The sequence below is a fragment of the Janthinobacterium sp. BHSEK genome, assembly GCF_056174685.1.
This window is the reverse complement of sequence record NZ_JBWBYV010000032.1, coordinates 1-56,756: the sequence shown is the minus strand read 5'-3', so window position 1 is coordinate 56,756 and position 56,756 is coordinate 1. Positions and strand designations below refer to the sequence as shown.

Genomic DNA, 56,756 nt, shown 5'->3' with positions numbered 1-56,756 from the left:
GTTTCCGTCCCTGTTCGGACTGGGCGTGCTGTACATCCTCATGGCCATCGTCGCCATCGGCGCCTCGACCCTGGTGGACGGTGGCTTGCTGTGGAAACTGGTCACCGGGCAACTGACGGAAGAAGCGGCGCGCGCCGCCATCCCCGACTCGCGCCTGGGCCTGGGCATCCTGCTGGCCATCGTGCTGTACGTGCCGGCCGCCATGGCCTTCTGCTTTGCCGCGCCGCTGATCTACTGGCGCCAAACCGGCCTGGGCAAGGCGCTGTTCTTCAGCTTTTTCGCCGTCTGGCGTTCGCTGTCGGCCTTCATCGTCTTCGCCGCCACCTGGTTCGCCATCAGCATCGTCACCAGCCAATTGCTGGCCGTTATCTTTGGCCGCACGCCGCTGATGATGCAGCTGATGATGCCGCTGTCGATGATATTGACCATCATCATGCATTGCTCGTTCTACGCCGCCTACCGCCAGATCTTCGGCGTGCCCGTCGATGAGAGCAAGACGGTGTCGCTGGATAAGACCGGAGAGTGATCGCCGGCCAGATGTAAAAAGGGGCAGCCTGCGCAGGCTGCCCCTTTTTTATATATCGAATGCCTTGCAATGCCAACAATGATGTCGGATTACGCTGCGCTAATCCGACCTACACGCTCTCGAATGCCTTGCAATGCCACAGCGTAGGTCGGATTAGCGGCGGCACGCCGCGTAATCCGACGTTGCGCCGTACAACATCACCGTCCCAGACGTTCCAGCTTGGCGATCCCCAGGTCCAGCACCTTCATGCCGTGCTGGCCGAAGTTGATCTGCGCGCGCGCATTGCCGCCGCCGCCTTCGATATTCACGATCACGCCTTCACCGAACTTGGCGTGCGCCACCGATTCGCCGATGCGCCAGCCACCGCCCGAGGCTTTTTGCGCGATCTTTTGCGCAATCGCATTGTCCGAACCGAGACTGGCCACTCTTGGTGCCTCGTCCCAGGCCGACTTGCGGTTGCCGAACCAGTTCGCCTGCACCTTCGGCGACAGCCATTTCAAGGACTCTTCCGGCAACTCGTCGAAGAAGCGCGACTTCATGTTGTAGCGCGTCTGGCCGTGCAACATGCGCGTCTGCGAGAAGCTCATGTAGAGCCGCTTGCGCGCGCGCGTGATGGCCACGTACATCAGCCGGCGTTCCTCTTCCACGCCATTGTCTTCCTTCGAACTGCTTTCGTGCGGGAACAGGCCCTCTTCCAGGCCCGTGATGAACACGTTGTCGAATTCCAGGCCCTTGGCCGAGTGCACGGTCATCATCTGCAGCGCATCCTGGCCCGCCTGCGCCTGGTTGTCGCCCGCTTCCAGCGACGCGTGCGATAAAAATGCGGAGAGCGGCGACATCACGGCCGGCAGCGGCGCGTCGGCATCGAGGATTTCGATGCCATCCTGGTTGACGACGGGCGCGCCCGACTGCGCCTGGGCGGCTGGTCCCAGGTGGGCCGGTGCGCCCTGTCCAAAACCTTCCTCGGAAATGAACTGGCTGGCCGCGCTGACCATCTGCTCCAGATTCTCGATGCGGTCGGCACCTTCCTTTTCATTCTGATAATGCTGCAGCAAGGTACTCGCTTCCAGCACGACTCTGACCATTTCCGGCAGGGACAATTGCTGCGTTTCGAAACGCACGCCCTCGATCAATTTCACGAAACCGGCCAGCACGCTGCCCGCCTTGCCCGCCACATACGGCACGGAAGCGTACAGCGAAATGCCGTACTGCTCCGACGCGGCCTGCAATTGCTCGATCGAGCGCATGCCGATGCCGCGCGTGGGGAAGTTCACGACGCGCAGGAAGGCCGAATCGTTGTGCGGATTGTCCATCAATTGCAAATAAGCAATCGCGTGCTTGACCTCGGCGCGCTGGAAGTAGCGCTGGCCGCCATACACGTGGTAGGGAATGGCGGCCGAAAACAGCGCGTGTTCGATCACGCGCGACTGCGCATTCGAACGGTACAGAATGGCGATTTCGCTGCGCGAGGCGCCGTCGGCGATCAGGCTTTTCGCCTCTTCGATGATCCACTGCGCTTCCTGCAGGTCGGAACTGGCTTCATACACGCGCACCTGCTCGCCATGGCCCGCGTCCGTGCGCAGATTCTTGCCGAGGCGCTTGCTATTGTTCGCGATCAACACGTTGGCGCTGTCGAGGATGTGGCCGTGCGAGCGGTAGTTCTGCTCCAGCTTGATCAAGTTCTTGACCTGAAACTCATGCTCGAAGGCGCTCATATTACCCACGTTGGCGCCGCGGAAGGCATAGATGCTCTGGTCGTCGTCGCCGACGGCAAACAGGGCGCCGCCATCGCGGCTGCCATGGCCGGCCAGCAATTTCAACCAGTTGTATTGCAGGTTGTTCGTATCCTGGAACTCGTCCACGAGAATATGGCGGAAGCGCGCCTGGTAATGCTCGCGCAATGGTTGATTGCGGCTCAGCAACTCATACGTGCGCAGCAGCAATTCCGCAAAATCGACGACGCCTTCGCGCTGGCACTGGTCGTCGTACAGCTGGTACAGCTCGACCATCTTGCGCTCGTGCGCGTCATACGCTTCCACGTCCGTGGCGCGCAAGCCCTGGTCCTTGGCATTGTTGATGAAATACATCACCGTCTTCGGCGGGAATTTCTCATCATCGATGTTGTTCGCCTTCAACAAGCGCTTGATCACGGATAGCTGATCCTGCGAATCGAGGATCTGGAAGGTCTGCGGCAGGGCCGCGTCGCGGTAGTGCGTGCGCAGCAAGCGGTTGCACAGGCCGTGGAAGGTGCCGATCCACATGCCGCGCGTGTTGATCGGCAGCATGGCCGACAGGCGCGTGAGCATTTCCTTGGCGGCTTTATTGGTAAAGGTCACGGCCAGGATGCCGGGCGGCGATACCTGCTGGGTCTGGATCAGCCACGCAATGCGGGTGGTCAGCACGCGGGTCTTGCCCGAACCGGCGCCGGCCAGGATCAGCGCATGCTGGGCCGGCAGGGTGACGGCAGCCAATTGTTCGGGATTGAGGTTGTGAAGAAGATTTTGCATGCCGTGATTATACCGGCATGGCTAAAAATACTGTGCATTTGTCCAGCGGTCGCGCCATTTTACCCGCGCGCGCTACAATCGCTATCCCGACACAGCGGCCTGTATCCCCATGACACCCCCCACCCACCTCGACGGCGCCCGCGTACTGGCCTGGGCCTGGTCCGACCTGCCCTTCGGCCACCTCACCGATGAGCATGGCACCGCCCCCGCCGCCATCCACGGCCTGGCCGTGTGCCAGTATGCGGGCGAGGCGCGCGTCTACCGTTTCAGCTGCGACGCGCGCTGGGAAACGCTGCAGGACGAGGTGTATGCCAGCGAAGGCGAGGCCAGGGTGCAGCTGCCGTCGCAATACCGCGCCGTGGCCGCCAGCTGGAACCAAGTCTAGCGCACCGGCTTGGCCTTGCCCTCGCTGAGCGCCTGGGCGATCACCTGGCGCGTGGTCTTGTCGGCTGCCTTGGTGGCCTTTTCCTGCTGGCGTCCCAGCGCTTCCATCTGCTTGCCCAGGGTTTCCATCGGCTTGCCGCGCTGATCCATCTGGCGCGACAGCGCATCCACCTTGTCCGCCTCGCGTTCTTGCGCGGCGGCAATGCGGTCGTTGACCTCTTCCATGGCGTCCTGCGCATCTTCCATCTGCTGCTGCAGGCGTTCCACCTCGCGCCCGGCCGTGCGGCGCGCCGTCTCCGTGGTCGCCTGCGCCTGGCGGCGCGCCGCCTCGCCCATCTTGCGGCCCAGTTCCTGCTGCTGTCGGCCCAGCGCCTGCAGTTGCGCCACATCGCGCGCGCCGACGTTCGCCTGCGCCGCGCCATGGGCGCCCATCTTGCTGCCCAGTTCGCCCATCGCCTTGCCGTGTTCGCTCATCTGCTTGCCCAGGCCGCTCATCTGAAAACCCAGATCTTGCGAGGGCTTCCAGGCGTCGCGCACGCGGGCCAGCAGCGCGGCATCCTGCGTCACATAGCCCTTGCCCTGGTCGCGGAACCACAGGAACTGCCCCTTGAGCGAACGCTGCAGCTGCTTGATCTGCTGGCCGTCGACATCGGTGCCGGCCATGGTGACGCTGTCCTCGCTGCTGTCGACGAGCGCATAGCCATCGCCGCTGCCCATGGAAATATTGATCTGCTTGCTCGGCGCGGCCGGTGCGGCTGGCGGCGCGGGCGGCTGCGGCGGCTGTACGGCCAGCGCGCTGCCGCCAAGCACAATACCGGCCAGGCTGAGGATCAAACGGTGGGAAGTGGACATGGCTGCCTCGTCGCAAAAGTAGTGGAGCATCGACTGTAGCGGCGGATGGCGCACGGCTCCAGCGCGCTGCGACAGGCTGCAAAAAGACCTGCCTGGATGGCAGACTCGGACGATGGATGGCACGCGGGGCAAAAAAAACGGAGGCCGCAGCCTCCGCAAAAACGCCGTGGTACGGCGTAATGTATTAGTACAGCACGACGGAGCGGATCGATTCGCCGCTCTTCATCAGGTCGAAGCCCTGGTTGATGTCGTCGAGCTTCAAGCGGTGCGTGATCAAATCGTCGATATTGAGCTTGCCTTCCATGTACCAGTCGACGATCTTCGGCACGTCCGTGCGTCCGCGCGCGCCGCCGAAGGCGGAACCTTTCCACACGCGCCCCGTCACCAGCTGGAATGGACGGGTGGAAATTTCCTGGCCGGCCGCCGCCACGCCGATGATGATGGACTGGCCCCAGCCCTTGTGGCAGCACTCGAGCGACTGGCGCATGGTGGTGGTGTTGCCGATGCATTCAAACGAATAGTCGGCGCCGCCGTCCGTCAGCTGCACGATGGTGTCGACCACGTTTTCCACTTCGTTGGCGTTGACGAAATGCGTCATGCCGAACTTGCGGGCGATGTCCTGGCGCGCCGGGTTGATGTCGACGCCGATGATTTTATCGGCGCCGACCATCTTCGCCGCCTGGATCACGTTCAGGCCGATGCCGCCCAGGCCGAACACGACCACGTTGGCTCCCGCCTCGACCTTGGCCGTAAACAGCACGGCGCCCACGCCGGTGGTGACGCCGCAGCCGATGTAGCAGACTTTATCGAATGGCGCGTCTTCGCGGATCTTCGCCAGGGCGATTTCCGGCACCACGATGTAGTTCGAGAAAGTGGACGTGCCCATGTAGTGGAAGATGGGCTTGCCGTCGATGGAGAAGCGCGAGGTGGCGTCCGGCATCAGGCCGCGGCCCTGCGTCGAGCGGATCGATTGGCACAGGTTGGTTTTTTGCGACAGGCAGAATTTGCACTGGCGGCACTCCGGCGTGTACAGGGGGATGACGTGGTCATCCTTCTTCAGGCTTTTCACGCCCGGGCCCACGTCGACGACGATGCCGGCGCCTTCATGGCCGAGGATGGACGGGAAGATGCCTTCCGGATCGGCGCCCGACAGGGTGTAGTAATCGGTATGGCAAATGCCCGTGGCCTTGATTTCGACCAGTACCTCGCCCTCGCGCGGGCCAGCCAGGTCGACTTCTTCGATGGTCAACGGGGCGCCCGCCTTCCAGGCAATCGCTGCTTTGGTTTTCATGTGTGTCCTGTCTATGGTTGAACCAGGCGCGCCAGCGCGCCGTATCGCCACATCATAGCAAGGCAGGCATGCGGGCGCGAGAGGATACGCTTACTTGGTCTTTGCCCGGTTCAAAAATGCGCCATGCAAGCCGTTCAGGGTTTCCTCGGCCAGCAGCAGCTGGCTGGCGATTTCATTGATCTTGCGGCGGCTGGAACGGGCATGGTCGCGCAGCACCTCGAACGCCGTGTTGCGGTCCGTCTGGAACTTGCCCATCAGCAAACCCACGGCCAGGCTCGTTTCGCGTCCCGCGGCCAGCGCCGCGTTCAGGTTCAGCTCGGTGCGCCGCAGCTGGCGGATCTCGTCCGCACGGGCCAGGCCCGCTTCGAACGCGGGCATCAAACGGCCTTCATCGACGGGTTTGACGACATAGCCGACGGCGCCGTAGGCGGCCGCCTGCTTGCCCGATTCGCTGTCGCCGCTGCCGGACAGGAACATGAACGGCACGGCCGTCTCGCCATGCAGGCGCTTGGCCAGTTCCAGGCCGGACATGCCCGGCATGTGGATGTCGAGCAAGGCCAGGTCCGGCTCGCGCTGGGCGATCAGCTGCAGCGCCACTTCGGCCGAATGGGCCAGGGCCGTTTCATAACCGGCATGGCGCAGGACTTCGCCGAGGAATTCCAACAGGAGCTGGTCATCGTCAACGATCAGGATAAGGCGTTTCGCGGCGGCTGGCTGACTCATGGGTGGGGGACCTCGGTAATGAATGATGTTCTTATTATATGCCGATTATTGCCCCAAACCAGCCCTGCACGTCCATGCTCATACCGCGAACAAGTGGTTGAATTGCTGCACCGCAATATTCACATCGTCCGCCTCGTATGCATTGTTAAAGACGCTGCTGATGGCGGCCACCATGTCGGCGCCACGCGCCACCAGCGGCGCCGCGTTCTCCGGCGTCATGCCGCCGATCACCACGCACGGCAAGGCGATCTCGCGCTTGGCCTGCAGCACGATATCCAAGGGCGTGGTCACCGGATACTTTTTCACCAGCGAGGGATAAAAACCGCCGAAGGCCACATAGCTGGCGCCGCCCGCCTCAGCCGTCCGTGCCAGGGCCATGTCGCCATAGCAGGAAGCGCCGACGATCTTGTCCTTGCCCAGGCGCGCGCGCGCCTGCGCCACGGACGCGTCCGTGCCGCCCACGTGCACGCCATCCGCGTCGAGTTCTTCGCACAGTTCGATAAAATCGTTGATGATGAAGGGCACGCCATACTTGCGGGCCAGGGCCAGCAAGGCGCCCGCCTGCTCGCGCCGCTGCTGCGCGTCGGCGCTCTTGTGGCGATATTGCAGCAGAGCCACGCCTGCCTGCAAGGCTTGCTCGCTCACGTCGAGCAGGTGGTCGGTGTCGTCCCAGTTCGGGGTAACCAGATACAGTCCACGCATGATATTTCCTTATTGAATGAATCGTTGCGGCATGAGTTGACCTGGCGCAATCGCATACGCGCCGGCCAGGGCCGCATGGCAATAGCTTTGCGCCAGATCCAGCGCTTCAGGCAGCGCCTGTCCCAGCGCCAGATGCGCCGCGATGGCCGAGGCCAGGGTGCAGCCGCTGCCGTGAAACTCGCCGGACAAGCGCGGCCAGCGCCATTCGCGCTCCCCGCCGACGCTATCGAAGCAGCGGTTGACGACCGTCTCGCCCTCGCCGTGGCCGCCCGTCACCAGCACGTGCTGGCAGCCTTGCGCCCGCAAGGCTGCTTCGCCGCCGAGGGCCGCCGCCTCCGGCCCGTTCGGTACGATCACGGTCGTCACCGGCAACAAGGGCGCCAGCGCCAGCACGGCATCGTCCCGGCTGAGTACGTCGCCATGGCCGCTGGCCAGCACGGGATCGAGCACCACGGGCAAGTCCGGTCGGCTTTGGCGCAATTGCGCGATCAGCTGCGCGATGACGGTCGCATTCGCGGCGCTGCCGGGAATGCCGATCTTCACGGCATCGATGGCGATCTTGTCGATCAGCGCCAGCGCCTGCCGGCGCAGCAGCTCCGGCGCCACCGGCTCGACAGCAAACACGCGGTCATTGTCCTGCACCGTCAGCGCCGTAATCACGGGCAAGGCATGCGCGCCCTGCGCCGCAATCGCGACAATATCGGCGGCGATGCCGGCCCCGCCCGACGGGTCGACGCCGGCAAACACGAGCACGGTGCGGTGCATCGGCACCATCACGCCAGGCGGCCCGCCATCGGCGACGATGGCGAAGCGGCGAATTTGCGCGGCATGCGTCCCGCCAGGAACGCTTCGCGCCCGGCCCGCACGGCCAGCTTCATGGCGCGCGCCATGCGCACGGGGTCGCGCGCGCCGGCAATGGCCGTGTTCATCAGCACGCCATCGCAGCCGAGTTCCATGGCAATGGCCGCATCCGACGCCGTGCCCACGCCCGCGTCCACCAGCACGGGCACCTTGGCCTGGTCGATGATCAAGGACAAATTCCACGGATTCAGGATGCCCATGCCCGAGCCGATCAGGGACGCCAGCGGCATGACGGCCACGCAGCCGATGTCTTCCAGAATCTTCGCCTGGATGGGGTCATCGCTGCAGTAGACCATCACGTCAAAGCCATCCTTGACCAGCGCCTCGGCCGCGATCAAGGTTTCCGGCATGTGCGGGAACAGGGTCTTTTCATCGCCCAGCACTTCCAGCTTGACCAGGTTGCGCCCGCCCAGCAGCTCGCGCGCCAGCTGCAGCGTGTACACGGCATCTTTCGCGTTGTAGCAGCCGGCCGTGTTCGGGAGTATCGTGTACTGGTCGGGCGGCACGAAGTCGAGCAGGCTGGGCGCATTCGGGTCCTGGCCAATGTTGACCCGGCGAATCGCCACCGTGATGATCTGCGCCTCGGCAGCGTCCGTCGCTTCGCGCGTCTGCGGCAAGTCCTTGTACTTGCCGCTGCCCACCAGCAAGCGCGATTGGTATTGTTTGCCTGCGATGGTCAGCAGGTCGTCATGTGTTGCGGTAATCATGTGCTTTTCCTTGTCTATTCTCAACTTAGCCGCCGCCGATGGCGCGCACGATCTCTACTTGGTCTTGCGTTTGCAAGACCTGTCCCGGCCACGCCTTGCGCGGCACGACGTTGCGGTTGACGGCCAGCGCCAGCGCCTGGTTTTCCAGCGACAGCGCGGCGATCAATTGATCGAGTGTCTGCCCGGGCGGCACCTGGTGCGGCGCGCCGTTGAGCGTGATGGATATCAATGCAGGCATCACGCTCTCCTTCAGACCTTGCGGTACAGCTCGGCGCCGTTCTTGATGAACTCGATGGCCTTGATTTCCATGCCCTGCTGGAGCGCCTTGTCTTCCGCGATGCCCATGCCGGCCGCGTATTCGCGCACTTCCTGCGTGATCTTCATCGAACAGAAGTGGGGGCCGCACATGGAGCAGAAATGCGCCACCTTGGCCGAATCCTTGGGCAAGGTTTCATCGTGGAATTCGCGCGCCTTGTCCGGGTCCAGGCCGATGTTGAACTGGTCGTCCCAGCGGAATTCGAAGCGGGCTTTCGACAGCGCGTTGTCGCGGATCTGCGCGCCCGGATGGCCTTTCGCCAGGTCGGCCGCATGCGCCGCGATCTTGTAGGTGATGATGCCATCCTTGACGTCCGCCTTGTTGGGCAAGCCCAGGTGTTCCTTCGGCGTCACGTAGCACAGCATGGCCGTGCCGTACCAGCCGATCATGGCCGCGCCGATGCCGGACGTGATGTGGTCGTAACCGGGCGCGATATCCGTCGTCAACGGTCCCAGGGTGTAGAACGGCGCTTCGCCGCACTGCTCCAGCTGCAAGTCCATGTTTTCTTTAATGAGTTGCATCGGCACGTGGCCCGGGCCTTCGATCATCACCTGCACATCGTGTTTCCAGGCAACCTGCGTCAGTTCGCCCAGGGTCTTCAGTTCGCCCAGCTGCGCTTCGTCGTTGGCGTCGTAGATGGAGCCGGGGCGCAAGCCGTCGCCCAGCGAGAACGACACGTCGTACGCCTTCATGATTTCGCAGATCTCTTCGAAATGCGTGTACAGGAACGATTCCTGGTGGTGCGCCAAACACCATTTCGCCATGATGGAACCGCCGCGCGAGACGATGCCCGTCAGGCGCTTGGCCGTCATCGGCACGTAGCGCAGCAGCACGCCCGCGTGGATGGTGAAGTAATCGACGCCCTGCTCGGCCTGCTCGATGAGGGTGTCGCGGAAGATTTCCCACGTCAGATCTTCGGCCTTGCCGTTGACCTTTTCCAGCGCCTGGTAGATGGGCACGGTACCGATGGGCACGGGGCTGTTGCGCACGATCCATTCGCGCGTTTCGTGGATATGCTTGCCGGTGGACAAATCCATGACGTTGTCGCCGCCCCAGCGGATGGCCCAGGTCATCTTTTCCACTTCCTCGCCGATCGACGAGGTGACGGCGGAATTGCCGATATTCGCATTGATTTTCACCAGGAAATTGCGGCCGATGATCATCGGTTCGACTTCCGGATGGTTGATGTTGGCGGGAATGATGGCGCGGCCGCGGGCGATTTCCTCGCGCACGAATTCCGGCGTGATTTCCGCCGGGATGCTGGCGCCGAAGGACTGGCCCGGATGCTGGCGGCCCATCAGGTCGGCCAGGCGTTCGCCCATGGGGCCGGAAGCTTTCAGTTCGCGCAAATACTCCTGGCGGCGCATGTTTTCGCGGATGGCCACGAATTCCATTTCCGGCGTGATGATGCCTTGGCGCGCGTAATACATTTGCGTGACGTTCTTGCCGGCGATGGCGCGGCGCGGCTTGCGGTGCAGATTGAAACGCAGCTCGGCCAGCTTCGGGTCCGCCAGGCGGGCGATGCCGTAGTCGGAGGTGGGGCCGGGCAATTCTTCCGTGTCGGCCCGCTCCATGATCCACGGCAGGCGCGGCGTGTCGAGGCCGGAGCGGATGTCGATCTGCACGTCCGGGTCCGTGTAGGGGCCGGAGGTGTCGTAGACGTAGATGGGCGGATTCTTTTCGCCGCCGAACGACGCTTCCGTGTCGGACTGGCTGATTTCGCGCATGGGCACGCGGATGTCGGGGCGGCTGCCTTCGACGTAGATCTTGCGCGAATTGGGCAGCGGCGCGATGGCGGCTTCGTCGACCGTGGCGGTGGCGGAGAGGAATTTCGGGTTGGCGTTCATTTTGGCTCCTTGGCTAGACTATTTTTAAGCCTGGAGCCAGCTAAGGAGGTTCGGAATTACGCACGCGGAAAGGCGGGGTGCGTTCATCCTAAAGCTTCCCTTCGCTGGCATTATCCAGATCAGGTTCGGAGGGTATTTCTCACCCGCGCTTGCACTGTGTTTTCACAGCGAAAGGCAGGACCCCTAGCGTTTGCCACCTTGCGGCAGCGAGCCAATTATACGCGGTTCGCGCCGCGTGGCCAGATGATTTCTTGCCGGTGTCGTGTTTGCGCATCTGCTGCAATGCAGCAGACGGCGTCACGCTTATTTCTTCTTGCCCCAGCGCCAGGCGGTCGGTTCGCCCTTCAGCTGGCAGATGAAAATGAGCACGGCGACGATGGCCACTTCATACACGATATAGCCGACGAGCATGGTTTGCGGCGGGAACAGGAAGGCGCCGCAGGCGAACAGCGCCAGCGCGGCCAGGAACACCAGCCAGCCCTGCCAGGTGATGGGCAAGCCCCAGCCCCAGCCATAGGTCTTGGCGGGGAACCAATAGGAGGGAGATTTGTCAGTCATGATTTTTCCTGGTCAATATCAATACCGCCAAGTATAAATCACGCTCCCCGCAAGCGCTCCGTGACATCGAGGCCGATGCCGCGGTAGCCGATGAAGCGGCTGCCATTGTCGAACATCGGTTCGCCGCTGACCTGCAGATACTGCGTGCTGCCGTCGAGGTTGGTGCGGCTGTAGATGAAATCGAGGAACGGTTCGCGCGCGGCGATCTTGGCGTCGAGCAAGGCGCGCTCGGTGGCGTTCCAGCGCTGCGGCTCTTCCTCGCTGCCGATGCCCAGCATTTCAGCCACGGGGCCGGAAAAGCGCGTCAAATTGCCCTGCGCATCTTGCTCCCAGTACCAGTCGGACGACAGTTCCGTGAAGCGCTGAAAGCGCGCTTCGCTTTCGCGCAACTCCGCCGTGCGGTCTTCCACCATCTGTTCCAGCGACTTGTTGTATTCGGCCAGCTTCTGGTACAGCAAGCGCACTTCCAGCATGTTGTGGATGCGCGTCTTGACTTCCACCAGGTCGAAGGGCTTGCTGACGAAATCCTTGGCGCCCGCCTGCAGGGCGCGCAGCTTGTGGCCGGGCTGGGCCGTGATCACCAGCACGGGCAGGTAGCTGCCCGCCTCGATGTCGCGCAAGCCTTCCATGACTTCGAAGCCATCCATTTCCGGCATCTGCAGGTCGAGCAGGATCAGGTCGTAGCGGTGCTGCTGGTGCAGCGCGCGCACGGCTTGCGGGTCCATGGTGGAGGTGATGCGCGTGTAGCCGGCATTGCGCAGCACCTGTTCCAGCAGCATGACGTTCGCCTCCTGGTCATCGACGATGAGGATGCTGGCGTTCAGGATCTCGGTGGCTTGAAGCATGGCGGTATTCCTAAAATTGAGTGCTGAATCAGCGTATTGCGTGAGTGTCGTCGGCCAGGCCGTGCGCGGCTGCATGGTGCAGGGCCACGTCGAGCGCGTCCATGAATTCGACGACCTTGATCGGCTTGGTCAGATAGCGGAAGAAGCCCGCTTGCAAGCCTTTTTCGATGTCGCGCGGCACGGCGTTGGCCGACAGGGCCATGACGGGAATGTGGCGGGTGAGGGGATCATCATGCAGGATGTGCAGCGCGCCGTAGCCGCTGATGCCGGGCAGGTTGATATCCATCAGGATCACGTCCGGCTGGTAGGTGCGCGCCAGGTCGATGCCCAGGTGCGCATCGATGGCCGTCAGCAGTTTCAAGTCGCTGCGGCGGGCGATCAATTGCTCGACCAGCGCCAGGTTGGCGGGATTGTCTTCCACGTACAGCAAGGTGCGCAGGCTTTCCTGCGGTTCCTGCACCTGCGGCAGCGCGTCGCCGTCGCCCAGCACCAGTGCCGGCGCGCTGCTGGCGGCCAGCTCGAACCAGAACGTGGTGCCCACGCCGACGGCGCTGTCGACGCCGATGGTGCCGCCCATCAATTCGACCAGTTGCTTGGTGACAACGAGGCCGATGCCCGTGCCCTCTTCCGTGCTGTTTTCCTGTCCCAGACGGTTGAAAGGCTGGAACAGCTGCGCCACCTGGGCCGCGTCGAGACCGGCGCCGCTGTCGCGCACGCTCACGCGCACGCGTTCGCCATGCCCGCTGCATTCGACGGTGACGGCGCCGCCGCCCTGGTTGTACTTGATGGCGTTCGACAGCAGGTTGATCATCACCTGTTTTACGCGCGTGCGGTCCGCATGCACATAAAAGGCCTTGCCGCAGCGGGGGAAATGCATGCGGATGCCGCGCTTTTCCGCCTGCGGCGCGATCATGGCCTGGCAATCCTGCAGCACGTCGAGCAGCGACATCGCTTCCTGCGACAGGGTGACCTTGCCCGATTCGATCATGGCCAGGTCGAGGATTTCATTGATCAAGCGCAACAGGTACCAGCCGCCCTTGAGGATTTGCTCGATCGAGCGCTGCTGCGGCGGGCTCGGCGGCGGCACGTCGGATGCCATCAGCTGGGCGAAACCCAGCACGGCGTTCAAGGGCGTGCGCAATTCATGGCTCATGCTCGACAGGAATTCGGACTTGGCGCGGTTGGCCTTTTCCGCCACCTGGCGCGCCTTCTTCAGCTCGGCATTGTTGGTTTCGACCAGCGAGCGCGTATATGCCTGCTGTTCGCGCAGGCGCTGGTCCAGCTGTGCCTGTTCCGCCTCGACCTGCTTGCGCACCGTGTTGTCGGTGCCGATCAGCAGATAACCGATGACCTTGCTCTGCGCATCGCGCAAGGCCGTCACGGAGACGATGGCGGGGAAGCGGCTGCCATCCTTGCGGATGTAGGTCAGCTCATAGATGTCTTCGATGCCGCGCGTGGCCTTGAACACGAGCGCTTCCACGCCCGGCGTGATGACGGTGTCGAGCTCGGCGCTGAGGGCGGCCGCGCGGGTGACGATTTCTTGCGCGTCAGAAATACCGGCCGGCGTCAGCTTGTCGACCACGTCGCTGGCTTCATAGCCGAGCATGCGTTCGGCGCCCACGTTGAATATCTGGATCACGCCCTGCGCATCGGTGGCGATGCACGAGAAGTTGGCGCTGTTGAAAATCGCATCCTGCAAGGCGCCCGCCTTGAGCAGCTGGCGCGGCAGGCTGGCCGCCGCCGTGCGCCGGTACAGCGCCACCAGCATCAGCAACAGCAGGCATACCAGGGCCTCGATCAGGATCGCCGCATCAAAAGGCGGCGCGCGCCAGACCAGCACGCCGATGACCACCAATACGATGGCGCTGAACGCGAACGCCAATGCCATGGGCCAGCGCGACGGGGCGCGGTTAGGGTTATTTTCAACTGAGTGCATGGGTAGCCTGGGCTGGGACAACAATAAAAAAATGGGAAATGCGGCGCCTAGCGGCCTTGGCGCTGGCGCACGTCCGACAGCAGGCGCGTAAATTCCTTCTTGACGACGCCATAGCATTCGCACACCTGGCCTTCGAGGCCGGCGCGGTCCTGCACCGTGATATGGCCGCGCCGGTAACTGATGAGGCCGCGCGCTTGCAATCGCCCCGCCGCTTCCGTCACGCCTTCGCGGCGCACGCCCAGCATGTTGGCGATCAGTTCCTGCGTCATGGTCAGCTCGCGGTTCGGCAGGCGGTCCATGGTCAGCAGCAGCCAGCGGCACAGCTGCTGCTCCACCGTATGGTGGCGGTTGCATACGGCCGTCTGCGACATTTGCGTGATCAGCGCTTGCGTATAGCGCAGCAGCAAGCGCATGACGGGGCCCGCGCGGTCGAATTCTTCCATCAGCAGATGGGCCTTGAGCCGGTAGCCGACGCCGCCCGTCTGCACGACGGCGCGGCTCGGCGTCGAGTTGCCGCCCATAAATAGCGACACGCCCACGATGCCCTCGTTGCCGACGCCGGCAATTTCCGACGAGCCGCCGTTTTCCAGCAAATAATGGATGGAAACGATGGCCGTGGTGGGAAAGTACACGTGCTGCAGCTTGTCGCCCGAGTCGTAGATCACGTCGCCCAGCAGCATGGAGACTTGCTCCAGATGGGGAGCCAGGCGCGCGAAATCGGCGTCGAGCATGGCGGCGAGCAAATGGTTTTGATTCGGGTTGTGCAGCTGGGCATGCGGACTCGACATGGGCAGTTTTCCTGGTTTCCAGTCGTCAGCTAGGGGGGGGATGAAAGGCGTCCGAACGAGGGTCGCCATGGTGTGCAGCGTAACACACTGCTTGCACGGTGGACCGACTATATTTCTTGTTGGCATGAACGTCCGTTCGGTAGCGAACGGACCCCGCGGCGCCCGCCGCCCTACAGTCAGTCACTGCCCGGCCTGCCTGATCATGGATCGGCACCGGCGCCGCCACGGGACTCATCATGCAATCATTCTTCAAGCGCATCTCCATCTCCGTCTCCACCTCGGCCCTGATCACCCTGGCGGTCGGCCTGGGTCTGACGGCGCTGTGCTACGTCTCGGCGCGCCAGATCGAAGGGGAAAGCGCTCGGCTCCTGCTGCAGTACCACGCCAGCGGGCACACGCTGGGCGCTGCCCTGTTGCCGGCCAAGGGTATGACCTTGGATGCCAACCATCGCGGCTCGCTGTACGTGTTGCTGGGTGGAATGTTGTCGAGCCTGCTGGCCACGGCGTATGTGTACCAGCTGGTGTCGCGCAATTCCGTGATTGCCCGCATCACGGGCGAACGCACGGCGGCCTTGCAGTTTGCCAATTTGCGCCTGTCCGAGGACATCGCCGCGCGCATGCGCAATGAAAAGTCGCTGCGCTTGCGCGAACGCATCATCGAAGTCTCGGCCAACGCCATCATCCTGTGCAGCGCCGACGCGCCGGGCTACCTGATCGAATACGTCAACCCCGCCTTCGAGCGTATCACCGGCTATGCCGCCGGCGAGGTCATCGGCCAGCGCCTGGAAGATTTGCAGGGGCCGGAACATGCGCGCCAGGACATGCATGCGATCAGCGTGGCCTTGAGCGAACAGCGCGAAGGCAAGGCCATCGTGCGCAATTTCCGCAAGGATGGCAGCACCTATTGGAGCGAGCTGTTCGTCGCACCCGTGCGCGACGATGGCGATGGCCCCGTCAGCCACTTTGTCGTGGCGCAATACGACATCAGCACCGTCATGCGCTTCGAGCAGGAACTGGAATTCCAGTCGCGCCACGATATCCTCACGGGCCTGGCCAACCGTTTATTGCTGCGCGAGCGGCTGGAACAGGCGATGGCCGTGGCGCGCCGCAGCACCCTGCCCCTGTGGGTGGTCTTCATCGACCTCGACCGTTTCAAGTTCGTCAACGACACCCTGGGCCACGACGCGGGCGACACCCTGCTGAAACTGATCGCCGACCGCCTGCGCGCCGCCACGCGCGAAGTCGACACGGTGGCGCGCCTGGGCGGCGACGAATTCGTCTTGCTGCTGCCGCAACACGCCAACAGCGACCCGGGCCAGCTCATCCTGCAGCGCGTGCTGGACGCCGTGGCCCAGCCGCTGCTGGTGGGCGGCCATGAATTCTTTCTCACGTGCAGCATGGGCGTGGCCAGCTATCCCGACGATGGCGACAGCGCGGAAACCCTGATCAAGCATGCCGACATCGCCATGTACCGTGCCAAGGAGCAAGGCCGCAACCACTGGCAAAGCTACGCGCCGGCCATGAATGCCGACATGCTGGCCCGGCTGGGTCTGGAAAGCGAATTGCGCCATGCGCTCGAGCGTGGCCAGTTTCACCTCGAGTACCAGCCCCAGGTGGAGCTCGACAGTGGCAAGATCGTCGGCATGGAAGCGCTGCTGCGCTGGCGCCACCCCACCCTGGGCGCCATCGCGCCCGGCGAATTCATCCACCTGGCCGAGGAAATGGGCTTGATCGTGCCCATCGGTGCCTGGGTGCTGCACACGGCGTGCGCGCAAGCGCGGGCGTGGCAACGGGCGGGACTGAGCGGCTTGCGCCTGGCCGTCAATTTGTCTGCGCGGCAATTCCGGCAAAGCGGCTTGCTGCAATCGGTGCGGGAAATATTGGCCGTGACGGGTCTGGAAGCGCGTTTCCTCGAGCTGGAACTGACGGAAAGCATGATGATGCAGGATGTGGAACAGGCGATCGCCACCATGGGCAAGCTCAAGGCGCTGGGCTTGCGGCTGTCGATCGACGACTTCGGCACCGGTTATTCGAGCCTGGCGCACCTGCGCCGCTTCCCCATCGACGTATTAAAAATCGACAAATCCTTCGTCAGCGACCTCACGCACAGCGACGACGACGCGGCCATCGTGCAAGCCATCATCGCGCTGGCGCACAGCCTGCGCCTGGACGTCATCGCCGAAGGCGTGGAAACGGCGCAGCAGCTGGCCTTCCTGCGCCAGCACGGCTGCGACCAGATGCAGGGCTATCTGTTCAGCCGTCCGCTGGCCGCGCCCGCCTTTGAAGAATTATTACGCCAAGGCAGCATGTTGCCTGCCCTGGCGATGGTTTGAGCAGGCGTTAAAACGCGTGGCGCAAGCCGATGTTGAACGCGCGGTTGCCCGTACCCACTTCCGTGGCGTTGCCCACCATGTAGGCGGCGTCGTTGCGGTTGCGGATATGCGCGTAGGCAAGATACACCTTGCTGCGCTTGGACAAGGCGTACGTGGCGCCGATGGCCAGCTGCTGCGCATCGCGGTTGGCGCTATCGCGGTCATCCTTGCGCACATACGAGGCCAGCAAGGTCGTCGCACCGAGCGGCACGGACACGCCGACGATGGCGTCGCGGCTGTCGCTCGACTGGGCCGGCGCCTGGGCCGCGCCATATGGGTTTTCCGCGAAGAACATGCTGCTGCCGTCGCCCGTGTTGCGGCCATAGCCGGCAAACGCCGTGGCCACGCCGAAGTTGTAGTTGCCGGCCAGGATAGTGTTGTTCACGTTGGCCTTGCCCGGCTCGCCGGCACGGCTCTGGCGCGCCAGGCGCAAGGTCAACGGACCGTTGACATAACCCAATGCCAGGCCCAGCGAGCGCTGATCCGCCGCCACACCCGTGTGTTCGCCGGCGCCATACATGACGGTGGCCGTCACGCCGCGCAGCTCGGGCGAGGTGTAGCGCACGGTATTGTCGATGCGCGTGGCCGAATAGCCGGCCAAGTTGGTCGCCGCGCCGGCCAGGCCGCCCTCGAACGGATCGGCCACGTCGGTCAGCGCCTGGCTTTGCAGGTTGTACTGGCGGCCCACGGTCAGCATCCCCAGCGGGCTGTTGAGGCCGACAAAGGCCTGGCGGCCGAACAATTGCCCCGCCTGGTCCGAGCGGCCCGTGTCGCTCAGGACGCCCGCTTCCAGGGTGAACACGGCTTGCCAGCCGTCGCCCAGCGACTCCGTGCCGCGCAGCCCCAGGCGCGAACCGGCCGAGACGCCGCTGGTGAGCTTGCTGACGCCGCCTTCCTGCACCAGGCCCGCGTCCATCAAGCCATATACTTCAACGGACGACTGGGCCTGGGCGGCGGGCATGGCGCCCAGGGTGGTGGCAAGGCCGGCAACGATGGCGATTTTTTTCATGATGATTTCCTTGTAAAAGCGAAACCAGGAAAGCGGCGGCCACGGCAAGGCCGCAGGCGGCAAGGCGCCAAGCGGGGTATGCCGTATCAAAAGACGACGCGCCGGACAACAGATCCTGGCTAAGCTGTGGCGGCGCGGCCCATAGAGACGATGGCGCGCGGTGGTCCGCCGTGAATGGTGCACCGCTGGCGGTGCGCGTGGCTCAGGCGCCCGGCCCGCAGGGGACGCGCTGAAAGTGGCTGGCATCGCTGATGCGCTGGCCGTGAGACGCGGACGAGTGCTGGATATGAAACTTTAATGCAACCGCGTCTGCTGGCGCCGTCCGCAAGGATGGGGCAGGAGGCGCCGAGGCCGGCATTATAACATCGGCAGCACGCTTATCTCCGTTCTGTTGCGGCCAAACGGCCCGCAAAGCCGCCAAAACACTGAAAAAGGCCTGTTGCCACGCTGCAGGCGTTGCCGCGTCATCTATAATGGTTCCTTTTGCCAATCACACGCCAAATCATGGAATTAGCCAAGTCTTTCGAGCCCGCCGACATTGAACAATTCTGGCGCACCGAGTGGGAACAGCGCGGTTACTTTACCGCCACCCTCGATGCCGGAAAACCTTCCTTCAGCATCCAGTTGCCGCCGCCGAACGTCACCGGCACCCTGCACATGGGCCATGCGTTCAACCAGACCATCATGGATGGCCTGACCCGCTACCACCGCATGCTGGGCCACAACACGGCCTGGATACCCGGCACCGACCACGCGGGCATCGCCACGCAAATCGTCGTGCAACGCCAGCTGGACGCGCAAAAGATTTCGCGCCATGACCTGGGCCGCGAGAAATTCGTGGAAAAAGTGTGGGAATGGAAAGAAAAATCCGGTTCCATCATCACCGGCCAGATGCGCCGTCTGGGCGCCTCGGCCGACTGGCAGCGCGAATACTTCACGATGGACGAGCCGCGCTCGAAAGTCGTCACCGACGTCTTCGTGCGCCTGTTCGAGCAAGGCCTGATCTACCGCGGCAAGCGCCTGGTGAACTGGGACCCCGTGCTGGGCACGGCCGTGTCCGACCTGGAAGTGGTGTCCGAGGAAGAAGACGGCTCCATGTGGTACATCAAATACCCGCTGGCCGACGGCAGCGGTTTCCTGACGGTAGCCACCACGCGTCCTGAAACCATGCTGGGCGACGTGGCCGTGGCCGTCGATCCGACGGACGAGCGCTACACGGCGCTGGTGGGCAAGATGCTGAAATTGCCGCTGACGGACCGCGAAATCCCCATCATCGCCGACGAATACGTCGACAAGGAATTCGGCACCGGCTGCGTGAAGATCACCCCCGCGCACGACATGAACGATTACGCCGTGGGCCAGCGCCACAAACTGGCGCAGATCGTCATCCTGACCCTGGACGCGAAGATCACCGACGACGCGCCGGAAGCGTATCGCGGCATGGACCGCTTCGCCGCGCGCAAGCAGATCGTCGCCGACCTCGACGCGCAAGGCTTGCTGGAACAGGTCAAGCCGCATAAATTGATGGTGCCGCGCGGCGACCGCACGGGCGTCGTCATCGAGCCGATGCTGACGGACCAGTGGTTCGTCGCCATGAGCAAACCGGCCCCGGAAGGCACCTTCTTCCCAGGCAAATCGATCGCGGAAACGGCGCTGGACAAGGTCGCCAATGGCGAAATCAAGTTCGTGCCGGAAAACTGGAGCACCACCTACAACCAGTGGCTCAACAACATCCAGGACTGGTGCATCTCGCGCCAGCTGTGGTGGGGCCATCAAATCCCGGCCTGGTACGACGACGCGGGCAATATCTTTGTTGCGAAAACGCAAGCCGAAGCGGAAGCCAAGGCCCTGGCCGCCGGCAGCACGGGTCCCTTGAAGCGCGACGACGACGTGCTCGACACCTGGTTCTCGTCGGCCCTGGTGCCGTTCTCGACCATGGGTTGGCCTGAAGAAACTCCGGACATGAAGGCCTTCCTGCCGTCGTCCGTGCTGGTCACGGGTTTCGACATCATCTTCTTCTGGGTCGCGCGCATGGTCATGATGACGGCGCACTTCACGGGCAAGGTACCGTTTGAAACCGTCTACGTGCACGGCCTCGTGCGCGACTCGACGGGACAGAAGATGTCCAAGTCGAAGGGCAACACGCTGGACCCGATCGACTTGATCGACGGCATCGACCTGGAAGGCTTGATCGTCAAGCGCACCACGGGCCTGATGAACCCGCGCGACGCGGAAAAGATCACCAAGGCGACGCGCAAGGAATTCCCGGAAGGCATTTCCGCCTACGGCACGGACGCCGTGCGCTTCACCATGGCCAGCTATGCCTCGCTGGGCCGCAACATCAACTTCGACCTGGGCCGCTGCGAAGGCTACCGCAACTTCTGCAACAAGATGTGGAACGCCACCCGTTTCGTCATGATGAATACGGAAGGCAAGGATTGCACGGCGAACGATGTTGATCTGTCGCAAGCGGACAAGTGGATTATTTCCCTGCTGCAAAAAGCGGAACTGGACGTGGCCAAAGGCTTTGAAGACTTCCGTTTCGACAATATCGCCGCATCGATCTACAAATTCGTGTGGGACGAGTATTGCGACTGGTACCTGGAAGTAGCCAAGGTGCAAGTGCAGCAGGGCACGGAAGGCCAGCAGCGCGCCACCCGCCACACCCTGCTGCGCGTGCTGGAAGTGGTGCTGCGCCTGGCCCATCCGATCATCCCCTTCGTCACGGAAGCGCTGTGGCAGACGGTGGCGCCTTTGGCCGGCAAGACGCTCAAGGCGGAAGGTGATTCAATCATGATGCAGCCGTATCCGATCGCCAACACCGACAAGATCGACGAATCGGCCGAAGCGTGGATGCAGCAGCTGAAAGCCTTGACGGACGCGACGCGCAACCTGCGCGGCGAAATGCAGATTTCGCCTTCCGTGCGCGTGCCGCTGATCGTCGAAGCGGGCAATGCCAGCGAGAAAGAAGCGCTGGCCTCGTACGCACCGTACATCCAGTCGCTGGGCAAGCTGGCCGACGTGCAGATCGTCGATGCGCTGCCGGACTCGCCAGCGGCCGTTGCCATCGTCGGCACCACCAAGCTGATGCTGAAAGTGGAAATCGACGTGGCCGCCGAACGCGAGCGCCTGGGCAAGGAAATCGCCCGTATCGAAGCAGAAATTGCCAAAGTAAATAGCAAATTAGGCAATGAAAGTTTCGTCGCGCGCGCCCCGGCCGCCATCGTTGCGCAAGAAAACGAGCGTTTGCTCAGTTTTTCGGCGACAATTGAAAAACTGCGCGAACAGTTTGCTAAACTAGCCAGCGCATAAGGCAGGTTTGGAAGGATTGCGCGGCGTCATCCGTGACGCCGCGCGGTACCGCTGGTCTTGCCTTGGTATATAACTGTTCGTGACCCGATCAAAAAAAACCATTGGAGACTGGCAATGCATAAGATATTCAAAGCAAGCGTCACAGCAAGCGTCATGATGGCCGCCCTGGCCATCGCCGGCAGCGCCACCGCGCGCGACGATAACCACACGCCCGTGGGCACGTGGAAAACCATCGACGACGCCAGCGGCAAGCCGAAATCCCTCGTCGTCATCACGGAAAGCAACGGCGTCTTGCAAGGCAAGATCGAGAAGCTGTTCCGCGGCCCGGACGAAGACCAGAACCCCAAGTGCGACAAGTGCACGGGCGCGAAGAAAGACCAGCCCATCGTCGGCCTGGTGATCCTGTCCGGCCTGAAATATGACGGCAAGGAATGGACGGGCGGCGAAATCACGGACCCGGCCAATGGCAAGACCTACAAGAGCAAGGCCGAGCTGACGGAAGGCGGCACCAAGCTGCAAGTGCGCGGCTATATCGGCGTGCCGATGTTTGGCCGCTCGCAGACGTGGGTGCGCGAAGACTAAGCAACGCCCCCTGCCCGACCGAAGCCGGCCTCGCGCCGGCTTTTTTGCGTCCGCAAGCCCTCGCTGCTGTTGTTTTCCAGGCCGAATCGCTCCCTTTTGAACCTATCTGCAAGCGCCATCAGCCTATGCGCGCCACCGAACATACTTGAAGTTTCCTAAATGAAATAGTGCATGCCTGTGACGCCATCGCCCGTAGCGAAAGGCGGCATGGCTCTGCCGGATGACCTCATCAGCGGATGCCCGGCAATGATTGCCATGCACAAAGGAACTATATGAATCTCTTCAAGCGATATCTGAACCCGCTGCTCGTCTCGGCCGGTTTGCTGGTCATGGCAGCCCTTGCCGGTTGCGGCGGCGGCGACCAGGGACGCGATCCCATCCTCGGCTTGCCGGGCGCCACCTTGTCCAGCCTGGCCGTCACTCCCGCCACGGCCACGGTCGCCATCGGTGCCGGCCAGCAATTCACGGCCATCGCCACGTATAGCGACGGCTCGTCGCAAGACGTCAGCGCCAAGGCGGCCTGGACGTCGGCCACGCCGGCCAGCGCGACAGTCAATGCCGCCACAGGCTTGAGCACCGGCATCGCTGCCGGCGGCAGCAGCATCAGCGCCGCGTTCGGCGGCAAGAGCGCAGCGGCCCAGTTGACCGTCTCGCCGGCCACCTTGACGGCGATCGCCATCACGCCGCTCGCGCCATCGATCGCCATCGCCGCAACGCAGCAATTCGCGGTGACCGGCAGCTTCAGCGACGGCGCCACGCGCGACGTCACGGCCGTGTCGGCCTTTGCCTCCGCCAACCCGGCCACCGCCAGCATCGCCGCTGGCGGCCTGGCGCTCGGCAAGATTGCCGGCACCTCGCAGATCACGGCCACCACGGGCACGCTGACGGCCAGCACCGTGCTGACCGTCACGCCAGCGACCCTGCTGTCGATCGCCGTCACGCCGCAAAACCCGATCATCCCCGTCGCCGCGACGCGCCAGCTGGCCGTCATTGCCACGTATTCGGATAACAGCACCGCTGACGTCACGGCCGGCAGCAGCTTCGTTGCCGTCACACCCGCTTTTGCCAGCGTCGCCAGCGGCGGCCTCGTCACCGGCGTTGCCTTTGGCAGCAGCGTCATGAACGCCAGCTTCAACGGCAAGACGGCCAGCACCACCGTCACGGTGCCTGCCGCCACCCTGGTCAGCATCGCCGTCACGCCAGCCAACGCCAGCATCGCCGTCGGCGGCGTACAGCAATTCGTTGCCACGGCAACTTATTCGGACAGCTCGAATGCCGTCATCACCAACAGCGCCGCCTGGACTTCGGGCACCATCGCCACCGCCACGGTACTGAACACGGGCATCGCCACCGGCATCACGGCCGGCACCAGCAATATCACGGCCACGGCCGGTGGCCAGTCGGGCAGCGCGCTGCTGACCGTCACGGCTGTCGCCATCCCACCCGTCCTCAACCCGATCATCCTGGGCCGCGCGGCACCGTTCGGCGTGCTGGCCGGCACTTCGATCACCAACAATTCGGGCGGCACCACCCTGATCACGGGCGACGTCGGTGCGCCATCGCAAACGGTCGATCCGACCCAAGCGGCTGGCTTTACCAATTACAAGTCGGGCGCCATCCTGGCCGGCGCCATGACGGACCTGCAAGCGGCGATCACGGACGGCAATAGCCGGGCTTGCGACGTCAGCTTTGCCGGCGGCATCGACCTGGGCGGCCAGACCTTCGGTCCCGGCGTGTATTGCTATGCGGGCGCCATCAGCATCACGGGCACCCTGACCCTGAACGGTCCCGGCGTGTACATCTTCCGTACGGCATTGACGCTCGATTCGACCGTCAATTCGGTGGTGGCCCTGAACAATGGCGCCACGGCCGACAACGTCACCTGGCTGCCTGTCGGCCCGACCACCCTGGCCGCCAACAGCGTCTTCAAGGGCAATATCCTGGGCCAGTCGGCCGCCATCACGGTGGGCGACAACACGACCCTGCTCAATGGCCGCGTGCTGACGGCTGCCGCCGTTACCCTGCGCAACAACCAGATCACCAAATAAACGGGACATGACCATGACTATCGCACACACACTGGGCGCGCTGAGCGTGATGACCGGCGCCTTGCTGGCGGCGCAATCGACACAGGCGCAGGACAACACCTTCATCAACCCGGACTGGGCCAACAGCGCCTGGTACATCGGCGCGGGCGTGGGCCAGTCGCGCGCCACCATCGACGAGCCGCGCCTGCGCGCCAGCCTGGCGGCGAACGGCGAAAGCGTCACCGGTTTCAGCAAGGACCAGCGCGACACCGGCTATAAATTGTTTGTCGGCCGCCAACTGAACCAGTATGTCGCCGTGGAAGGGGGCTACTTTGACCTGGGCAAGTTCGATTTCCAGTCCACCACCAGCGGCAACGGCGTACTCAACGGACAAGCGGCCTTTCGCGGCGTGAACCTGGACTTGCTGGGCCAGCTGCCGCTGTCGCAGCGCCTGTCGTTGCTGGGCCGTGTCGGCATGCATTACACGAAGACGAACACGGAATTCAGCGGCAACCGCCTGCTGGGTTCAACGAACACGCATGCCAGCGAGCGCAAGCTCAATGCCAAGCTGGGCCTGGGCCTCGAATACAAGTTCAGCGAAGCGCTGGCACTGCGCGGCGAAGTCGAGCGTTATCGCTTGAACGATGCCGTCGGCAACCGCGGCGATGCGGACCTGTATTCCGTCAGCCTCGTGTATAAACTGGGCCGTCCGGCCAGCGCCACGCCAGCCTACCAGCCGGTGCCGGCGGCATTGCCCCCCATCAGCGAAACCATGCCGGCCCCTGTGGCCGAAGTGAAGCCGGCGCCGGCGCCCGTGTCGGAAAAAGTATCGTTTGCTTCCGAAGCGCTGTTTGATTTCGATCAATCGACGCTCAAGCCGCAAGGCAAGGCGGCGCTGGACCAGCTGCTCGGTCAACTGACGGGCATGGACCTGGAAGTGATCGTCACGGTCGGCCATACGGATGCCGTCGGTCCGGATGCCTACAACCAGAAGCTGTCTTTGCGCCGCGCCGAAGCCGTCAAGGCTTATCTGGTGGCGCAGGGTGTCGAGACGAGCCGCGTCTACACGGAAGGCAAGGGAGAAACGCAGCCCGTGGCCGACAACACGAGTGCCGCCGGCCGCGCCAAGAACCGCCGCGTGACGGTGGAAGTGGTGGGCACGCGCAAAGTCATGCGTTAAGCTGCATGCGCATGAAAAAACCGGCTTGCGCCGGTTTTTTTACGTCTGCGGCGCTGCCGGCTTGCGGTGATGCTTGCTCAGATGCCGGTCCAGGCTGTTGGCGAACTGTTGCCGGTCCGACTGGCTGAAGGCGGCAGGGCCGCCCGTATCGACGCCGCCGCTGCGCAATTCTTCCATGAAGGCGCGCATCGTCAGTTGCTGGGCGATATTGTCTTTCGTATAGAACTCGCCGCGCGGGTTCAGCGCAAAGCCGCCCTTGGTGAGTACGTCGGCAGCCAGCGGGATGTCACCCGTGATGACGAGGTCGCCGGGATTGAGCAAGCGCACGATTTCCTGGTCGGCCACGTCGGCGCCGGACGGCACTTGCACGGTGCGGATGAAACGCGACGGCGGCACGCGCAAGCCCTGGTTTGCCACCAGGGTGAGCGGCAATTCCAGGCGGTCGGCGACGCGGTACAGGATTTCCTTGATGACCACGGGGCAGGCATCGGCGTCGATCCAGATCTGCATACCCACGCTCGCTTGCTCACCAGCTTCCGCCATCACAGTTCCCACGCTTCGCCGCCCGGGCCCATGCGCGGCGCGCTGACGCCGAAGTGCAGGTAGGCAGCCGGCGTGGCGACCCGGCCACGGGGCGTGCGCTGCAGGAAACCTTGCTGGATCAGATACGGTTCCAGCACGTCTTCGATGGTGTCGGCCGCCTCGCCGATGGCCGCCGCCAGATTCCCTATGCCGACAGGGCCGCCGCCGAACTTGAACAGCACGGCTTCGAGCAATTTACGGTCCATCACGTCGAAACCGGCGGAATCGACGTCGAGCATGGCCAGCGCGCGGTCGGCCACCACCTTGGTGATGTCGCCATTGCTTTTGACTTCGGCGAAATCGCGCACGCGGCGCAGCAGGCGGTTGGCGATGCGCGGCGTGCCGCGCGCGCGCTGGGCGATCTCATGCGCGCCTTCCGGGTCGATCGGCGCCTTCAGCAGGGCGGCGCTGCGCGTGACGATCTTCGTCAGTTCGCCCGTGTTGTAGAACTCCAGCCGCGCCACGATGCCGAAGCGGTCGCGCAGCGGATTGGTCAGCATGCCCGCGCGCGTGGTGGCACCCACTAATGTAAACGGCTGCAGATCGAGTTTGACGGAGCGGGCGGCCGGGCCTTCGCCGATCATGATATCGATTTGATAATCCTCAAGGGCCGGATACAGAATCTCTTCCACCACGGGCGACAGGCGATGGATTTCATCGATGAACAGGACATCGTTCGCTTCCAGGTTCGTCAGGATCGCCGCCAGGTCGCCCGGGCGTTCGAGCACGGGGCCGGACGTCTGGCGCAGATTGACGCCCATTTCGCGCGCGATGATGTGCGCCAAGGTCGTCTTGCCCAGGCCCGGCGGACCGAACAGCAAGGTGTGGTCGAGCGCTTCCTTGCGCTGGCGCGCGGCCGTGATGAAGATTTCCAGCTGGTCGCGGATCTTTTCCTGCCCCACATATTCGTCGAGCTGCTTGGGGCGCAGGGCCCGTTCGATGGCCTCTTCGTTGTGCGAGATGGGCGCCGCGTCGATGATGCGCTGTTCCGTGAAGCTGTCGGTCTGGATGCTCATGCCCTATCAGCCTTTCGACAGCGCTTTCAGCGCCAGTTTGATGCCGTCCGACACGCCGCTGCCAGCCGGCACGTTTTTCACGGCGGCCAGCGCTTCCTTATCGGAATAGCCGAGCGCAACCAGCGCATTGAGGATGTCCGATTGGGCATCGGGCGCCGCGTGCGCACCCAGCGGACCGAGATCCGCACCGATCTTACCCTTCAATTCCAGCAGCAGCCGTTCGGCCGTCTTCTTGCCGATGCCAGGCACTTTCACCAGGCGGCCGGAATCCTGCAGGGTGATCGCCTGCGCCAGGTCGGCAATCGTCATGCCGGACAGGATGGACAGCGCCATGCGCGCGCCCACGCCCGTGATCTTGATCAACTGGCGGAACACGGCGCGCTCGGCCGCATTGCCGAAGCCAAACAGCAAATGCGCATCTTCGCGGATAGCCTGGTGCGTAAACAGCACGACTTTTTCGCCCACGTGGGGCAGGTTGTAAAAGGTGCTCATCGGCACGTCGACTTCATAGCCAACGCCCTGGCAATCGACCAGCAATTGTGGCGGATTTTTTTCAAGCAAAATACCGGAGAGACGGCCTATCATCGCGTGTTCCTAATGTTGTGTATCGTAGTTTTTATTGATTATGAGGGCCATGCCGCAGTTAACCTACTAAACGGCCGCGCTTCATGCGCAAGCCCTGCAGCTGTGGCGCCAGCGCGCCGAGCATGGCCAGCGCATCGATGCTGTTGGCGTGGCAAATGGCCACGCCCAGCGCATCGGCCGCATCCGTGCCGGGTAAACCAGGCAAGGACAGCAGCCGGGATACCATCTCCTGTACCTGCTCCTTGGCCGCCTTGCCATGGCCCGTGACGGCCTGTTTCACTTGCAGCGCCGTGTATTCGGCCACCGACAGGTCAGAATTGACGAGTGCGCAGATGGCCGCGCCCCGTGCCTGGCCCAGCAGCAAGGTCGATTGGGGGTTGACGTTGACAAACACTTTTTCGATGGCCGCGCAATCGGGCTGGTAGGTGCCGACGATTTCGCTCACGCCCCGCAGGATGACTTTCAGGCGCGGCGGCAATTCCCCTTCGGAACCCGTCTTGACGGTCCCCGACGCGATATAGCGCAGCTTGTTGCCGTGTTTTTCAATGACCCCAAAGCCGGTCGTGCGCAGGCCAGGATCGATGCCAAGAATAATCATCGCCAGATTCTATAATGAATACGGCAGGCACCGGTGAATAACCGGTGCCTGCCGCTGAGTACCTTATCGAGAAGCCGCATGTCGGATTACGCTTACCGCTAATCCGACCTACTCTTCACTATCAATGACGGAAGTGACGCGTTCCGGTATACAACATGACCACGCCGCGCTCGTCCGCCGCATCGATCACTTCCTGGTCGCGCATGGAGCCGCCCGGGTGGATGACGCAGGTCGCACCCGCGTCGACGACGACGTCGAGGCCGTCGCGGAACGGGAAGAAGGCGTCCGACGCCACCACGGAACCGGTCAGCGACAGGCCCGCGTTTTGCGCCTTGATGGAAGCGATGCGGGCGGAATCGATACGGCTCATCTGGCCGGCGCCCACGCCCAGGGTCATGTTATTGCCGCAGAAGACGATGGCGTTCGACTTGACGAATTTTGCCACTTTCCAGGCGAACATCAGGTCGGACAATTGCTGCGGCGTCGGCTGCAGCTTGCTGACCACGCGCAAGTCGCCGATGCCGACGTTTTTCGCGTCCGGCGATTGCACCAGCAGACCGCCGCCAACGCGCTTGAAGTCCATGGCGTTGACGCCGCTGCCCAGCGGAATTTCCAGCATGCGCACGTTTTGCTTGCTCGACAGAATCTGTTTCGCTTCGGCGGAGAACGACGGGGCGATCAGCACTTCGACGAACAGCTTGGCGATTTCGCCGGCGGTGGCGCCGTCCAGTTCGGTATTAAACGCGATGATGCCGCCGAATGCCGAGGTCGGGTCCGTCTGCAGGGCGCGCGCATACGCTTCAGCCGCGTTCTTGCCCAGGGCCACGCCGCATGGGTTCGCGTGCTTGACGATGACGCAGGCGGCGCTTTGTTCGAAGCCGCCCAGGCTCTTCACGCATTCCCAGGCCGCATCGGCGTCGGCGATGTTGTTGTACGACAATTCCTTGCCTTGCAGCTGGCGGTAGTTGGCCAGCGCGCCATCGGTGGTGACGAGGTCGCGGTAGAAGGCGGCGCTCTGGTGCGGGTTTTCACCGTAGCGCATGTCTTGCACTTTCTCAAATGCAACGTTGAGGATTTGCGGATAGGCGCCGCGCTCGGCGTGCACCTTCGTCGGGCCCAGGCTGGTCAGGTAGTTGGTGATGGCGCCATCGTATTGCGCCGTGTGCGCAAAGACTTTTTTTGCCAGCATGAATTTGGTGTCGTAGCTGACGTCGCCTGCCTTGCCGTCGGCCGAGCGGATTTCCGCCAGCACCGCGTCGTAGTCGGTCGGATCGCAGATGACGACCACGTCCTTGTGGTTCTTGGCCGCCGAACGCAGCATGGTCGGGCCGCCGATATCGATGTTTTCGATCGCGTCTTCCAGGGTGCAATCGGCCTTGGCGACCGTGCCCTGGAACGGGTACAGGTTGACCACCACCATGTCGATGGTCGGCATGTCGTGCTCGACCAGTTTCGACATGTGCTCAGGGAAATCGCGGCGCGCCAGGATACCGCCGTGCACTTTCGGGTGCAGGGTCTTCACACGGCCATCGAGCATCTCCGGGAAACCCGTGTAATCGGCAACTTCCGTGACGGGAACACCGTTGTCTGCCAGCAATTTGGCGGTGCCGCCGGTGGACAGGAGGTTGACGCCGAGGGCGGACAGGGCGCGGGCGAAGTCGAGAACGCCGGTCTTGTCGGAAACGGAGAGGAGAGCTTGTTTGATCATGGCTGTGGCTAGGTGGTTAAGTGTTCTTGGCGAATGGCGCAGCGGTCAGCTATCAGGCTGGGGCCGCGGCGGCGGATTCAAATCTTGGCGTCACTTGCATGCCGGCATTACAGCAAACCGTGCTCCTGCAATTTCTTGCGCAGGGTATTGCGGTTGATGCCCAGCATCTGCGCGGCGTGCGACTGGTTGCCATCGGCGCGTGTCATCACGACTTCCAGGATGGGCTTTTCCACGGTCAGCACGACCATGTCGTAGATATTCGATGCTTGCTGTTCGCCCAGGTCATTGAAGTAATCTTCTAGACTTTTCTGTACGACTTCCTGAATGCTTTCTTTGCTCATTTTTATGCTTCAACCGGCTGAACACCTGGCCATCCGGCGCCGCGTCGCTCATGCGGTCCGCGTGCTGCCCTCTTGCCTCGGTGTTGTAATTAATATTGCATGACGCTCTGTATAGGCGCTCGCCCTTGTACTGCTGCTAACTGGTTTACCCTGCTTGTTGCTATCTGCTCATGCTGCCGTGGCCGTTTCTACCAGGCCACTTTCACTGGATTCGGAGAGGCGGTATTGTAACCGTTCGCCAAATTTCCATTGCGACTCAAAAAATTGATCGACGGCCAGCAATTGCGCGTCCGTCGACTCCAGCAAGTTCATTTCCTGACGGAACGCTTCGCCGCCTTCCAGATCCTTGACGTACCAGCCGATATGCTTGCGCGCCGTGCGCACGCCGAGGAACTCGCCATAAAACGCGTAATGGGCGCGCAAATGCTCATCCATCAAGGTACGCACTTCATCCACATACGGCGCCGGCAACAAGGTGCCGGTGCGCAGGAAATGGTCGATTTCGCGGCAAATCCACGGCCGACCCTGCGCCGCGCGGCCGATCATGACGGCATCGGCGCCCGTTTGATCGAGCACAAAGCGGGCCTTTTCCGGACTGGTAATGTCGCCGTTGGCCACCACGGGGATGCCCACCGAGGCTTTTACGGCGGCAATGGTTTCATATTCGGCATCGCCCTTGTAGCCATCGGCGCGCGTGCGGCCGTGCAAGGTCAGCATCTGGATGCCCGCTTGCTCGGCGATGCGGGCGATTTTCAGGGCATTCTTGTTTTCGCGGTTCCAGCCCGTGCGAAATTTCAGGGTGACGGGCACGTCGACGGCGTTGACGACGGCGTGCAAAATCTTTTCGACCAGGCTTTCGTTTTGCAACAGAGCCGAACCGCACCAGCTGTTGCACACCTTCTTCACGGGGCACCCCATGTTGATGTCGATGATCTGCGCGCCACGGTCCACGTTGAACTTGGCGCAATCGGCCAGGTCCTGCGGATCGGCGCCAGCGATCTGCACGGCTTTCGGCTCCATTTCGCCTTCGTGGTCCGTGCGGCGCGCGCTTTTTTCCGTCGCCCACAGGCGCGGATTCGACGCCGCCATCTCCGACACGGCGTAGCCGGCACCCAGCTGCTTGCACAACTGGCGGAAAGGCCGGTCCGTCACGCCCGCCATGGGAGCGACGAAAACGTTGTTGCGCAGAATGTGAGGGCCGATTTGCACTGAGGAACCTGAAATGGACGGAGGAACCTGCTATTTTAACCGATTCCCTGCCTAATTAATAAGCACTATTTTTTTGGCTCAGTGCGTCAGAGTGAGGATGGGGCCTTAGCCCAGCTCGTCCATCGCGGGCGCGCTCAGGTGCTCGATATTTCCCCAGTGCACCAAATGCAGCTTGCCGTCCGCATATGAAAACCGGTTGACGCTGGCATTCTTGACCTGGAAGTCGCGCGGGCTGTCGAGCGTCATGCCGACCGCCTCGCGGTAAGCGCACTCGAGTACGCCGCCGTGGGCGACGATAGCGATCGTCTGGCCGTCGTATTGCCGGGCCCAGCGGACGATGGCGCCATTCGCGCGCGCATAGAACTGGCGGAAACTCTCCGCGTCGCGCTCGCCCGACGGCATCACGGCATCGATCTGGCGCGATTGCCACTGCGCATACTCGTGCGGATAGCGCGCGGCGATGTCCGCGTACAGCAAGCCTTCGAAAGCGCCATAGCAGCGCTCGCGCAGCAAGGGGTCCGTCTGCACGGGCAAGTCTTGCATGTCGGCCACGGCTTGCGCCGTCTGCTGCGCGCGCTGCAAGTCGCTGGCGATGATGGCGGCCAGCGGTTCGTCCGCCAGCGCCTGTCCCAGCGCGGCCGCTTGCGCCAGGCCCGCCTCGTTCAGGGCGATGTCGATATGGCCCTGCAGGCGGCGGCCCGCATTCCAGGCCGTTTCGCCATGGCGTATCAATAAAATCGTGGTGCTCATGCTTTATTTCTTCAGAGTAAGTGCCAGCTCGGGGTTGAGCGAGTAGGCGACGACGAGCTGGGCTTCGTCGAGGATGTGGCCGTAGAGCGCGGCATGCGCTTGCTGCCCCGTAAAGCGCTCGGGCAAGGCCAGCTGCGGCACGTCGAGCGCATACAGGCGGAAGATGTAATGGTGGATGCGCTCGTCATTCCACGGCGGGCATGGGCCATCATAGCCGTAATAGTCGCCGGCCATGGCGGCATCGCCGGCAAACCAGGCCGTGTAGTCGTTGATGCCCTGGCGTAGCCCAGCACTTGCGGCCTTGCCGCGCGGCGTGATGCCGCTGGAAAATTCTCCGGCAGCAATAGAACGCATGGCGGGCGGCAAGTCGAGCAAGCTCCAGTGATAAAAGTCGCCGCGCGGCGCCGTCAGCGGCAGGGATTGGTCGTCGCGGTTGACCAGGCTGGCGTCTTGCGGCGCATCGGGGTCGATGCAGAACAGGGCCAGCGACTCGGTGCCGTTGGGCACCTCGTCCCAGGCCAGGTGGGGATTGCGGTTGCCGGCGAGGCGCACGCGGTTGGCCGGATCGATCTCGGCAAAGGCATGGTCAGCCGGCATCAGGCCGCCATCACGAAACGTCTCGCTCCACAATTTCATCGCTTGCTCCCCTTGTAGTTATTGTTTTGTACTTATTTAGCGTTCACTTGCAGCCAGAATGTCACGGGCCCGTCATTCGTCAGCGACACCTGCATGTCGGCACCGAACTGTCCCGTTTGCACGGTCGCATGGCGACCGCGCGCCTGGTCCACGAAATGCGTGAACAGGCGCAAACCATCCTGCGGCGCGGCCGCCGGCGTGAACGACGGGCGCGTGCCGGACTTGGTGTCGGCCGCCAGGGTGAACTGCGGCACCAGCAGCAAGCCGCCGGCCACGTCCGTCACGCTGCGGTTCATCTTGCCCGCCTCGTCGGCAAACACGCGGTAGCCGAGCAGTTTGGTCAGCAAGGCGTCCGCTTCCTTCTCCGTATCGCCCCGCTCGGCGCACACGAGCACCATCAGGCCGGCGTCGATGGCGCCGACGGTGGCGCCGCCGACATCGACTTTCGCCTGGGTAACACGTTGCAGCAGCGCGATCATGCCGTCAAGGTGACGCGCGCGAAACTGCGCTTGCCAACTTGCAACACGAACTGACCGGCTTCCACTTGCAAGCCCTTGTCGCTGATGACGGTGCCGTCGATGCGCACGCCGCCCTGGTCGATCTTGCGCATGGCTTCCGACGTGGACGGGCACAGGCCCGCCTGTTTCAGCAATTGCGGGATGCCCAGCGGGGCGCCGGCCAGGGTCGCTTCCGGGATATCGTCGGGAATGCCGCCCTTCGAGCGGTTGACGAAATCGGCCAGCGCATCTTCGGCCGCCTGCTGCGAGTGGAAGCGGGCGACGATCTCTTGCGCCAACGCAACCTTGGCGTCGCGCGGATTGCGGCCTTCCTCGACTTCGCGCTTCAGCTGGGCCAGTTCGGCGATCGAGCGCCACGACAGCAGCTCGTAGTAGCGCCACATCATGACGTCGGAAATACTCATCAGCTTGGCGAACATGGTGTTGCCCGGTTCCGTGATGCCGATATAGTTATTCTTCGACTTGGACATTTTTTCCACGCCGTCCAAACCTTCCAGCAGAGGCATGGTCAAAATACACTGCTGCTCCTGTCCGTACTGCTTTTGCAGTTCGCGGCCCACCAGCAGGTTGAATTTCTGGTCCGTGCCGCCCAGTTCCAGGTCCGATTTCAGGGCCACCGAGTCGTAGCCCTGCATCAGCGGGTACAGGAATTCATGCACGGAAATAGGAATGCCGCCCTGGAAGCGCTTGGTGAAGTCGTCACGCTCGATCATGCGCGCCACCGTGTAGTGGGAAGCGAGCTGGATGATGCCGCGCGCGCCCAGCGGATCGCACCACTCGGAGTTATAACGGATTTCCGTCTTGCTGGCATCCAGCACTAAAGATGCTTGCGCGAAATACGTCATCGCGTTAATCTCGATCTGTTCCTTGGTCAGCGGCGGGCGCGTGACGTTGCGGCCCGAAGGGTCGCCGATCATGGAAGTAAAATCGCCGATCAGGAAAATGACTTGATGGCCCAGGTTTTGCAGCTGGCGCATCTTGTTCAGCACGACAGTGTGGCCCAGATGCAAGTCGGGTGCAGTCGGGTCCAGGCCCAGTTTGATGCGCAGTGGAACACCGGTTTTCTCGGAACGCGCTAATTTTTGCGCAAATTCGCTTTCGATCAAGAGTTCGTCGACGCCACGCTTGGTAATCGCGAGGGCTTCTTGTACTCTGTCCGACAGCGGAAGCGCGGTCTGAGCGGCGTTAGCCTTTGTAGGCGATGCGGTGGTGTTGATTTCCATAAAATTTGACTGTAGATCTCAAAATGGTAGTAGGTTTGCGGAGTTTGTTATAATGCTCGATCCCATCAATCTTGCCGTATGAAAACGAACCAAAATAACAATAACAAAGAGCACTAGTTCACGAATCGTTCAAGGGCAAATTTTAACTGATTGCATGAACCCTATACATAAAATCACAGGCTCACGCTTGTACACACAGCTGACGACGACACGCAAGGCACGCATTATCGGCGCGTCCGCAGTGCTGCTCGCCGTGGCCGCCTTCGGCGCGGTCGCTGTGTCGCCCATGGCGCCCGACGCATCGGACTTGCCGGTCACGTCCATCGCGCAAAACCTGGAAATGCCTGATCTCGCCTCGCAAATTTCCGCGATGGAACAGGTAGACCAGAATTTCACCCACGAAGAAAAAGTCCGCGCTGGCGATACCCTCGCCACCCTGCTGACCCGTCTCGGCGTGGATGATCCGGCGGCCGCCAATTTCATCAAAACCGACAAGATCGCGCGCGGCGTGATGTTGCTGAAATCGGGCAAGCGCGTGCAAGCGCAAACGACCGAAAACGGCGACCTCAACTGGATGCGCGCCACCCTCGTCGACGGTACCGACAAATCGGTCAAGAACATCCTGATCACCCGCAAGGGCGACAAGTTCGTGGCCACGGAAGTGGCAGCCCAGCTGGAACGCCGCGTTGAAATGCACGCGCGCAAGATTACTTCCACCCTGTTCGCCGCCACCGACTCCAGCCTGGACGGCACCCGCCTGCCAGACTCGATTTCCGCGCAAATCGTGGAAATGTTCTCGACCAATATCGACTTCCGCTCCGACCTGAAACGCGGCGACTCGTTCAATGTGGTCTACGAAACGTTCTGGCAAGATGGCGAATTTGTCCGAGCGGGCCGCATCCTGGCCGGTGAATTCACCAACCGCGGCACGACTTACCAGTCCGTTTGGTTCGAAGACCCAGCCAGCAAGCAAGGCGGCGGTTACTACAGCTTCGACGGCAAGTCCCTCAAAAAAGCCTTCCTGAAATCCCCCCTCGAATTTTCCCGCATCTCGTCCGGTTTCTCCATGCGCGTGCACCCGATTTCCGGCAACTGGAAAGCGCACAAGGGCATCGATTTCGCCGCAGCAACGGGCACGCCCATCCGCGCTTCCGGTGACGGCGTGGTCGATTCCGTCGGCAGCCAGAACGGCTACGGTAATGTTGTTGTTCTGAAACACTGGGCCAACTACAGCACCGCCTATGCGCACATGAGCCGCTTCGCTTCAGGCTTGAAAAAAGGTCAAAAAGTCAGCCAGGGCGATGTGATCGGCTACGTCGGCACCACCGGCTGGTCCACGGGCGCCCATTTGCACTATGAATTCCGCGTCGGCGGCGTGGCACAAGATCCAAGCAAGCTGAACGTACAAGCCCAGGCGCCGTTGACGGCTGCCGAGCTGAGCCGTTTCCGCATGGTCTCCGCCGACATGATGCACCGCTTCACCCTGCTGCGTCCGAACGACACGGCACTGGCTTCGCGCTAAGTAACACTGCCTTCGGGCAACATATAAAGGCACCGCCCATGCAGATGGCCGGTGCCTTTGTTTTTTCCCGCGTGCGTACGGCACAAATGCGGCACAATGCACCCCATCACTTATGCATTCAAGGACAACCCCATGCTGTATATCGGTCTGATGTCTGGCACCAGCCTGGACGGCGTTGACGGCGCGCTGGTCGACTTTTCCGACGATGGCGGCACGCGCAGCCTGGGCGACGCCTACATTCCCTTTCCCGCCAGCCTGCGCGACGACCTGATGGCCTTGCAAAGTGCCGGCCAGAATGAAATCGAACGCGAAGCACTGGCAGCCAATCAGCTTGTGCGCCATTACGCCGACTGCGTCGCCCTGCTATTGAGCGACGCGGGCATCGGCCCGGACGCCATCGCCGCCATCGGCGCGCATGGCCAGACCATCCGCCACCGCCCCGAGCTGGGCTTTACGCGCCAGTTGAACAACCCGGCCTTGCTGGCGGAACTGACGGGCATCGACGTCATCGCCGACTTGCGCAGCCGCGACGTGGCGGCCGGCGGCCAGGGCGCGCCGCTGGTGCCCGCTTTTCACCAGGCCATCTTCAACTTGCCCGGCCACACGCGCGTGCTGGCCAATATCGGCGGCATCAGCAATATCAGCGTGCTGCACGCGGACGGCACGGTGACGGGCTACGACACGGGCCCCGGCAATGCGCTGATGGATGGCTGGGCCTTGCGGCACCTGGGCCAGCCGTATGACGCCAACGGCGCCTGGGCCGCCACGGGCAAAGTCTTGCCTGCCCTGCTGGCGGATTTGCTCGACGATCCCTATTTTGACTTGCCGGCACCGAAAAGCACGGGCCGCGACCTCTTTCACGCCGACTGGCTGCAAGGCAAGCTGGTGAATCACCGTGGCGCCCGGCCGGCCGACGTGCAGGCGACATTGACCCAGCTGACGGCCGCCAGCCTGGCACACGCCATCGCGCGCGACGGAGCGCAGGCGGAAACCGTGTACGTATGCGGCGGCGGCGCGCAGAACGCCAGCCTGATGGCGGCCCTGGCCGGGCAATTGCCGGGCATGGCGGTGGCATCGACAGAGGCGCTGGGCGTGGCGCCCAGCCAGGTCGAGGCGCTGGCGTTTGCCTGGCTGGCCTGGCGTTTTACGCAGCGCAAGCCGGGCAACTTGCCGGCCGTGACGGGTGCGGCGGGCTTACGCGTGCTCGGTGCGCTGTATCCGCGTTGAGCAGATGTAGAAACACAAATAGCGGATCAATGATCCGCTATTTTCTTGCTTGCCCCGTTTAGTACTTAAACGGAGAAGGACGAACCGCAACCACAGGTAGACGTCGCGGTAGGGTTTTTAATCACGAACTGCGCGCCTTCCAGGTCATCCTTGTAGTCGATTTCCGCGCCGACCAGGTACTGGTAGCTCATGGAATCGATCAACAGCTGGACGCCGTTCTTGACCATGGTGGTGTCATCTTCGTTGACGATTTCGTCGAAGGTGAAGCCGTACTGGAAGCCGGAACAGCCACCGCCCTGCACGAAGACGCGCAATTTCAGGTCGGGATTGCCTTCTTCTTCGATCAGCTGCGCGACTTTTTCGGCGGCGCTATCGGTAAAGATAATAGGGGAAGGGATCACATCTTGCATTTCAGCGACGGCATTCATATCAGGCACTCCTACTAGAAAACATTAAGTCATTATAGACTGTTGGCGCAACTCGCGCTGCGGCCGCCGCTGGCACGGCTGGCCGGTGTTGTTCCTGCTCACATTTCCGACACGGCCAGGTGCAGCACGGGGTCGGCGCTGTCGTGGCGACTGAGCTTTCCTTGCACCAATGCGCCGCTGTGCATTTCCAGCACTTTGTAGTAGACCTCTCCTACAATGCGGGCTTTGGGCTGGATTTCAAGCATTTCGGACACATACACGGGGCCGTTGATCTCGCCGCTGACGACCAGGCTCGAACAGCGCACCTCGCCATCGATGCGCCCTGCCTCGCCCAGCACCACATGCGTGGGCTCGCCCGCCTCGCCCGTGACGTTGCCGCGCACATGGCCATCGATGCGCAAGCCCCCGCAAAACAGCAAGTCGCCCTCGATCCGCGTGGAAGCGCCGATCAGGGTGTCGATGGGATTTTTCGCGTTGCGCTCGAACATGAACGTCATCCTGTCGGGGTAGGTGGCAGTCCAATTTATCACAGGTCCGGCAAAAAGGCGCCGGACCTGCGCAAGCACGGGTGCCTATTTTTATGGCAGCAGGGCGATGTGTTGCAAACCGGCCGTTTCTTTCAAGCCAAACATCAAGTTCATGCACTGCACGGCCTGGCCCGATGCGCCCTTGACCAGGTTGTCCTGCACCACCAGCACGATGACGGTATTGCCGCCTTCGGGACGGTGCAAGGCCAGGCGCAGCATGTTCGAGCCGCGCGTGGAGCGCGTTTCCGGATGCGCGCCGAATGGCATCACGTCGACGAACGGCTCGTCCTTGTATTGCGCTTCGAACAAGGCTTGCAGTTCTTCATTGCTGACATCCTTGTTCAGCTGCGCGTACAGGGTCGAATGCATGCCGCGGATCATCGGCACCAGGTGCGGCGTGAAGGTCAGCGCCACCTTGTCGTCCGTGAAACGCTGCAGCTGCGCCGTCGTTTCCGGCAGGTGGCGGTGGCCAGCCACGCCGTAGGCCTTGAAGCTGTCGCTACTTTCCGAGAACAGGATGCCGATTTCCGCCTTGCGGCCGGCGCCGGACACGCCCGACTTGCAGTCGGCGATCAAGCCGCCCGCATTCACCAGACCCGCCTTGAGCAGCGGATAGAAGCCCAGCTGCATGGTGGTCGGGTAGCAACCGGGGTTGGCGATCAGCCTGGCCTGCTTGATGTCTTCGCGGTTCAGTTCCGGCAAGCCGTACACGGCCTCGGCTATCAGTTCGGGCGCCGTATGGGGAATCTTGTACCACTGCTCGAACTTGGCCTGGTCTTTCAGGCGGAAGTCGGCGGCCAGGTCGATGACCTTCACGCCGGCGGCCAGCAAGGCAGGAGCTTGCGCCATCGCAACACCATGCGGGGTGGCGAAAAACACCACGTCGCACTGTTCCAGATTCGCCTTGTCCGGCGAGGAAAACGCCAGCTTCACGTGGCCGCGCAGGGAAGGATACATGTCGGCAACGGGCAAGCCATCTTCCTTGCGCGAGGTAATCGCCGTCAACTCGACATCTGGATGGGTAGCGAGCAAGCGCAGCAATTCAACGCCCGTGTATCCAGTGCCGCCGACGATGCCAACTTTGATCATGTTCTTTCCTTGTGTATAGATTGCATAAAGATGAAGGGAAACGCTACCCCTGCGGGTTTTCCGCGTATTTTACAGCGCAACGCAGAGTCACGCTGAAATGCAAAAAAGCCGCGGGACCGAAGTCCAGCGGCTTTTCGACCAGCACCCCGGAAGGCGCTGTAGCGTAGAAATTAACGCTTCGAGAATTGCTTTGCGCGACGTGCTTTGCGCAGACCAACTTTTTTACGCTCGACTTCACGTGCATCGCGGGTCACGAAGCCGGCTTTCGCCAGTTCCGGTTTCAGCGCTGCATCGTAGTCGATCAGAGCGCGGGTGATGCCGTGACGAACTGCACCAGCCTGGCCCGACTCACCGCCGCCATGGACGTTGACTTTGATGTCGAAACGCTCGACATTGCCGGTCAGTTCCAGAGGTTGACGGATGACCATCAGACCCGTTTCGCGCGAAAAGTATTCGTTTGCTGGTTTGCCGTTAACAACGATCAAGCCTGTGCCAACTTTGATAAAAACCCGAGCCACTGCACTTTTGCGACGGCCGGTTCCATAATTGTAATTACCGATCATGTCAGTTCCTTAGAGAACAAGTGCTTTAGGTTGCTGAGCAGCGTGCGGATGGGAACCTTCCGCGTACACTTTCAGCTTCTTGATCATTGCGTAGCCGAGTGGGCCTTTAGGCAGCATGCCCTTGACCGCTTTCTCAAGCGCGCGACCTGGAAAACGCTGTTGCATTTTCTGGAAGTTGGTTTCGTAGATGCCGCCTGGATAGCCAGAGTGACGGTAGTAAATTTTCTCAGTTGCTTTGGTACCGGTCACACGCAGTTTGCCTGCGTTGATGACGACGATGAAGTCGCCGGTATCGACGTGAGGAGTAAATTCTGGTTTGTGTTTGCCGCGCAGTCGGAGTGCCACTTCGCTGGCAACACGTCCGAGGACTTTGTCCGTCGCGTCAACCACGAACCAATCGCGCTGGACTTCATGTCCTTTAGCGGAAAATGTTTTCATGTTGACTTCCTAATAGATTACACGCTCAAATGGTGGTTCCGCCGATGTTGCTGTGCGGACTCTGCCTTATTTACTTTTCCTGAGCGAACGGAAAGCCGACAAGTATAAGCGGCTTTGCCGTGCCGCGTCAAGCCGCAATCCAGGCAGGCTGCGGGCCGGCGGCCGGCACATGGATGGGCATTCCTCTATTACAATACAAAACGCTTACAATTTTCGGAGAGTACGATGGAATGCAAAGTCAGCTGGAATGGCCCGTCGGGCATGAGTTTTCGGGCAGAAACCGGTTCCGGCCACATGGTGACCATGGATGGCGCGCCCGAGGGCGGCGGCCACAACCTGGCGCCACGCCCCATGGAAATGGTCTTGCTGGGCACGGGCGGCTGCACCGCCTATGACGTGGTGCTGATCCTGAAACGGGGCCGCGAAGCCGTCAACGGCTGCGAAGTGACCCTGAAGGCCGAGCGCGCCGACACCGATCCGAAAGTCTTTACCAAGATCCACTTCCACTTTACGGTACGGGGCAAGGCATTGAAACCGACGGCCGTGGAACGGGCCGTGGCTTTGTCGCATGACAAATATTGCTCGGCATCGATCATGCTGGCGAAAACTGCCGAGATCACTCACTCGTTCGAAATCATCGAGGAGTAGGTCGGATTAGCGCGTGAGCGCGTAATCCGACGACACCCACGGCGCCAACAATGTTGTCGGCTTACGCGCTGCGCGCTAAGCGGACCTACCCCGAGCGATGCCGACGTGTTAGATGTAATACGCGGTCTTCGTCATCACTTTCCCCATGATGCCCATCAGCGCCTTGACGGGCGCCGGGGTGTCGATGGCGCCCAGTCGCTGGGCGGCGGCGCCGTGTTCCACCTCGTCGATGGCCATCTGCTTGACGATGGCGCGCGACTTGGCGTCCTGCGGCGGCAATTCCTGCAGGTGGCTGGCCAGGTGCGCTTCCACCTGGCGTTCCGTTTCCACCACAAAACCCAGGCTGCGGCCGTCGCCCATGCGCGCGGCAATGGTGCCCAGCGCAAACGAACCCGCATACCACAGGGGATTGAGCAGGCTCAGACGCGAGCCCAGCTCCGTCAGGCGCTGCGCCGTCCAGGCCAGATGGTCTTCCTCTTCGCGTCCCGCCTCATCGAACTGGGCGCGGATGGCCGGGCTGTGCGCATAGCGCGCCTGCGAGTTGTACAGGGCTTGCGCGCACACTTCGCCCACATGGTTGACGCGCATCAAACCGGCGCTGTGGCGCTGTTCGGCCGGGCTCAGCTCCGCATCGGGCGCGTGCGCGGCCGGCGTGGGGCGCGAGGCCGAGGCCACGCCCGCGATGACGCGCAAGGCCTTGTCGGCGCCGACAATCAAACGATCCAGGGGGTCAAAATGGCGGTTCGCGGTCATCGTGGCTATGCTCATGAGTAGTAAAACATGAATTATAGGACGATCAGGGCCAGCCGTCCCCACGCCGCGCGCAGGGCGAACGGGGCTTTATTGACCTGTGCGCGCTTTTTCCTGCTCGATCCAGTCCACCACGGGGCCGACGGCATCGAGGCCGGACAGGCTTTTTGCCACACCCAGGTTCAGTGAAATCAGGAAAGAAATGCTGTCGACGGGAATGTCCCGGCAGTATTCGGCAAACGCGGCGCGAAAACGCTCCGATTGCAGCACGCGCAAGACTTTTTCGCCGCTCATGAATTGCAGCACGCTGGCGATGCTGTGTCCGCCGCCTATCGAGTGGTAGATAAAACGGTTGTACTTCGCGTCGATCTGCGTGAAATCGAGGGTTTCTTCCGTCATCAGGCCGGCCAGATAGTACAGCCCCAGGCTGACGCGGAAGAAACCGATGGCTTCGGCACTGGTCATGCCGGCGCGGGCCACGGCCAGTACCTTGTCCTGCATCGCCTGATCGATCGTTTGCATTGCGCTCTCCCGCGCCGTCCGCCGGCGCCCACCGGGCCAGCTTGCATGAAGATGCTGTTTTTTTCAATAGACCAAACGATATTTCCACCTTGCAAGTTACATTTTTTGCATGCTACTCTCGTTCTTCACCGTTGAATGGATGAAGCACATGATAGAGGTCAAGCACCTGGCAAAACGTTTCCGCATGCCGCCCCACAAGGGCAAGGGCGTGCACGTCAGCGATCCGCGCGAACACGAGGGCTGGTTCCACGCCGTGCGCGACGTCAGTTTCAGCTGCGCCCCGGGCGAAGTGCTGGGCTTGCTGGGGCCGAATGGCGCCGGCAAGACCACCACCCTGCGCCTGCTGTCGACGGCCTTGCAGGCGGACGCGGGCAGCGCCCTCGTCAATGGCGTCGACGTGCTGCGCCAGCCGCTGGCGGCGCGCCAGAGCATCGGCTTCCTGTCCGGCTCGACGGGCTTGTACGGCCGCCTGACGGCGCGCGAGAACGTCGAATACTTCGGCCGGCTGCACGGCATGCCGGCCGACCAGCTGAAACGCCGCTGCGATGAACTGTTTGCCCTGCTGCAAATGGAGGAATACGGCGGCAAGCGGGCCGATCAGTTGTCGACGGGCATGAAACAGAAGTGTGCGATCGCCCGCACCGTCGTGCACGAGCCGCAGGTGGTCATCCTCGACGAGCCGACGACGGGCCTGGACGTGATGTCGGCCAAGATCCTGCTCGACTTCATCGCCAGCTACAAGGCGCTGCGCGTGCCGCTGATCTTTTCCACGCACCACCTGCACGAGGTGGAAAAGCTGTGCGACCGCGTCTGCATCATCAACCGCGGCACCACCGCCTTCCATGGCACGGTCGACGAACTGCGCCACCTGGGCGGCAGTGCCGATCTGTACGACGCCTTTGTCAGCGTCATCAACCAGGGAGCCTGAACCATGTGGACCATTTATCTGAAAGAGTTGCTGGAACTCACGCGCGACCGCAAGACGCTGATCTTCACCATCCTCATCCCCATCTTTGCCATGCCGCTGATCTTTGGCGGCTTCGCATATGTCTCGAACAATATGTTCAAGAACGCCAAGACGGCGGAAATGCGCTACGCGCTGTTCGGCAAGGACCATTCGCCGGGCTTGAGCGCGCGTTTTGCGCAGCAGCACAACCTGCGCGAAGTGCCGCTGGCCAGCGAGGGGGAGATCCGCCGCGCCATCGGCGACGACAGCATCAAGTTCGCCGTCGTCATTCCGCCCCGCTTTGAAGAGGCGCTGCGGCAACAGCAGCAAGCCAAGGTCACCTTGCACTACAACAGCGCCAGCACGGTCGATGTGACCCAGCAGCGGGTGCGCGAGATCGTCGATGCCTACAACGCCAGCCTGCGTGAAAGCGCGTTGTCGGACCTGAACCTGAGTCCGGCCCAGCTGGCCTTTGCCCTGCATCCCATCGTGCTCGACAAGCAATCGACGGCCAACGAGCGCGAGCAGATGGGCGCCATCGTCGGCGGCATGCTGCCCTATCTGCTGCTGATGGTGTGCCTGACGGCGGCCATGTATCCGGCCATCGACCTGGGCGCCGGCGAAAAGGAGCGGGGCACCCTGGAAACCCTGCTGCTGGCGCCCGTGCCGCGCAGCGCCATCGTGCTGGCCAAGTTCCTCGTGCTGTTTACCGTCGGCATGACCTCGGCCGTGCTGATGGTGGGCAGCATGGGCGCGCTGCTGGCCATCTTCGGCAGCTCGCTCGAAGGCAACATGGCCGTCATGGTGCGCAGCATCGGCTTGCCCGACCTGGCCATGGTGACCCTGATGCTGGTGCCGACGGCCGCCATCTTCGCCTCGCTGCTGCTGTCGATCTCGATCTACGCGAAAAGCTACAAGGAAGCGGCCGGCATGATCACGCCCTTGATGCTGTTCGTCATCCTGCCCACGGTGGCGGCCATGCTGCCCGGCGTCGAGCTGAACTGGATATGGGCCATGGTGCCGCTGACCAACGTGTCGCTGGCCATGAAGGAACTGGTGAAAGGCACCATGGATTACCGCATGTTCGGCGTGATCCTGGCGTCGACCACGGTGATCGCGGGCGCCCTGCTGGCCCTGTGCCGCTGGTGGTTTAACCGGGAGTCGGTGCTGTTTCGCAACTAACACTTGCACGGCGCGCCGTCTGCCCCGTCGAACTGCACTCTGGGCACGCGAAAATGCCGTGTATCGCATGCAACTGCCCAGTGCGTCTTAAATTCAATACAATGCCAGCATAGAGTAGCCCTGTCGCATCGGGCAGCAACGCATGAGTTAGGAGTTGTATGGAATTGCAGATCCGCAAATTGTCGAAGACCTACGCGAATGGCGTGGTGGCGCTGGACAACGTTTCGCTGACGATACCGCCCGGGATGTTCGGCTTGCTGGGCCCGAACGGCGCCGGCAAGTCGACCCTGATGCGCACCCTGGCCACCTTGCAGGAATGCGATTCCGGTTCCATCTTTTTCGGCGACTATGACGTGCTCGACGACAAGGACGAAATCCGCCGCATGCTGGGCTACCTGCCGCAGGACTTCGGCCTGTACCCGAAAGTGACGGCCTACGAGCTGCTCGACCACTTCGCCATGTTGAAAGGGCTGTCGCAGCGGACGCGCCGGCGCGAAGTCGTCGACGGGCTGTTACAGCAAACCAATCTGTTCGACGTGCGCCACCAGCGCCTGGGCGGCTTTTCCGGCGGCATGCGCCAGCGCTTCGGCATCGCGCAAGCCCTGCTGGGCGACCCGAAACTGATTATCGTCGACGAGCCGACGGCCGGCCTCGACCCGCAGGAGCGCGTGCGCTTCCACAATTTGCTGTCCGACATCGGCGAAGACAAGACGGTGATCCTGTCGACCCATATCGTGTCCGACGTGGCCGACCTGTGCGCCAACATGGCCATCATCAACAAGGGCCATTTGCTGCTGTGCGGCAAGACCCAGGAACTGATCGATGAAGTCAGCTGCAAGATCTGGGCACGCTTTGTCGAAAAAAAAGAACTGGCCAGCTTCCAGCAGCGCCACGCCGTCATTTCCACGCGCTTGCTGTCGGGCCGCACCCTGATCCACGTCTACAGCGACGACGACCCGGGCGACGGCTTCGAGGAAGCCATCGGCGACCTGGAAGACCTGTATTTCGCCACCATTGCGGGGCGCCACCGCGTCGCCCCGCAGTGCGACTGAGGGGGCGGCCATGTTTGCCATCGCCCGCTTTGAAGCGCGACAGCGGCTCAAGCTGCTGTCCACCTGGGTGTATTTCGCCATGTTCCTGGCGCTGGCCATGCTGTGGATGGCCGCCGCCGGCGGCGTCTTCAAGGAAGCGAGCATCAGTTTCGGCGGCAAGTTCCTGATCAACGCCCCCCGTTCGCTGGCGTTCACGTGCAGCCTGCTGGGCTGCTTCGGCGCCGTGGTGGTGGCCGCCATGATGGGCCGCTCGGTGCAGCAGGATTTCGAATACGGCATGCAGCATTTCTTCTTCAGCGCGCCGATCAAAAAATACCAGTACGTCTTTGGCCGCTTCCTCGGCGCCTACCTGGTGCTGGCCGTGGTGTTTTCCAGCATCGTGATCGGCGCCTGGCTGGGTGCCTGGCTGCCCGGCATCGATCCGGAACGGCTGGGGCCGCAGCGGGCGCTGGCCTACCTGATGCCGTATGTGTTTACCCTGCTGCCGAACCTGTTCATCTTCGGCGCCATCTTCTTCGTCATCGCGGCCCTGACGCGGCGCATGCTGCCCGTCTACATCAGCTCGGTGGTCATGCTGATCGGCTACCTGGTGGCGCCGTCGCTGGCGCGCGACCTCGACTACAAGACCCTGGCCGCCCTGATCGACCCCTTCGGCACCACGGCGCTGATACGCCTGACGGAATACTGGCCGAACGCGGAACGCAACACGCGCCTGGTGACGCTGGAGGGCGTGTACCTGCTGAACCGCGCCATCTGGTCCGGCTTCGCCCTGGTGGCCTTGCTGCTCGGCTACTGGCGCTTCCAGTTCCACGCCACGACGGACGCGGGCGCCACCCGGCGCCGCAGCGAGGGCGAGGCGCCGCAGCGCCTGTCGAACGCCTCGCTGTCCACGCAGGAAACGCCCGACTTCGCGCAGCGCAACCTGGCCGCCCTGCTCCTCAAGATGAGCTGGCTGAACCTGCGCGAGACCATCAAGAACATCTATTTTGTCGTCATCGTGCTGGCCGGCGTGCTGACCATGTATGCGGGCGCGCTGGACATGGGCTCCATCTACGGCACGAATACCTATCCCGTGACGGAAAAGGTGCTGGAGATGGTCAGCGCCTCATTCGCCCTGTTCATGCTGATCATTACCACCTTCTATGCGGGCGAGCTGGTATGGCGCGAACGGGAAGCGGGCACGTATCTGATGCTCGACGCCCTGCCCGTGCCGAACTGGCTGCCCCTGCTGTCGAAACTGTTCGCGCTGGTCGGCCTGCAAGCCTTGCTGAGCCTGGTCATCATGCTGTGCGGCATGTCGATCCAGGTCTTCAAGGGCTATTACCGCCTCGACCCCGGCCTGTACGTGGAATCGCTGTTCCTGTCGCACCTGCCCTACTATGCGCTGGTCGCCGTGCTGGCCATCTTCGTGCAGGTATTGATCAATCACAAATACCTGGCGTATTTCGCCATGATTCTGTACCACATCGCCAGCATCAGCTTTTCCTCGCTGGGCCTGGGCGACCCGCTGCTGCTGTACGGCAGCACGCCGGACGTCGTGTATTCGGCCATGAACGGCGCCGGCCACTTTGTGTTGCGCGAGCGCTGGTACTTGCTGTACTGGAGCGGCGCGGCCGTCATGCTGACGGTGCTGTCACTGCTGTTCTGGCCCCGCGGCGCGCAGGACAGCTGGCGCATCCGCCTGCGCCTGGCGCGCCATGGCCTCACGCATGGCGTGCTGGCCAGCTTTGCCGGCGGCGCCGTGGTCTTCGTCGGCGCCGGCGGCGTGCTGTTTTACGTGTTCCACGTGGCCAACGATTACCAGTCCGAATTTTCCCGCGACGGGGACCGCGCCAGCATCGAGCGCCAGTACCGCAAGTTTGCCGCCACGCCGCAGCCGAGAATCACCGACGTGAAACTCGACGTGGCCATCTACCCGGCGCAGCGCACCCTGGCCGTCACGGGCCGCTATGTGCTGCAAAACAAGACCAGCTTGCCGATCAGCCATATTTTTGTGCAACAAGACCCGACCGCCACCATGCGCCTGCGTTTCGATACGCGTGTGCATCCCGGCCTCGATGACGGCAAGCTGGGCTTCTACAGCTACCGCCTGGCCGCGCCGCTGGCGCCGGGCGCCACCCTGGGCCTCGATTTCGACATCCGCTACGCGCCGCGCGGCATCTTCGGCCTGGGCCAGGACACGCCCGTGGTGGCCAACGGCACCTTCTTCACGAATGCCGTGCTGCCGCACATCGGTTACCAGCCGCAGCAGGAATTGACGGACCCGCGCGACCGCAAAAAACACGGCTTGCCCGCGCGCGAACGGGCCTTGCCGCGCGATGACCCGAAGGGATTGGCCGACAACTACATCAGCAACGACGCCGACCGCATCAACTTCGATGCCACCGTCAGCACCGTCGACGGCCAGACGGCCATCGCGCCGGGCATGCTGGACAACGACTGGATCGCCAAGGGCCGCCATTACTTCCATTACACGATGGACCAGCCGATCCTGAATTTCTACGCCTTCCAGTCGGCCCGCTACGCCGTCAAGCACGAGCGCTGGCAAGACGTGGCCATCGACGTGTATTACCATCCTGGCCATGAATACAACCTCGAGCGTTTCGTGCGCGGCAGCAAGGAAGCGCTCGAGTACTACACGAAGAACTTCGGCCCCTACCAGCACAAGATCCTGCGCATCGTCGAATTCCCCCGCTACGCCACGTTTGCGCAATCGTTCCCGAATACGATACCGTACTCGGAAGGCCTGGGCTTCATCGCCAAGGTGGACGACAAGAACCCGAAGGACATCGACTATCCGTTCTACATCACGGCGCATGAAGTGGCGCACCAGTGGTGGGCGCATCAATTGGTGGGCGGCAATACACGGGGCGCCACCGTGCTCAGCGAAACCCTGGCCGAATATTCGGCCCTGATGGTGATGAAGAAAACCGCGGGGCCGGCCAAGATGCGCCGCTTCCTGCGCTATGACCTGAATCAATACCTGATGGGGCGCAGCGAGGAACGCAAGAAGGAACTGCCGCTGGCCGAGAATGAAAACCAGGCCTACATCCATTACCACAAGGGCAGCCTGGCCATGTACTTGCTGCAAGACATCATCGGCGAGGACAAGGTCAACGGCGTGCTGCGCGAGCTGCTCAAGACCTACGGCCAGAAAGGCCCGCCGTATGCGAGCGTGACGGCCCTGATTGCAGGCTTGCGCCAGGTCACGCCGCCCGAGCAGGCTTACCTGATCGACGACCTGTTCGAGAAAATCGTGCTGTTCGACAACCGTGCCCTGTCGGCCACGGCCACGAAACGCAGCGATGGCAAGTATGCCGTCACCATCAAGGTGCAGGCGGGCAAATTGACGGCCGGCGAACAGGGCGAGGAACACGACGCACCGCTGCACGACTGGATCGAGATCGGCGTCGACGACGCGAATGGCCATCCGCTGCTGCGCGAACGGCTGCGCATGACGGCGCGACAAGCGAGCTACACCGTCATCGTCGGCAGCCGTCCCGGCAAGGCGGGCATCGATCCGGACAACAAGCTGATCGACCGCAAGCCCGATGACAATATGGTCACCGTCGAGCTCGACGAACCATGACGAAAAATGGCCGCCCGTTTCAATGATGGGCGGCCATTTTTTTGCGTGTCACACGGGCATCAGGCTGCGGCGCAGCGCGTCACCAGGCTCAGGCTGATACACATTTCCGTCAGGTGCTGCATGTCGGCCAGCGACAGGTCGAGCGGCGCATCGACCGTGTCGTCGCCATTCAGCTCCAGTTGCAGCTCGGCCACGATGCGCGGCATGGTGAACGTCACGCCGCGCGAGCGACATTCGGCCAGGTAGCTGCGTATGCGCGAGGGCAACACTTGCGACTTGGGCGCCTGCGCGATCAGCACTTCGAAGCCGGAATCGAGATGCACGCGATTCGCACCCTTCGCCTCGCCCTTGCGCCATTGCCGTTCCGGCTCGGTGGGCAAGACTTCGAGGATGGATTTGAGCGTGGGGTCGTCCCCATGCACCGACAGCTTCGCCATATTCATATTACAAGACTTTCTAGTCAGGACGCCGCCAGGAAGGCGGCGCGATCATCAGACCGACAAGTCTACGCATGGATATCAAATATGTCCATACGGCAATATTTGATATCAACCTCTAATTTGTGCCATATCAATAACAGGCGGAACAAGCAAGTTCCGCCTGCAACACGCAATTACAGCGCCACGCCACGCGCCTGCAGGGCGGCCCGCACGCCGGCGCCATAGGCCGGGTCGGCCCGGTCGAAGTGGCCGAGCTGACGCTGCAAGGTTTCCGCGCGCACCTGGCTCAGGGGACCGGCCAGGTTGTCGAACAGATTTTGCCTGGCCTGGGCCGACATCAGACGGAACAGATTGCCGGCCTGCGTGTAATCGTCTTCCACGCCGCGCCCGTCGTAACGCGCCGCGCCGCCAGCCAGCGCCAGCGCCGGCTCGCCATGGCCCAGCCCCTGCGGCGCACTGCCCGCCGCCGCCACGTTCGCATAGTTCTGCGCCGAACTGCCATTGTGGATGGCCATGCCGCCGTCGCGCTGCTGATTATGGAAGGGGCAGCGGGCCGCATTCACGGGCAGATGCTGGTGGTTCGTGCCGACGCGGTACAGCTGGGCGTCGTGGTAGGCGAACAAGCGGCCTTGCAGCATCTTGTCCGGCGAGTATCCCATGCCGGGCACGGCGTTGGCCGGCGAAAAGGCTGCCTGCTCGACTTCCGCGTGGTAATTGTCCGGGTTGCGGTTCAGCTCGAAAATACCGACGGGCAGCAGCGGAAAGTCCCCATGCGGCCACACCTTCGTCAGGTCGAACGGGTTCCAGCCCGTGCGCTGCTCCCAGGCATCGAGCTGCTCCTGCGTCGCCACCTGCAGCTTGACTTCCCACTGGGGGAAATCGCCGCGCTCGATGGCGCCGAACAGGTCGCGCTGGGCGTAGTCGGGATCGGCACCTGCCAGGCGGCCCGCTTCCGCTGCAGGCAAATTCCTGATGCCCTGGCGCGTCTTGAAGTGCCACTTCACGTACACGCGCTGGCCATCGGCATTGATCAGGCTATACGTGTGACTGCCGAAGCCATCCATGTGGCGGTAGCCGTCCGGCGTGCCGCGGTCCGAGAACAGCATGGTGACCTGGTGCAGGCTTTCCGGCGCATGGCTCCAGAAGTCGAACATCATCTCGGCCGATTTCAGATTGCTTTGCGGATCGCGCTTTTGCGTGTGGACAAAGTCGGGAAACTTGATCGGGTCCTTGATGAAGAACATGGGCGTGTTGTTGCCGACCAGGTCCCAGTTGCCCTCTTCCGTATAGAAACGTACGGCGAAGCCGCGCGGGTCGCGTTCCGTATCCGCACTGCCGCGCTCGCCACCGACGGTGGAAAAGCGGGCGAAGGTGGCCGTCTGCTTGCCCACTTCACTGAACAACCTGGCCTTGGTGTAGCGGGAAATATCATGCGTGACGGTAAAGGTGCCGTAGGCGCCCGAGCCTTTGGCGTGCACGACGCGCTCGGGAATGCGCTCGCGGTTGAAATGCTGGAGTTTTTCGATCAGGTGGAAGTCTTGCAGCAGCAGGGGGCCGCGGGGACCGGCGCTGATGGAATTCTGGTTGTCGGCGACGGGAATACCCGAGGCGGTACTGAATGGCGGCTGTTGGCTCATGGCTGCTTTTCCTTCGTTGTTGACTAATGAAACCAGTGTAACGAGGTCAACAACAAAGGAAAAGATAATTGATTTTATCGAATCGATAGCTATTTACAATGCGCAACCATGGGCGTCGCATACGCCACCCAGTTGCGCCTGCAACTTCGCCGGCTGGCCCAGGAAGCCGCCGATATCGATCATGGACAGCTTGCCGCTGCCATCGTCGAGCACGAACGTGGGAAAGCCCTGGCCGCCCACCTGCGCCAGCAAGGCGCGGCTGGCGTCGATGTGCCGCTGCGTGGCGACGCCCGCCTGCTGCGCATACGCGGCCTGGAATGCCGCCCGATCCATGCCCAGCTCTTGCGCCAAGGTCACCAGCACGGGCACGTCGGCGATGCGCAAGCCGTCCACGTAATGGGCGCGCTGCACGCGCTGCAGCATGTCCAGGCCCTTGCCGGCCAAGACTTCCGCCGCCAGGATGGCCGTGATCGGCGGCTCGGAATCCATCATGGCCGTCGTGTCGTTCAGCAAGCCGTCGATATAGGCTTCGCCGAAGGGCTGGCCCGACAATTGCTCGATGCGCCGGTCATGCGGCAGCACATAGCCGCGCCAGGCGGGCGTGATCTGGCGGCGATTGCTGCCCGTCATCATGCCGCCGCCGTGGAACGCCACCGTCAGTCCGGGCACGGCGCGCGCCGCCTCGACCAGCGGCGCGGCGCCGTAGCACCAGCCGCACAGGGGGTCGAAAATGTAGTGCAGTGTGGGCATGCCGGCCTTGCCGCTTACCATTGCATTTCACCCTTTGCCACCTTGGCGCTCGTCTCCAAAGCGCCATCCAGGCCCAGCTGCGGATAGCGCGTTTTCATCGCTTCGATCAGGGCGGCCGAGTTGGCGGCCTTGGCCGTTTCCCCTTCAAACGTCACCAGGTAGTCGCGCGTAAAACCGATGCTGTCGGGCGTCAGGGACGAACCCACCTTGAAGTGGCCGGGCACGACGGTGACGGGTTTCAGCGCCGCGATGCCGTCGAGGGTCTTGAGCCAGTCCTGGCGCGATTGTGCGCTTTGCGTATCAGCCGTCCACACGTGCAAGTTACCAAACAGCACGACGCCGCCGACGACGGCCTTGATCGATGGAATCCACACATAGGTGCGCGCTGGCGTCGGGCCGGCGATATCGAGCGACTGGCCTTCCAGACTGATGCGCTTGCTTTTCAAGGCTTCGGGAATGACGATGGCGTGCGGCGCATTGTCCTTCAGGATCGGGCCCCAGTAAGCGACCTTGGCGTCGGCCTTGCGGCGGATCTCGGCCACGGTTTCCGGCGTGGCGACGATCTTTGCCTGCGGGAACGCCGCCTTGATCACGTCGAGGCCAAAGTAAAAATCGGGATCGCTATGGCTGATATAGACCGTCGTCAGTTTCTTGCCGCTGGCGCGGATCTTCTCCACCAGCTTTTGCGCCTCGGCGCGCGAAAACTGCGCATCGATCAGCACGGCGTCATGCTTGCCCGCGACCAGCACGGAAGCGACGGGGAAAATCGCCGCCTCGCCCGGATTGAATACTTCCAGGCTCAAGGGAGCGCTGGCGGCGGCCGAGGCGGCGCCGGCGGCAAACAGGGTGGAAACGAGAACGCTGCGGATGGATTGGGAGAACATGAAGTGCCTTCACAAGATGATTGGGATGACGGCATCTTACGTTGCTTGATTCGGTAGAAAAACCCGATAAACCGCAATAGTTTGTTGCATGTTTCGATGCAATCTCCGGCCATCGAAGACCTAATGTTTCACAGCGTCATCATGACGTCACATTGAATTGTTATCTTGCCAGCTCTTTCAAACCTAGCCGGATGAACCACATGACACGCAGAAAAATTTCCGTCGCTGGCTGCAGCGTCGCCATCACCCTGATGCTGGCCGCCTGCGGCAGCGACGCCAAAAAAGAAGAGGTAGTGGCTGAAGCGCCGCCGAAAAACGTCATCTTCTTCCTCGGCGATGGCATGGGCCTGACCACCATGACGGCCGCGCGCATCTATGCGGTGGGCGAAGACGGTGCGCTGACCATGGACACCCTGCCGGAAACGGCCTTCGTCAAGACGTTCTCGAACGATGCGCAAGTAACCGACAGCGCGCCGTCGATGGCCGCCTACATGACCGGCGTCAAGATGAACAATGAAGTCATCTCGATGTCGGCCAACACGGTCGCCATCGATCCGGGCACGGATGCGAACGGCAACAAGCTGGTCAACAAATGCGGCACCGGCAACGGCACGCCCGCCACCACCCTGCTGGAACTGGCCAAGGCCAAGGGCTTTGCCGCCGGCGTCGTCAGCACGGCGCGCGTGACGCACGCCACGCCGGCCGCGACCTACGCGCACATCTGCCACCGCGACCTGGAAAACGATATCGCCGCGGCCCTGGTGCCAGGCGGCACGGGCTACAACAGCGCCCTGGGCAGCACCGGCCTGGAAGTGGTCCTCGGTGGCGGCGCGCAATTCTTCAAGCCGTTCAAGGATGGCGGCAAGCGTTCCGACGGGCGCGACCTGGTGGCCGAACTGAAAGCGAAGAGCTACACGGTCGCCAACACGGGTGCCGACTTCAAGGCCGTCGATGCGGCCAAGACGGAGCGCCTGTTCGGCGTGTTCACCTCCAGCCACATGAGCTACGACCTGGACCGCGATGCAGCCAAGGAACCGAGCCTGGCGGAAATGACCACCAAGGCCATGGACGTGCTGGCCAAGAACAAGAAGGGTTACTTCCTGATGGTCGAAGGCGGCCGCATCGACCATGCGCTGCACGAAACGACGGCCAAGAAGGCGCTGCAAGACACAGTCGCCTTCGACAACGCCATCAAGGCCGCCATCGAAAAAGCCAAGCTCACCGATCCGACCCTGGCCAATACCCTGATCGTCGTCACGGCCGACCATGACCACACCCTGGTGCTGAACGGCTACGCCAAGCGCACGGGCAAGACGGCTGCCGGCAACCCTGGCGTGCTGGGCGTGGTGAAGAACTACGTGACCGGCGCGGTCGAGAAGGACCTGGACGGCGCACCGTATTCGATCATCGGCTTCGGCAATGGCGAGAACCGCACGCAAGCGAGCCGCGCCGCCATGGCCAGCCTCGATGAAACCGTCACCAGCGCCAATAATTACCACCAGGAAGCGGTGATCCGCACCACGGCCGGCAATGAAACCCACGGCGGCACCGACGTCTTCCTGGGCGCCATCGGCAAGGGTTCGGAAACCTTCCTGGGCACCATCGACAACACCAAAGTATTCGGCCTGGTCAAGACCGCCGGCGGTCTGTAATCCCCAAGAGACAAGAATTGGACAAGCATATGAAACTTGCATCGACACCCGCCGCACTGAAATCGGCCCTGAAACTCTCCTTGCTGACCACGCTCGTGGCCGCCAGCGTCGCCAGCGCCTACGCCGCCGACGCCAAGAACGTCATCTTCTTCCTCGGCGACGGCATGGGCCCGTCCGTTGTGACGGCCGCGCGCATCTACCAGTACAAGGAAGACGGCAGCCTGACGATGGATACGCTGGAACGCACGGCGCGCATCAAGACCTTCTCGAACGATGCGCAAACGACGGACAGCGCGCCATCGATGGCCGCCTACATGACCGGCGTCAAGATGAACAATGAAGTCATCTCGATGGCGCAGGACACGATCGCCAAGGAACCCGGCCGCGACGCCAACGGCAACCTGGGCGTGGACAATTGCCCGGCCGGCGGCAAGAGCGTGCCGACCATCCTGGAACTGGCAAAAGCCAAGGGCAAGGCCGTGGGCGCCATCACCACCACGGAATTGACGCACGCCACGCCGGCGACGACGTTCTCGCACATCTGCAACCGCAATGCGCAATACGCGATCGCCGCGCAAGCGACACCCGGCGGCGCCGGCTACAACGCGGCCCTCGGCGATGGCGTCGACGTGATGATGGGTGGCGGCCGCAACCACTTCACGCCTTGGTCGACGAGCAACAAATACGGCCGCGCCGATGGCCGCAACCTGTTGACGGAGTTTGCCGCCAAGGGCTACACCGTGGCCGCCAACAAGACGGAAATGGCGGCAGCGCCGAGCGGCAAGAAATTCATCGGCCTGTACAGCACCCGCAGCCACCTCGAATATGAGCTGGACCGCACCGCCACGCCGCCGCTGGGCGAAGGCGCGACCCAGCCTAGCCTGTCGGAAATGACGCTGAAAGCCATCGACTTGCTGTCGAAAAACACGAACGGCTACTTCCTGATGGTCGAAGGCGGCCGCATCGACCACGCCTTGCACGGCATCAATGCCAAGCGCGCGCTGACGGACACCATCGCCTTCGACGACGCCATCAAGGCGGCCATCGCCAAGATCAAGGAAACCGATCCGACCCTGGCCAATACCCTGATCGTCGTCACGGCCGACCATGACCACACCCTGGCCTTCAACGGCTACGGCAAGCGCGGCAACCCTATCCTCGACATCAACCGCGGCTACAAGGATAACCAGCCGAGCAAGGATGCCGATGGCAATACCTACACCACCCTGGTCTTCGGCAACGGCCCGAACCGCCCTGCCCTGCGCAGCAACGTCGACAGCGCCACGGCCCTGAAAGACAATTACCTGCAAGAAACAGGCGTGCGCCTGGCCAGCGAAACCCACGGCGGCGGCGACGTCAAGCTGCTGGCCACGGGCGCCGGCGCGAAAACCTTCAAGGGCACCCTGGACAACACCAAGGTGTTCGACTTGCTGAAGGCGGCCTTCGGCTTCTGATCCACGTCAACACGGTAACCCCACCGGGGCGGATGGCGTATGCCCTCCGCCCCTCTGCACGTAAAGGCAATACCATGAAATCGTCCCTGATCGCCATCCTCCTGGCCGCCGGCTTTGCCGCCAGCGCCCAAGCCGCTCCTGCCGCCCCTGCCGACCTGGACCTGGGCATCACCTATTACAGCCGCGTCCTGACGCCGGAAGGCGTGACGCGCGAAAGCCGCTACGCAGAAAAGATGCTGCGCCGCCCCGGCCACGTGTGGGTCGAGCGCGTGCTGGCGCCGTCAACGGACGCGCATGCGGGCCACAAGCATGGCGAAAACAAGAAAGTGGCATTGAAAACGTCGACCGCGGCCACGCAGCATGAACACAAGCACTTCAATCCCGTGCTGATCCCCCGTCACGTGATGCTGGAAAAAAATACCGTGCGCGTGGAATACGTCGACGCGCATGACAAGATCGTCGTCTCGATTCCCAAGGCCGAGTACGAAAACGTCAATTTCGACGGGTCCTGGGAAAACAGTTTTTATCTGCTGGACCCGAAACTGGTGGCCGCCATGCCCCTGTCGAAACAGGCATCGAACGTGCCCGGCGCACGCTGGCGCGAAGTGGAAAAAAATGGCGTGTTCCAGCGCATCCTGTGGGATGAGCAAAAGCAGATTCCCCTGATCATCGAAAGTGGCGACCGCGCGAATACCTTCTATCGCCGCGTCGACGTCAAGCTGCAGCCGACCGTCAGCAAGGCGCAGCCGTGGGCGAATTTGCAGAATTACGCGCAGCGCGAATACTCGGACTATCTCGACTAAGAGCTTATTTCAGTAGGCCAGTAGCACGCCAGGTAATCACGGCGCAGGCGATATGCAGAAAGGCGAGATAGGTTGTGGCGAGCTTTTCCCATCGGACCAAGATGCGACGGAAGCGGTTCATCCAACTGTGCGTGCGTTCAACAACCCAGCGTCGCGCACGGA

At 62.5% G+C, this 56,756-nt stretch carries 54 protein-coding genes and 1 riboswitch (1 of these 55 running past the window's edge); of the genes, 17 read left to right on the top strand and 37 right to left on the bottom strand.

Going from position 1 to position 56,756, the window contains the following annotated elements; genetic code table 11:
* Positions 1-526 carry the 3' portion of a BPSS1780 family membrane protein gene (locus tag AC0V2Y_RS12955; protein WP_475418112.1) on the top strand. The gene continues 230 nt to the left of window position 1, outside the view, so only the last 526 of its 756 coding nucleotides appear in the window; its start codon lies beyond the left edge, outside the window; it ends in the stop codon at positions 524-526.
* Positions 527-723: 197 nt separating this feature from the next.
* Here AC0V2Y_RS12955 and AC0V2Y_RS12950 read toward each other — a convergent pair whose 3' ends face one another.
* Positions 724-3,033: a UvrD-helicase domain-containing protein gene (locus AC0V2Y_RS12950; protein ID WP_475414642.1), complete on the bottom strand. Its 2,310-nt coding sequence runs from the start codon at positions 3,031-3,033 to the stop codon at positions 724-726.
* Positions 3,034-3,142: 109 nt separating this feature from the next.
* On the opposite strand from AC0V2Y_RS12950, the gene AC0V2Y_RS12945 reads away from it, so the two are divergent.
* Positions 3,143-3,418 carry a hypothetical protein gene (locus AC0V2Y_RS12945; RefSeq protein ID WP_475414641.1) on the top strand — a complete coding sequence of 92 codons (276 nt, stop codon included), beginning with the start codon at positions 3,143-3,145 and terminating at the stop codon, positions 3,416-3,418.
* On the opposite strand, the gene AC0V2Y_RS12940 is transcribed toward AC0V2Y_RS12945, so the two are convergent.
* The 12 genes from AC0V2Y_RS12940 to AC0V2Y_RS12885 form a co-directional block, all read right to left on the bottom strand.
* The gene (locus tag AC0V2Y_RS12940) at positions 3,415-4,269 is read right to left on the bottom strand and encodes a hypothetical protein (protein WP_475414640.1); all 855 of its coding nucleotides are present in this window, start codon (positions 4,267-4,269) and stop codon (positions 3,415-3,417) included. The genes AC0V2Y_RS12945 and AC0V2Y_RS12940 overlap by 4 nt on opposite strands.
* 184 nt (positions 4,270-4,453) lie before the next feature.
* On the bottom strand, positions 4,454-5,560 hold the full coding sequence (locus tag AC0V2Y_RS12935) for an S-(hydroxymethyl)glutathione dehydrogenase/class III alcohol dehydrogenase (RefSeq protein WP_035824628.1): 1,107 nt from the start codon (positions 5,558-5,560) through the stop codon (positions 4,454-4,456).
* 90 nt (positions 5,561-5,650) lie between these two features.
* Positions 5,651-6,283: an ANTAR domain-containing response regulator gene (locus AC0V2Y_RS12930; RefSeq protein ID WP_034749164.1), complete on the bottom strand. Its 633-nt coding sequence runs from the start codon at positions 6,281-6,283 to the stop codon at positions 5,651-5,653.
* A gap of 78 nt (positions 6,284-6,361) precedes the next feature.
* Positions 6,362-6,985, bottom strand: coding sequence for a thiamine phosphate synthase (thiE, locus tag AC0V2Y_RS12925; RefSeq protein WP_475414639.1), 624 nt, complete (start codon positions 6,983-6,985; stop codon positions 6,362-6,364).
* A gap of 9 nt (positions 6,986-6,994) precedes the next feature.
* Entirely contained in the window at positions 6,995-7,759 is a 765-nt protein-coding gene (thiD, locus tag AC0V2Y_RS12920) for a bifunctional hydroxymethylpyrimidine kinase/phosphomethylpyrimidine kinase (RefSeq protein WP_475414701.1), read from the bottom strand.
* Positions 7,759-8,553, bottom strand: a complete 795-nt coding sequence (locus AC0V2Y_RS12915; protein ID WP_475414638.1) for a thiazole synthase — start codon at positions 8,551-8,553, stop codon at positions 7,759-7,761. Before AC0V2Y_RS12915 ends, thiD begins: the two co-directional genes overlap by 1 nt.
* A gap of 25 nt (positions 8,554-8,578) precedes the next feature.
* Positions 8,579-8,782, bottom strand: coding sequence for a sulfur carrier protein ThiS (gene thiS, locus AC0V2Y_RS12910; protein WP_070222852.1), 204 nt, complete (start codon positions 8,780-8,782; stop codon positions 8,579-8,581).
* Positions 8,783-8,802: 20 nt separating this feature from the next.
* Positions 8,803-10,716, bottom strand: coding sequence for a phosphomethylpyrimidine synthase ThiC (thiC, locus tag AC0V2Y_RS12905; protein WP_475414637.1), 1,914 nt, complete (start codon positions 10,714-10,716; stop codon positions 8,803-8,805).
* A gap of 79 nt (positions 10,717-10,795) precedes the next feature.
* Positions 10,796-10,911: riboswitch (TPP riboswitch) on the bottom strand.
* 108 nt (positions 10,912-11,019) lie between these two features.
* A complete protein-coding gene (locus AC0V2Y_RS12900) occupies positions 11,020-11,274 on the bottom strand; it encodes a hypothetical protein (RefSeq protein WP_475414636.1) in 255 nt (84 codons plus the stop codon).
* Between the two features lie 38 nt (positions 11,275-11,312).
* Positions 11,313-12,119 carry a response regulator gene (locus AC0V2Y_RS12895; protein ID WP_475414635.1) on the bottom strand — a complete coding sequence of 269 codons (807 nt, stop codon included), beginning with the start codon at positions 12,117-12,119 and terminating at the stop codon, positions 11,313-11,315.
* A 28-nt stretch (positions 12,120-12,147) separates the two neighbouring features.
* On the bottom strand, positions 12,148-14,055 hold the full coding sequence (locus AC0V2Y_RS12890; RefSeq protein WP_475414634.1) for a hybrid sensor histidine kinase/response regulator: 1,908 nt from the start codon (positions 14,053-14,055) through the stop codon (positions 12,148-12,150).
* 47 nt (positions 14,056-14,102) lie between these two features.
* On the bottom strand, positions 14,103-14,843 hold the full coding sequence (locus tag AC0V2Y_RS12885; RefSeq protein WP_475414633.1) for a Crp/Fnr family transcriptional regulator: 741 nt from the start codon (positions 14,841-14,843) through the stop codon (positions 14,103-14,105).
* Between the two features lie 236 nt (positions 14,844-15,079).
* Between AC0V2Y_RS12885 and AC0V2Y_RS12880 the strand changes: the two genes are divergently transcribed.
* A complete protein-coding gene (locus tag AC0V2Y_RS12880; protein ID WP_475414632.1) occupies positions 15,080-17,176 on the top strand; it encodes a putative bifunctional diguanylate cyclase/phosphodiesterase in 2,097 nt (698 codons plus the stop codon).
* Between the two features lie 7 nt (positions 17,177-17,183).
* On the opposite strand, the gene AC0V2Y_RS12875 is transcribed toward AC0V2Y_RS12880, so the two are convergent.
* On the bottom strand, positions 17,184-18,224 hold the full coding sequence (locus AC0V2Y_RS12875; protein WP_475414631.1) for a porin: 1,041 nt from the start codon (positions 18,222-18,224) through the stop codon (positions 17,184-17,186).
* A 504-nt stretch (positions 18,225-18,728) separates the two neighbouring features.
* Between AC0V2Y_RS12875 and AC0V2Y_RS12870 the strand changes: the two genes are divergently transcribed.
* The 4 genes from AC0V2Y_RS12870 (at position 18,729) to AC0V2Y_RS12855 (ending at position 25,325) form a co-directional block, all read left to right on the top strand.
* Positions 18,729-21,536 (top strand): valine--tRNA ligase, encoded by a 2,808-nt coding sequence (locus tag AC0V2Y_RS12870; RefSeq protein WP_475414630.1) that lies wholly within the window; start codon positions 18,729-18,731, stop codon positions 21,534-21,536.
* A gap of 114 nt (positions 21,537-21,650) precedes the next feature.
* Positions 21,651-22,118 carry a DUF2147 domain-containing protein gene (locus AC0V2Y_RS12865; protein WP_475414629.1) on the top strand — a complete coding sequence of 156 codons (468 nt, stop codon included), beginning with the start codon at positions 21,651-21,653 and terminating at the stop codon, positions 22,116-22,118.
* A gap of 272 nt (positions 22,119-22,390) precedes the next feature.
* Positions 22,391-24,166 (top strand): ice-binding family protein, encoded by a 1,776-nt coding sequence (locus AC0V2Y_RS12860; protein ID WP_475414628.1) that lies wholly within the window; start codon positions 22,391-22,393, stop codon positions 24,164-24,166.
* A 13-nt stretch (positions 24,167-24,179) separates the two neighbouring features.
* Positions 24,180-25,325 (top strand): OmpA family protein, encoded by a 1,146-nt coding sequence (locus AC0V2Y_RS12855; RefSeq protein ID WP_475414627.1) that lies wholly within the window; start codon positions 24,180-24,182, stop codon positions 25,323-25,325.
* Between the two features lie 39 nt (positions 25,326-25,364).
* Here the strand turns inward: AC0V2Y_RS12855 and AC0V2Y_RS12850 are convergent, their stop codons facing one another.
* From AC0V2Y_RS12850 to tyrS, 11 genes are all read right to left on the bottom strand, one after another.
* Entirely contained in the window at positions 25,365-25,835 is a 471-nt protein-coding gene (locus tag AC0V2Y_RS12850) for a YaiI/YqxD family protein (protein WP_077399560.1), read from the bottom strand.
* A 32-nt stretch (positions 25,836-25,867) separates the two neighbouring features.
* Entirely contained in the window at positions 25,868-26,923 is a 1,056-nt protein-coding gene (gene ruvB / locus AC0V2Y_RS12845) for a Holliday junction branch migration DNA helicase RuvB (protein ID WP_070312419.1), read from the bottom strand.
* Between the two features lie 6 nt (positions 26,924-26,929).
* Entirely contained in the window at positions 26,930-27,508 is a 579-nt protein-coding gene (ruvA, locus tag AC0V2Y_RS12840; RefSeq protein WP_034784779.1) for a Holliday junction branch migration protein RuvA, read from the bottom strand.
* A gap of 58 nt (positions 27,509-27,566) precedes the next feature.
* A complete protein-coding gene (gene ruvC / locus AC0V2Y_RS12835; RefSeq protein WP_152253553.1) occupies positions 27,567-28,106 on the bottom strand; it encodes a crossover junction endodeoxyribonuclease RuvC in 540 nt (179 codons plus the stop codon).
* A 121-nt stretch (positions 28,107-28,227) separates the two neighbouring features.
* Positions 28,228-29,814, bottom strand: coding sequence for a bifunctional phosphoribosylaminoimidazolecarboxamide formyltransferase/IMP cyclohydrolase (purH, locus tag AC0V2Y_RS12830; protein WP_475414626.1), 1,587 nt, complete (start codon positions 29,812-29,814; stop codon positions 28,228-28,230).
* A gap of 107 nt (positions 29,815-29,921) precedes the next feature.
* Positions 29,922-30,155, bottom strand: a complete 234-nt coding sequence (locus AC0V2Y_RS12825; RefSeq protein ID WP_008445162.1) for a helix-turn-helix domain-containing protein — start codon at positions 30,153-30,155, stop codon at positions 29,922-29,924.
* Between the two features lie 168 nt (positions 30,156-30,323).
* Positions 30,324-31,364: a tRNA dihydrouridine synthase DusB gene (gene dusB / locus AC0V2Y_RS12820; RefSeq protein WP_475414625.1), complete on the bottom strand. Its 1,041-nt coding sequence runs from the start codon at positions 31,362-31,364 to the stop codon at positions 30,324-30,326.
* A gap of 105 nt (positions 31,365-31,469) precedes the next feature.
* Positions 31,470-32,114, bottom strand: coding sequence for a histidine phosphatase family protein (locus AC0V2Y_RS12815; RefSeq protein WP_475414624.1), 645 nt, complete (start codon positions 32,112-32,114; stop codon positions 31,470-31,472).
* A 3-nt stretch (positions 32,115-32,117) separates the two neighbouring features.
* Positions 32,118-32,750, bottom strand: a complete 633-nt coding sequence (locus tag AC0V2Y_RS12810; RefSeq protein WP_475414623.1) for a YbhB/YbcL family Raf kinase inhibitor-like protein — start codon at positions 32,748-32,750, stop codon at positions 32,118-32,120.
* A gap of 32 nt (positions 32,751-32,782) precedes the next feature.
* Positions 32,783-33,229, bottom strand: a complete 447-nt coding sequence (dtd, locus tag AC0V2Y_RS12805) for a D-aminoacyl-tRNA deacylase (RefSeq protein ID WP_070290004.1) — start codon at positions 33,227-33,229, stop codon at positions 32,783-32,785.
* A complete protein-coding gene (gene tyrS / locus AC0V2Y_RS12800) occupies positions 33,226-34,491 on the bottom strand; it encodes a tyrosine--tRNA ligase (protein WP_475414622.1) in 1,266 nt (421 codons plus the stop codon). Before tyrS ends, dtd begins: the two co-directional genes overlap by 4 nt.
* A gap of 154 nt (positions 34,492-34,645) precedes the next feature.
* On the opposite strand from tyrS, the gene AC0V2Y_RS12795 reads away from it, so the two are divergent.
* Both AC0V2Y_RS12795 and AC0V2Y_RS12790 read left to right on the top strand, forming a co-directional pair.
* Positions 34,646-36,013 carry a M23 family metallopeptidase gene (locus AC0V2Y_RS12795; protein WP_070289999.1) on the top strand — a complete coding sequence of 456 codons (1,368 nt, stop codon included), beginning with the start codon at positions 34,646-34,648 and terminating at the stop codon, positions 36,011-36,013.
* A 132-nt stretch (positions 36,014-36,145) separates the two neighbouring features.
* Complete coding sequence (locus tag AC0V2Y_RS12790; protein ID WP_475414621.1) at positions 36,146-37,240, top strand: anhydro-N-acetylmuramic acid kinase; 1,095 nt, start codon at positions 36,146-36,148, stop codon at positions 37,238-37,240.
* A gap of 65 nt (positions 37,241-37,305) precedes the next feature.
* Here the strand turns inward: AC0V2Y_RS12790 and erpA are convergent, their stop codons facing one another.
* From erpA to rplM, 5 genes are all read right to left on the bottom strand, one after another.
* Positions 37,306-37,668, bottom strand: coding sequence for an iron-sulfur cluster insertion protein ErpA (gene erpA, locus AC0V2Y_RS12785; RefSeq protein WP_029496047.1), 363 nt, complete (start codon positions 37,666-37,668; stop codon positions 37,306-37,308).
* A gap of 98 nt (positions 37,669-37,766) precedes the next feature.
* Positions 37,767-38,156, bottom strand: a complete 390-nt coding sequence (locus AC0V2Y_RS12780; RefSeq protein ID WP_326458174.1) for a bactofilin family protein — start codon at positions 38,154-38,156, stop codon at positions 37,767-37,769.
* A 90-nt stretch (positions 38,157-38,246) separates the two neighbouring features.
* Positions 38,247-39,284, bottom strand: a complete 1,038-nt coding sequence (gene argC / locus AC0V2Y_RS12775; protein WP_475414620.1) for an N-acetyl-gamma-glutamyl-phosphate reductase — start codon at positions 39,282-39,284, stop codon at positions 38,247-38,249.
* Positions 39,285-39,454: 170 nt separating this feature from the next.
* Complete coding sequence (gene rpsI, locus AC0V2Y_RS12770; protein WP_010393285.1) at positions 39,455-39,847, bottom strand: 30S ribosomal protein S9; 393 nt, start codon at positions 39,845-39,847, stop codon at positions 39,455-39,457.
* A 9-nt stretch (positions 39,848-39,856) separates the two neighbouring features.
* Positions 39,857-40,285, bottom strand: a complete 429-nt coding sequence (gene rplM, locus AC0V2Y_RS12765) for a 50S ribosomal protein L13 (RefSeq protein ID WP_010393282.1) — start codon at positions 40,283-40,285, stop codon at positions 39,857-39,859.
* Between the two features lie 225 nt (positions 40,286-40,510).
* Between rplM and AC0V2Y_RS12760 the strand changes: the two genes are divergently transcribed.
* A complete protein-coding gene (locus tag AC0V2Y_RS12760; RefSeq protein WP_475414619.1) occupies positions 40,511-40,933 on the top strand; it encodes an OsmC family protein in 423 nt (140 codons plus the stop codon).
* 108 nt (positions 40,934-41,041) lie between these two features.
* On the opposite strand, the gene coq7 is transcribed toward AC0V2Y_RS12760, so the two are convergent.
* Complete coding sequence (gene coq7, locus AC0V2Y_RS12755; protein WP_099665519.1) at positions 41,042-41,686, bottom strand: 2-polyprenyl-3-methyl-6-methoxy-1,4-benzoquinone monooxygenase; 645 nt, start codon at positions 41,684-41,686, stop codon at positions 41,042-41,044.
* An 87-nt stretch (positions 41,687-41,773) separates the two neighbouring features.
* On the bottom strand, positions 41,774-42,205 hold the full coding sequence (locus tag AC0V2Y_RS12750; protein ID WP_475414618.1) for a hypothetical protein: 432 nt from the start codon (positions 42,203-42,205) through the stop codon (positions 41,774-41,776).
* Positions 42,206-42,353: 148 nt separating this feature from the next.
* Between AC0V2Y_RS12750 and AC0V2Y_RS12745 the strand changes: the two genes are divergently transcribed.
* From AC0V2Y_RS12745 to AC0V2Y_RS12730, 4 genes are all read left to right on the top strand, one after another.
* On the top strand, positions 42,354-43,133 hold the full coding sequence (locus AC0V2Y_RS12745; protein WP_475414617.1) for an ABC transporter ATP-binding protein: 780 nt from the start codon (positions 42,354-42,356) through the stop codon (positions 43,131-43,133).
* Positions 43,134-43,136: 3 nt separating this feature from the next.
* Positions 43,137-44,333: an ABC transporter permease gene (locus AC0V2Y_RS12740; protein WP_475414616.1), complete on the top strand. Its 1,197-nt coding sequence runs from the start codon at positions 43,137-43,139 to the stop codon at positions 44,331-44,333.
* Positions 44,334-44,491: 158 nt separating this feature from the next.
* Positions 44,492-45,385 (top strand): ABC transporter ATP-binding protein, encoded by an 894-nt coding sequence (locus AC0V2Y_RS12735; protein ID WP_475414615.1) that lies wholly within the window; start codon positions 44,492-44,494, stop codon positions 45,383-45,385.
* Between the two features lie 10 nt (positions 45,386-45,395).
* On the top strand, positions 45,396-48,974 hold the full coding sequence (locus tag AC0V2Y_RS12730) for an ABC transporter permease/M1 family aminopeptidase (protein ID WP_475414614.1): 3,579 nt from the start codon (positions 45,396-45,398) through the stop codon (positions 48,972-48,974).
* Between the two features lie 59 nt (positions 48,975-49,033).
* Here AC0V2Y_RS12730 and AC0V2Y_RS12725 read toward each other — a convergent pair whose 3' ends face one another.
* The 4 genes from AC0V2Y_RS12725 to AC0V2Y_RS12710 all read right to left on the bottom strand — a co-directional run bounded on the left by AC0V2Y_RS12725 (position 49,034) and on the right by AC0V2Y_RS12710 (position 52,685).
* The gene (locus AC0V2Y_RS12725; protein WP_475414613.1) at positions 49,034-49,417 is read right to left on the bottom strand and encodes a hypothetical protein; all 384 of its coding nucleotides are present in this window, start codon (positions 49,415-49,417) and stop codon (positions 49,034-49,036) included.
* 170 nt (positions 49,418-49,587) lie between these two features.
* Positions 49,588-51,051, bottom strand: coding sequence for a catalase (locus AC0V2Y_RS12720; protein ID WP_475414612.1), 1,464 nt, complete (start codon positions 51,049-51,051; stop codon positions 49,588-49,590).
* Between the two features lie 93 nt (positions 51,052-51,144).
* Positions 51,145-51,801, bottom strand: coding sequence for a DsbA family protein (locus AC0V2Y_RS12715; protein ID WP_475414611.1), 657 nt, complete (start codon positions 51,799-51,801; stop codon positions 51,145-51,147).
* A gap of 14 nt (positions 51,802-51,815) precedes the next feature.
* Positions 51,816-52,685 (bottom strand): MBL fold metallo-hydrolase, encoded by an 870-nt coding sequence (locus tag AC0V2Y_RS12710; RefSeq protein ID WP_475414610.1) that lies wholly within the window; start codon positions 52,683-52,685, stop codon positions 51,816-51,818.
* A 200-nt stretch (positions 52,686-52,885) separates the two neighbouring features.
* Between AC0V2Y_RS12710 and AC0V2Y_RS12705 the strand changes: the two genes are divergently transcribed.
* The 3 genes from AC0V2Y_RS12705 (at position 52,886) to AC0V2Y_RS12695 (ending at position 56,594) form a co-directional block, all read left to right on the top strand.
* Positions 52,886-54,337 (top strand): alkaline phosphatase, encoded by a 1,452-nt coding sequence (locus AC0V2Y_RS12705; RefSeq protein WP_475414609.1) that lies wholly within the window; start codon positions 52,886-52,888, stop codon positions 54,335-54,337.
* A gap of 68 nt (positions 54,338-54,405) precedes the next feature.
* Positions 54,406-55,791: an alkaline phosphatase gene (locus tag AC0V2Y_RS12700; RefSeq protein ID WP_475414700.1), complete on the top strand. Its 1,386-nt coding sequence runs from the start codon at positions 54,406-54,408 to the stop codon at positions 55,789-55,791.
* A 74-nt stretch (positions 55,792-55,865) separates the two neighbouring features.
* Positions 55,866-56,594, top strand: a complete 729-nt coding sequence (locus AC0V2Y_RS12695) for a hypothetical protein (protein ID WP_475414608.1) — start codon at positions 55,866-55,868, stop codon at positions 56,592-56,594.
* 4 nt (positions 56,595-56,598) lie between these two features.
* Here the strand turns inward: AC0V2Y_RS12695 and AC0V2Y_RS12690 are convergent.
* Positions 56,599-56,756: transposase (locus AC0V2Y_RS12690; protein WP_475418113.1), on the bottom strand; the 158-nt coding region annotated here is incomplete at its 5' end.

Coding starts and splice junctions, on each gene's coding strand:
- AC0V2Y_RS12950 (WP_475414642.1), bottom strand. CDS start 3,033: ATGCAAAATCTTCTTCACAACCTCAATCCCGAACAATTGGCTGCCGTC.
- AC0V2Y_RS12945 (WP_475414641.1), top strand. CDS start 3,143: ATGACACCCCCCACCCACCTCGACGGCGCCCGCGTACTGGCCTGGGCC.
- AC0V2Y_RS12940 (WP_475414640.1), bottom strand. CDS start 4,269: ATGTCCACTTCCCACCGTTTGATCCTCAGCCTGGCCGGTATTGTGCTT.
- AC0V2Y_RS12935 (WP_035824628.1), bottom strand. CDS start 5,560: ATGAAAACCAAAGCAGCGATTGCCTGGAAGGCGGGCGCCCCGTTGACC.
- AC0V2Y_RS12930 (WP_034749164.1), bottom strand. CDS start 6,283: ATGAGTCAGCCAGCCGCCGCGAAACGCCTTATCCTGATCGTTGACGAT.
- thiE (WP_475414639.1), bottom strand. CDS start 6,985: ATGCGTGGACTGTATCTGGTTACCCCGAACTGGGACGACACCGACCAC.
- thiD (WP_475414701.1), bottom strand. CDS start 7,759: ATGGTGCCGATGCACCGCACCGTGCTCGTGTTTGCCGGCGTCGACCCG.
- AC0V2Y_RS12915 (WP_475414638.1), bottom strand. CDS start 8,553: ATGATTACCGCAACACATGACGACCTGCTGACCATCGCAGGCAAACAA.
- thiC (WP_475414637.1), bottom strand. CDS start 10,716: ATGAACGCCAACCCGAAATTCCTCTCCGCCACCGCCACGGTCGACGAA.
- AC0V2Y_RS12900 (WP_475414636.1), bottom strand. CDS start 11,274: ATGACTGACAAATCTCCCTCCTATTGGTTCCCCGCCAAGACCTATGGC.
- AC0V2Y_RS12895 (WP_475414635.1), bottom strand. CDS start 12,119: ATGCTTCAAGCCACCGAGATCCTGAACGCCAGCATCCTCATCGTCGAT.
- AC0V2Y_RS12890 (WP_475414634.1), bottom strand. CDS start 14,055: ATGCACTCAGTTGAAAATAACCCTAACCGCGCCCCGTCGCGCTGGCCC.
- AC0V2Y_RS12885 (WP_475414633.1), bottom strand. CDS start 14,843: ATGTCGAGTCCGCATGCCCAGCTGCACAACCCGAATCAAAACCATTTG.
- AC0V2Y_RS12880 (WP_475414632.1), top strand. CDS start 15,080: ATGCAATCATTCTTCAAGCGCATCTCCATCTCCGTCTCCACCTCGGCC.
- AC0V2Y_RS12875 (WP_475414631.1), bottom strand. CDS start 18,224: ATGAAAAAAATCGCCATCGTTGCCGGCCTTGCCACCACCCTGGGCGCC.
- AC0V2Y_RS12870 (WP_475414630.1), top strand. CDS start 18,729: ATGGAATTAGCCAAGTCTTTCGAGCCCGCCGACATTGAACAATTCTGG.
- AC0V2Y_RS12865 (WP_475414629.1), top strand. CDS start 21,651: ATGCATAAGATATTCAAAGCAAGCGTCACAGCAAGCGTCATGATGGCC.
- AC0V2Y_RS12860 (WP_475414628.1), top strand. CDS start 22,391: ATGAATCTCTTCAAGCGATATCTGAACCCGCTGCTCGTCTCGGCCGGT.
- AC0V2Y_RS12855 (WP_475414627.1), top strand. CDS start 24,180: ATGACTATCGCACACACACTGGGCGCGCTGAGCGTGATGACCGGCGCC.
- AC0V2Y_RS12850 (WP_077399560.1), bottom strand. CDS start 25,835: ATGCAGATCTGGATCGACGCCGATGCCTGCCCCGTGGTCATCAAGGAA.
- ruvB (WP_070312419.1), bottom strand. CDS start 26,923: ATGAGCATCCAGACCGACAGCTTCACGGAACAGCGCATCATCGACGCG.
- ruvA (WP_034784779.1), bottom strand. CDS start 27,508: ATGATAGGCCGTCTCTCCGGTATTTTGCTTGAAAAAAATCCGCCACAA.
- ruvC (WP_152253553.1), bottom strand. CDS start 28,106: ATGATTATTCTTGGCATCGATCCTGGCCTGCGCACGACCGGCTTTGGG.
- purH (WP_475414626.1), bottom strand. CDS start 29,814: ATGATCAAACAAGCTCTCCTCTCCGTTTCCGACAAGACCGGCGTTCTC.
- AC0V2Y_RS12825 (WP_008445162.1), bottom strand. CDS start 30,155: ATGAGCAAAGAAAGCATTCAGGAAGTCGTACAGAAAAGTCTAGAAGAT.
- AC0V2Y_RS12815 (WP_475414624.1), bottom strand. CDS start 32,114: ATGAGCACCACGATTTTATTGATACGCCATGGCGAAACGGCCTGGAAT.
- AC0V2Y_RS12810 (WP_475414623.1), bottom strand. CDS start 32,750: ATGAAATTGTGGAGCGAGACGTTTCGTGATGGCGGCCTGATGCCGGCT.
- dtd (WP_070290004.1), bottom strand. CDS start 33,229: ATGATCGCGCTGCTGCAACGTGTTACCCAGGCGAAAGTCGATGTCGGC.
- tyrS (WP_475414622.1), bottom strand. CDS start 34,491: ATGGAAATCAACACCACCGCATCGCCTACAAAGGCTAACGCCGCTCAG.
- AC0V2Y_RS12795 (WP_070289999.1), top strand. CDS start 34,646: ATGAACCCTATACATAAAATCACAGGCTCACGCTTGTACACACAGCTG.
- AC0V2Y_RS12790 (WP_475414621.1), top strand. CDS start 36,146: ATGCTGTATATCGGTCTGATGTCTGGCACCAGCCTGGACGGCGTTGAC.
- erpA (WP_029496047.1), bottom strand. CDS start 37,668: ATGAATGCCGTCGCTGAAATGCAAGATGTGATCCCTTCCCCTATTATC.
- AC0V2Y_RS12780 (WP_326458174.1), bottom strand. CDS start 38,156: ATGTTCGAGCGCAACGCGAAAAATCCCATCGACACCCTGATCGGCGCT.
- argC (WP_475414620.1), bottom strand. CDS start 39,284: ATGATCAAAGTTGGCATCGTCGGCGGCACTGGATACACGGGCGTTGAA.
- rpsI (WP_010393285.1), bottom strand. CDS start 39,847: ATGATCGGTAATTACAATTATGGAACCGGCCGTCGCAAAAGTGCAGTG.
- rplM (WP_010393282.1), bottom strand. CDS start 40,285: ATGAAAACATTTTCCGCTAAAGGACATGAAGTCCAGCGCGATTGGTTC.
- AC0V2Y_RS12760 (WP_475414619.1), top strand. CDS start 40,511: ATGGAATGCAAAGTCAGCTGGAATGGCCCGTCGGGCATGAGTTTTCGG.
- coq7 (WP_099665519.1), bottom strand. CDS start 41,686: ATGACCGCGAACCGCCATTTTGACCCCCTGGATCGTTTGATTGTCGGC.
- AC0V2Y_RS12750 (WP_475414618.1), bottom strand. CDS start 42,205: ATGCAAACGATCGATCAGGCGATGCAGGACAAGGTACTGGCCGTGGCC.
- AC0V2Y_RS12745 (WP_475414617.1), top strand. CDS start 42,354: ATGATAGAGGTCAAGCACCTGGCAAAACGTTTCCGCATGCCGCCCCAC.
- AC0V2Y_RS12740 (WP_475414616.1), top strand. CDS start 43,137: ATGTGGACCATTTATCTGAAAGAGTTGCTGGAACTCACGCGCGACCGC.
- AC0V2Y_RS12735 (WP_475414615.1), top strand. CDS start 44,492: ATGGAATTGCAGATCCGCAAATTGTCGAAGACCTACGCGAATGGCGTG.
- AC0V2Y_RS12730 (WP_475414614.1), top strand. CDS start 45,396: ATGTTTGCCATCGCCCGCTTTGAAGCGCGACAGCGGCTCAAGCTGCTG.
- AC0V2Y_RS12725 (WP_475414613.1), bottom strand. CDS start 49,417: ATGAATATGGCGAAGCTGTCGGTGCATGGGGACGACCCCACGCTCAAA.
- AC0V2Y_RS12720 (WP_475414612.1), bottom strand. CDS start 51,051: ATGAGCCAACAGCCGCCATTCAGTACCGCCTCGGGTATTCCCGTCGCC.
- AC0V2Y_RS12715 (WP_475414611.1), bottom strand. CDS start 51,801: ATGCCCACACTGCACTACATTTTCGACCCCCTGTGCGGCTGGTGCTAC.
- AC0V2Y_RS12710 (WP_475414610.1), bottom strand. CDS start 52,685: ATGTTCTCCCAATCCATCCGCAGCGTTCTCGTTTCCACCCTGTTTGCC.
- AC0V2Y_RS12705 (WP_475414609.1), top strand. CDS start 52,886: ATGACACGCAGAAAAATTTCCGTCGCTGGCTGCAGCGTCGCCATCACC.
- AC0V2Y_RS12695 (WP_475414608.1), top strand. CDS start 55,866: ATGAAATCGTCCCTGATCGCCATCCTCCTGGCCGCCGGCTTTGCCGCC.